Origin of the sequence: Scopulibacillus darangshiensis (genome assembly GCF_004341035.1) — a bacterium.
Classification (GTDB): Bacteria; Bacillota; Bacilli; order Bacillales; family Sporolactobacillaceae; genus Scopulibacillus; species Scopulibacillus darangshiensis.
The window spans coordinates 1-40,524 of sequence record NZ_SLXK01000037.1 but is presented as its reverse complement, the minus strand read 5'-3'; the positions used below and the strand labels follow the sequence as shown (position 1 = coordinate 40,524).

Below are 40,524 nucleotides of genomic sequence, written 5' to 3'. Positions count from 1 at the left end.
GCAGTGAATTTCGCAATCCTTTTCCCAATAGAGGAACGAAAAGTATGGTTTCGGACTTAAATCTCGTTTCATCTCGTAGGTATGAATAAATCAGGATGTGGATATTTTTTATCCCCAACTAACTTTCCCCCAACAGTTATCGACATCTTTTTAACAAGTTCACCTGTTGTGGAAAAGTTTTTTACACAGTATATTTGACTTGTGGATAACAATCCGAAATTCATTGCGTCTGCTTGTTTTTTTTGTTATGATTATTGTGTTTTATCACCTTGATAACTTTCACATAGAAAAATGTTTTCCACAGGGTGTGGATAAAAATGTGGACAAATATAAACAGCGTGTGAATCCAACTATCCACAGATCTGTGAATGGTGTCGATAAATATCTTAATTACTTATGATTTGTCGAATGAATGGTGTGGATAAAATCACTGAGAAAAGGAGGGAAAAGAATTGGAAAATATACATGATCTATGGAATCAAGCTCTTGCCCATATTCAAAAGAAATTAAGCAAACCCAGTTTCGAAACATGGTTGAAAGCTACAACAGCCCACTCATTAGAAGATAATACCATCATCATTACTGCTCCGAACGAGTTTGCAAGAGATTGGCTGGAGTCCCGTTATTCAAGCCTTATCTCGGATACAATCAAAGACCTCACTGGTTCCGAATTAGATGTGAAGTTTATTATTCCGCAAAATATTACAGAAGACGAACAATTTAACATAAATCAGCTTAAGAAGAAGTCTGACCGCAAAAATGGTAATCAGGCGGAAGAAACAAAAAAGAGCATGCTAAATTCAAAGAATACTTTCGATACGTTTGTCATTGGAGCAGGCAACCGCTTTGCACATGCGGCATCCTTAGCTGTTGCTGAAGCACCTGCAAAAGCTTATAATCCTTTATTTATTTATGGCGGCGTTGGTTTGGGCAAAACCCATTTAATGCATGCCATTGGCCACTATGTAATGGAGCATAATGCCGATGCAAAGGTAGTCTATCTTTCCTCGGAAAAGTTCACAAATGAATTTATTAATTCCATCCGTGATAATAAAGGTGTCGAATTCCGCAACAAATATCGGAATGTCGACGTCCTGCTTATAGATGATATTCAATTTATTGCCGGAAAAGAATCAACTCAAGAAGAATTTTTTCATACCTTTAATACTTTACATGAGGAATCCAAGCAAATCGTTATTTCCAGTGACCGACCGCCAAAGGAAATTCCGACCTTGGAAGATCGGCTGCGGTCAAGATTTGAATGGGGTCTTATTACCGATATTACGCCCCCGGATCTTGAAACAAGGATTGCGATTCTAAGAAAAAAAGCCAAAGCGGATGGCTTAGATATGCCTAATGAAGTCATGTTATATATAGCTAATCAAATTGATACAAACATCCGTGAGCTTGAAGGTGCACTCATTCGCGTTGTCGCTTATTCATCACTAATTAATCAAGATATTAATGTTGATCTTGCAGCGGAGGCCCTTAAGGATATTATTCCATCTTCCAAACCTAAGGTCATTACAATTAAGGACATCCAAATGGTTATCGGTGAGGAATACAATGTAAAATTAGAAGATTTTGCGGCTAAAAAACGAACTAAATCAATAGCTTTTCCAAGGCAGATTGCCATGTACTTATCACGTGAGCTGACGGATTATTCTCTTCCTAAGATCGGGGAAGAATTCGGAGGCCGTGACCATACTACAGTCATCCATGCCCATGAAAAGATATCCAAATTGCTGTCATCTGACCGTGAGCTTCAGAAGAGTATCCAGGATATTACCGAACAGCTTAAAGCACCCATTAAGATTAAAAATTAGTAGTCAAAAGATTTACTGGTTAGCTTGCTATTTTACCTTTGAAAATCATATACCACCTCTTTGAAATTCAATATTACTCTTATGGCGTTCCACTTCGATACTTTCACATGCCTAATAGTTATCAACACATATGTGAGTAAGTTGTGGCATCGTTCATAACTTTATTCACAACCTATCCACATGTGGATAGGTCTTTGCATCTTGAAAAAAACGAGTTATTCACAAATTCACAGCACCTACTATTATTACTACTATTTTTTTAAAAAGATTATATATAGGAGGGACACTCATGCAAGATACTGCGGATCAAAACCAGGAAACATCTCTTGCCATGAAATTTTCCATTTCCAAAGATAAGTTAGTAGAGGGCGTTAATCATGTGATGAAGGCTGTTTCATCACGGACAACCATTCCGATTTTAACAGGGATTAAAATTAATGCTGGACTCGATGGCATTACCTTAACCGGAAGCGATTCTGATGTATCAATTAAGGCTTATATTCCATTAGAAGAAGATGATGAAGAGTATGTATCGATTGAAAAACCGGGCAGCATTGTTTTGCAAGCAAGGGTTTTTTCGGATATTGTAAAAAAATTGCCGAGCGATACTGTAAACATTGAGGCAGATTCACGTTTAATTACAAGAATAACCTCGGGATCATCCGAATTTAATCTTAATGGCCTGGATCCTGAAGAATACCCAAGACTTCCTCAAATTGAAGAGGAAAATATCATTACGATCAAAACGGATTTATTAAAACATTTGATAAGACAAACTGTATTCGCAGTGTCCACCTCAGAAACACGCCCGGTGTTGACAGGTGTAAACTGGAACATCCAAAATGGTAAACTGGATTGTGTAGCGACTGACAGCCACCGGTTGGCATCAAGGTCGGTTGCCGTCGAATCTGCCGAGAACGCAACTTATCGTAACATTGTTATCCCAGGGAAAAGTTTAAACGAGCTGTCCAAGATATTAGATGACAACAGCGGTGAGGCTGTTAGCATTGTTATTACGGAAAGCCAAATATTATTTAAGGCCAAAAACTTGCAATTTTTCTCACGGTTGCTCGATGGCAACTATCCGGATACCGACCGTCTAATACCAAATGAAAGCAAAACAGACATCGTTATATCGACAAAAGGATTTCTTCAGGCTATTGATCGTGCGTCATTGCTAGCCAAAGAGGAACGAAATAATGTCGTTAAATTCCGCACTTTGTCTGGCGAGGTTGAAATTTCATCGCAATCGCCGGAGCTTGGGCGGGTGTTTGAAAATGTCCAGGCTGAAGAAATAAAGGGAGAAGAATTGAAAATCTCTTTCAGTGCAAAATATATGATGGATGCATTAAGCAAGGTTGATTCTCAGGATATCCGCATAAGCTTTACCGGAGCAATGAGGCCATTTTTAATTCGGCCCGTCGGTGATGACGGCATCCTTATGCTTATTCTTCCTGTCAGGACTTACTGATTTTAAAAAAAGCCAGCATAGATAAATGTTGATAAATAACAGATTTTAGCATCCACCAGGTTTTTTGGCAGGTGGATGCTTTGTCCGTATATCGGGACCCGAGCAATCAATAGTAAAAGGAGGCAGCAGTGATGGAAAAGGTGGAAATTCTTCCTGGACAGGATTACATTACTCTTGGCCAATTGTTAAAATATACTGGAGTCATTGATACCGGGGGGCAAGCTAAGTGGTTTTTGTCAGAAAACAGCGTTTGGATTAACAATGAACCGGACAATCGCAGAGGGAAAAAATTATACGCAGGCGATCAAATAACGATAGAGAATATCGGAAATTATATTGTACAGAGGTGACAGGGGGAATCCCTTTGATACTTGAGTCTATAAAACTGTCGCACTTTCGTAATTATGAAAGTGCGACGATAACATTTAATCCATCAGTTAATGTTTTTTTGGGGGAAAATGCCCAAGGAAAAACAAATTTGCTTGAGGCCATTTATGTTTTAGCAATGGCTAATTCACATCGGACATCCAATGATAAAGAATTAATCAAATGGGACGAAGATTATGGTAAAATAGAAGGTAGGTTAAAAAAGAGCAGCGGTACGGTCCCTCTTGAACTTATCCTTTCGAAAAAAGGAAAGAAGGTGAAGGTTAATCACCTTGAACAAAGGAAGTTGAGTCAATACGTTGGTGTCTGCAATGTCGTGATGTTCGCACCGGAGGATCTTAATCTTGTTAAGGGCAGCCCAAGCGGCAGACGGCGTTTTATTAACATGGAGATCGGTCAGATACAACCGGTCTATATTCATGATTTAAGCCAGTACCAAAAAGTGTTGCATCAACGTAATGCATTGCTTAAAGATATGTCTAGGAATAGAAATAAAGCGTCCGATCCCATGCTTGCCATCATGACAGAACAGTTGATAGACTTGGCTGCCGAGCTCACTTTTAGACGCTTCCACTTCATCACTTTACTCAGAAAATGGGCGATCCCTGTTCATGCTAGCATCAGCAGGGGACTTGAGGACTTGGAAATCATATACAAATCAAGTGCCGTTGACGTATTAGAAGATATGGAATTGTCAAAGATAAAAGAAGGTTATGAAGAGGCTTTTGGGCGTGTGAGAGAAAGGGAAATTGACAGAGGCATGACTTTGCTTGGGCCCCATCGGGATGATTTGCAGTTTCTTGTGAACGGAAGAGATGTCCAAACATTTGGTTCACAAGGGCAGCAAAGGACAACGGCTCTTTCTTTGAAACTGGCAGAAATAGAATTAATCAAAAATGAAGTCGGTGAATATCCATTGCTTTTGCTTGATGATGTTTTAAGCGAGCTGGATGATTTCAGGCAAACTCATCTGCTTAAAACCTTTAAAGAAAAGGTCCAGACATTTGTAACAACAACCAATACTGATGGTATTGATCACAATATGTTAAAACATGCGGCATCATTTTTTGTTGCCAGCGGCAAGATTTCAGAGCCCAAAGAATGAGGTGTTCCAATGTTTATCCATCTAGGGGAAGATATAATCATCCGGTCAACCGAAGTCATTGCCATTTTTGATTACGAACGAATGAAGGAAGACCTGGGCAATCAAACTCTGTTAATGACATTGGAAGATAAAAAAGTGATGCATGATATCGGGCAGCAAATGACAAAATCCGTCGTTTTTACAGATGGCGGCATTTATCTTTCTCCTTTCTCTCCGGCAACGTTAAAGCGACGGTCACAATCCGCGATGAATCTGGCGTAATGATTAAAATATAGAATGTCAGGTGTTAAAACACCTCTGAAGGTTAGGTGAGTTTATAATGGCAGAACAACAACAGGCCAATGAACAAAGTTATGATGAAAGTCAAATTCAAGTACTTGAGGGCCTTGAAGCGGTACGAAAACGCCCAGGTATGTACATCGGTTCAACGGGTCCAAAAGGGTTGCACCATCTTGTATGGGAGATCGTCGATAACAGTATTGATGAAGCGCTCGCAGGATACTGTGACTGCATTACAGTGACGATTGAGAAAGATGGGGGCATTACCGTTTTTGACAACGGACGGGGTATTCCAGTCGGTATACAGGAAAAGGTTGGACGGCCTGCAGTGGAAGTTATCTTAACAGTGCTTCACGCGGGGGGCAAGTTCGGCGGCGGCGGATACAAGGTATCCGGCGGTTTGCATGGTGTGGGTGCATCGGTTGTTAACGCCTTATCCAAAGAATTATGGGTAAAGGTTTATCGTGAAGGCCACATTTACTATCAGGTATATCACCGCGGTGTGCCGGATGAGGATTTGAAAGTTATTGGCGACTCCGATCAAACGGGGACGATGACTCATTTTGTTCCGGACCCGGAAATTTTTAAAGAAACGACAACATTTGAATTTGACATTTTGGCTAACCGCATCAGAGAACTCGCTTTTCTTAACCGTGACATTAAAATTGTTATTGAAGATAAACGAGAAGATCAGGAAAAAAAGGCGGAATACCATTATGAAGGCGGTATAAAGTCTTATGTTGAGCACTTAAACCGCACAAAGGATGTTATCCACGAAGAACCGATTTATCTTGAAGGGGAAAAAGATGGCATTAAAGTGGAAATAGCCCTTCAGTATAATGATGGCTTCTCCAGCCAGCTTTATACCTTTGCTAATAATATTCATACTCACGAAGGCGGGACACACGAATACGGGTTTAAAGTAGCTTTAACCCGAGTAATTAATGATTATGCAAGAAAGAACCAGTTATTTAAAGAAAACGACCCGAATTTAACAGGTGATGATGTTCGGGAAGGACTCACCGCCATTGTTTCCATAAAACATCCCGATCCTCAATTTGAAGGCCAAACAAAAACAAAGCTTGGCAATACAGAAGCCCGTACAATTACGGAATCATTATTTGGCGAAGCCTTTTCAAGATTTCTTTACGAGAATCCAACAACAGCCAAGAAGATTGTTGAAAAGGGTCTTATGGCATCAAGGGCCCGTGCAGCAGCGAAAAAGGCGCGGGAGCTGACGAGAAGGAAAAGTGCATTAGAAGTTTCATCATTGCCCGGGAAATTAGCGGATTGTTCTTCAAAAGATGCGGCTATTTCAGAACTATATATCGTTGAGGGTGACTCCGCGGGGGGATCGGCAAAGCAGGGAAGGGATCGTCACTTCCAGGCTATTCTGCCGCTCCGGGGTAAAATTATCAACGTTGAAAAGGCGAGATTAGATAAAATATTATCAAATGCCGAAATTAGAACAATTATCACCGCTCTTGGTACAGGTGTCGGTGATGACTTTGATATAGCGAAAGCGCGTTACCACAAAATTATTATTATGACAGATGCCGATGTTGACGGCGCACATATCCGAACACTGCTTTTAACATTCTTTTACCGTTATATGCGGCCGGTGATCGATAAAGGGTATGTCTATATTGCTCAGCCGCCTCTATACAAAATTCAACAGGGCAAACATGTTGAGTATGCCTATAATGACCGGGAAATGGAAAAAGCACTTGGGAATCTTCCTGCAAATCCAAAGCCTGGAATCCAAAGATACAAAGGTCTTGGAGAAATGAATCCCACACAGCTTTGGGAGACAACAATGGACCCTGCTAGTCGAACAGTTCTCCAGGTCAGTCTTGAGGATGCTATTGAAGCTGACAGCATTTTTGAAGTGCTAATGGGAGACAAGGTTGAACCAAGAAGAGATTTTATTCAAGAGAATGCACAATATGTCAAAAATTTAGATATATAAGGGTTTCAAAAGGTTTGATCCTCACTTTTGGACATGCCCTGCAAGAATTATTGCCCGCTGGTCAGTTTTTCTTTTGTTAGTTAGGAGGAGTTTTAGGGATGACAGATCAAGATCAATCAAGAGTCAAACCGGTTAATATTAGTCAAGAAATGCGGACGTCCTTCTTGGACTATGCAATGAGCGTTATCGTCAGCCGAGCCTTGCCGGATGTTCGTGATGGTCTGAAGCCGGTTCACCGCCGGATTCTGTACGCAATGAATGAGCTCGGCATGACTTCCGATAAAGCTTACAAAAAGTCAGCAAGGATTGTCGGCGAAGTTATCGGTAAATACCATCCACATGGTGACTCTGCTGTATATGAATCAATGGTTCGAATGGCTCAGGATTTTAGCTATCGCTATGAACTCGTTGATGGTCACGGGAACTTTGGCTCAATCGATGGTGACTCTGCCGCGGCCATGCGTTATACGGAAGCCCGTATGTCAAAAATATCAATGGAAATGGTTCGTGACATTAAGAAGGACACGATCGATTACCAAGATAATTATGACGGCGCAGAGCAGGAACCAGTTGTTTTGCCCGCACGCTTTCCGAACCTTCTAGTGAATGGTGCATCAGGGATCGCAGTTGGTATGGCCACAAATATCCCTCCACATCAGCTGGGGGAGGTCATTGACGGAGTTCTTGCTTTGAGCAGAAACCCCGAGATAAGTATCTCAGAGCTTATGGAAGTGATTCCAGGGCCGGACTTTCCAACCGCAGGATTAATCCTAGGACGAGAGGGCATCAGAAAGGCTTATCATACTGGACGCGGGTCTATTATTTTAAGAGCCAAGGTAGAAATTGAGCAGCATGCAAACGGCAAGGAAACCATCCTTGTAACTGAGCTCCCATATCAGGTTAATAAGGCAAAATTAATCGAACGGATCGCTGAGCTTGTAAGAGATAAAAAGATTGAGGGAATAACGGATTTAAGAGACGAGTCTGACCGAAACGGCATGAGAATTGTGATTGAAGTAAGACGCGATATGAATGCAAATGTCCTTCTAAATAATTTATACAAACATACCGCGCTGCAAACAAGCTTTGGCATCAATCTCTTAGCCCTTGTTAACGGCAGACCTAAGGTTCTAAATTTGAAAGAATGCCTTGTCCACTATCTTGACCACCAGAAGGTAGTCATTAGACGCAGAACGCAATATGAATTGAATAAAGCTGAAGCAAGGGCACATATTCTGGAAGGCTTAAGGATTGCGCTTGATCATCTTGATGAGGTTATTAATTTAATCCGCAATTCGCGGACAACAGATATTGCCCGCACCGGCCTAATGGAAACCTTTGGCTTGTCACATGAACAAGCACAGGCTATTTTGGACATGCGTCTGCAGCGGTTAACAGGTCTAGAAAGGGACAAAATTGAAAATGAATACCAAGAACTTTTAGCTCGAATTGCTGAATTGAGAGCAATCTTAGCCGATGACGAGAAGGTCCTGGAGATCATCCGCGAGGAATTAGGCGAAGTCAAAGACAAATATAATGATGAACGCCGCACGGAAATCACCGTTGGTTTTGACATGATCGAGGATGAGGACCTCATTCCAAGGGAAAACATCGTTATAACGATTACCCATAACGGCTACGTGAAGCGTATGCCAATAGATACCTACAAGAGCCAAAATCGAGGCGGCAGAGGGATACAGGGTATGGGGACGAATGAAAATGACTTCGTTGAACACCTGTTTACAACCAATACCCATCATAATGTCCTGTTCTTTACTAATAAGGGTAAGGTCTATAAGTTAAAAGGCTATGAAATTCCTGAATTAGGCCGTACTGCCAAAGGCATTCCGATTATCAACTTAATTCAAATTGAGAAAGAAGAGTATATCACAACCGTCTTTCCAATTGAGGATTTCGTTGAGGACAATTATTTAATTTTCATGACAAGAAAAGGGATCACCAAACGCTCCTCCCTTTCTGCCTTCTCACATATTAGAAAAGGCGGTCTGTTTGCCATTAATGTCAAAGAGGAAGATGAGCTGATGTCTGTTCGTTTGACGGATGGCAATGATGAGGTCATAGTTGGTACGAAAAAGGGATTATCCGTCCGCTTTAAAGAAACCGATGTCAGAGCAATGGGCCGAACGGCAACTGGTGTGAAGGGCATTACCCTTTCTCAGGATGATGAGGTTGTCGGGATGGGCATCATTGAAGAGGATGAAGAGGTTCTTATCGTCACTGAAAAAGGCTACGGCAAGAGGACGCCAATTGATGAATACCGCATTCAAACAAGGGGCGGCAAAGGCATTAAGACATGCAACATAACCGAAAAGAATGGCGATATGATTGCTTTAAGAACGGTTAAAGAAAATGAGGATCTGATGATTATTACCACAAGCGGGGTCATCATTCGTACGGCGGTTTCCGGCATTTCCCGTTTAGGAAGAAATACAATGGGTGTGAAGCTGATCCGAATCGACGAGGGTGACGGCGTCGCAACAGTTGCCCGTATATTAAATGACGAAGATGAGCTTGATCTTGAAGAAAGTAAAGATGAAGAAATCACCATTGAAACGGATAAAGAGACAGGCATAGATACAGAAAAAGACAACGAAGAAAATTAACGATAACGCCATCCAGTGTGAAAGGAATCAAGTTAAAATCTTGGTTCCTTTTTTTAAAGGGTTTAGATGTATAAATAGTTGAGAGGGAACTGTCCGATTCCCGGATTTACTGATGGATAAAATTTTATCATTATCGCTCCATTGTTTGGAGATAATGCCCCACAAGGTAAGGGACCTTTATAGATGTCACCTCCAAAAAGGATTTTATAAAGGACAAATCCGTAGAGACCCTTTGGAAATGAAGATCATACCACCACTCTGTTTCATAACGGCTGATCATGCTTAAGTTATATAAAATAAGATAGTGAACAAGCGGTTCAGTCAAAGTCAGATCTTCACATTCTTTTTGTCTCGGAAGGTAGAGGTCTCCCGTAACATCAAAATGAAAAAAGGGTGAATAAAAAGGATCAGGCTCGTCCTTAAATGTGACGACGATCTGATCGTGAGCTTTATTTTCCTGAATAAAACCGCCGTATGATTTTAGAAACTGTCCAAAGCGCCTACCGGTCACATGCAAATCATCCAGTATTAAAGATGAAATGGCATATGTTCCATCTGATGCGGGATTTAGGCGTCGGTGTGTCCCTGCGTCTGTAAGCCGTTCAAAAAGAGAATGCAGCTCGGGGATTTTTTTAAGCAGGGCACCCATAGTGACCTTTTGCCCTTCCAAAGGTTTCATGTGGAACAATTGTTCAGCGATGTGTGGAAATAAGCCCAATTTTTGTATTTTAACACTGTCATCTAAGAAGCCATAACTCTGTTTCTTTCGTTTTCTTGAAGACACACCATGAGCAAGAACATGGGTTTTTTCGGGGTAATCCGGGTCCACTGTTAATAAGCAGGCTTTAAATAACTGAACCATGCCATAGAATAATAAGACAGGCTTAATTTCATCCGGAGCACAATCCGCTTGGGAATAGTATTGCTTTGCATGCTCAAGATAATAACAAAGCGGGTAACCGTTTTTATAACTATTAGTCATTGGTTCAGCAAGCTTCTTTTTTCCATAACATTGCTTTAGAAACGATTGGCAAAAACTAACTGATTGATAAGGATGGAAGCGACTCCAACATCGTGAACCATTCACAATTAAAACCCCTCTATATTTTGAATACTTCAACATCAAAAGGTTGTCTTGACAGTAGTTTAACCAATTGATAAGCTAACAATAAAATTTTGCTTGGACTAATAATATCAAAGGAAAATGAGGTGGCAGTCATGTGGGAAGATAAATTTAAGAAGGAATCATTAACTTTTGATGATGTACTGTTGATCCCTGCCAAGTCAGAGGTATTGCCTAGGGATGTATCGGTTAAAACGGTATTAACAGACACTTTGCAGCTGAACATTCCAATTATCAGTGCTGGAATGGACACTGTAACGGAAGCTGAAATGGCGATCGAAATGGCCCGGCAAGGCGGTGTTGGCGTCATTCATAAGAATATGTCGATTGAGGAACAAGCTGAGCAGGTTGACCGCGTTAAACGGTCTGAAAGCGGCGTAATAACGAATCCCTTCTTTTTAACCCCTCAAAACCAAGTATTCGATGCTGAACATCTTATGGGGAAGTTTCGAATTTCTGGTGTGCCTATTGTTGACGAAGACCAGCATCTCGTAGGCATTCTCACCAACCGTGACTTAAGATTTGTCCATGATTACTCGATTAAAATTGAAGAGGTTATGACTAAAGAGAACCTTATTACTGCACCAGTCGGCACAACCTTAGATGAAGCTGAGCTAATCCTGCAAAAGTACAAAATTGAAAAGCTCCCACTTGTTGACGATGAAGGCATTCTTAAAGGCCTTATTACAATCAAAGACATCGAAAAGGTGATTGAATTTCCAAACTCCGCCAAAGACACTCAGGGCCGTCTTCTTGCCGCCGCAGCAGTTGGTGTGACGAAGGATGCTATCACCCGCGTAGAGAAGCTGGTTGAGGCCGGTGTGGATGCCATTGTTATTGATACCGCTCATGGCCATTCACAAGGTGTCCTTGATAAGATCGCTGAGATCCGCAGTGCCTTTGTAGATTTGAACATCATTGCAGGTAATGTTGCAACACCTGAAGCAACCCGTGCACTCATTGAAGCAGGGGCCGATGTTGTCAAAGTCGGGATTGGACCGGGTTCTATTTGTACAACCAGGGTTGTTGCCGGTGTTGGTGTACCGCAAATTTCAGCCGTCTATGATTGTGCGACTGAAGCAAGGAAACACGGTGTGCCGATTATTGCTGATGGCGGAATAAAATACTCGGGAGACATTGTAAAGGCACTCGCAGCCGGAGGACATGCTGTGATGCTCGGAAGCTTGCTTGCCGGTGTGGAAGAAAGTCCTGGTGAAAAGGAAATTTATCAAGGCCGACAATTTAAAGTATATCGTGGAATGGGATCAGTAGGTGCGATGGAGCAAGGAAGCAAAGATCGCTATTTCCAAGAAAATCAAAAGAAATTGGTTCCTGAAGGGATTGAAGGAAGAGTTCCTTATAAAGGTCTGCTTAGTGATTCCATCCATCAATTAATTGGCGGATTACGGTCAGGTATGGGTTATTGCGGGACTGGAACCCTTAATGATTTGCGGGAACATGCGATGTTCACGCGGATCACCAATGCTGGTCTGTCTGAAAGCCATCCACATGATGTCCAAATTACAAAGGAAGCGCCAAACTACTCTCTTTAATGTCTATTTTGTGGCAAGGGTTTCCCTTGCCTATTTTTTTTGTTTTCCCTATGGTAAAATAGCGACTGTGTGAAATCATTCGGAGGTGTAAGGTTTGAAAGGGTTGAATTTAAAGAAGCGTTTGCGGCAATCCGCTGTTTTTTGCTTAATCTTTTTTCTAACAATAGCGGCAATTATCCAAAGTCCAAAATCTGCAAGTGCTGATACAAATACAGATGATCTCAATGTTAAGGCAAAATCAGCTATACTCGTTGATGCGGATACGGGGCAAATCTTATATAATAAAAAATCAGATGAAATGCTTCCGCCTGCAAGCATGACGAAAATGATGACTGAGTATCTGACAATGAAGGCAATACATAGTGGTAAAATCAGCTGGGATACAAAGGTTAACATTAGTGATTATGTCTATACTATTTCCCAGAACCGTGAATTTTCAAACGTGCCTTTAAGAAAAGATTATCAATATACTGTCAAAGACCTTTATGAAGCAATGGCCATTTATTCTGCAAATGGTGCAACCATTGCCCTTGCTGAAAAAATTGGCGGCAGCGAAAAGAATTTTGTTAAACTGATGAATAAAACTGCCAAAAAACTAGGCATGAAAAATGCCAAATATATTAATAGCTCGGGTTTAAGCAACAAAGACCTAGGAAAGTTTGCCTCTGTAGGCGGACCGAACGACAGTAATCTGCTTTCAGCAAGAGCGATCGCTAAGCTTGCTTATAATATTGTGAATGACTATCCAGATGCTCTGAAAATTGCCAGCACCCCAATTAAGATGTTTACTGCAGGAGTCGACAACCCGATAAAAATGGTAAACTGGAACTGGATGTTGCCGGGCTTTGGCGCCAATATGCATCAATACACTTATGAAGGCGTTGACGGCTTAAAAACAGGACACACAGATTTAGCGGGTTATTGTTTTACAGGAACGGCAGAGCGAAACGGCCACCGTTTAATAACGGTTGTGATGGGTACGGATTCCGAAGGTGACCGTTTTAACGAAACAAGGAAGCTGCTTGATTATGGCTTTAACCAATTTAGTTTTAAAACGGTGATGGACAAAGGCCAAACCGTTAAAGGACATAAGACACTTCCTGTAACTAAAGGTAAAGAGGATAAAGTGAAAATAGCCGTTAAGGATTCGCTTAAACTCGCGCTTAAAAACGGTGAAGAAAAAGGTTATAAGCCTGTCCTTCATTTGGATAAGTCTAAGCTGAATGAAGATGGTAAATTAGAAGCTCCTGTTAAAAAAGGCGAAAAGGTAGGTTATGTAACTTTATCTTCAAAAAATGGCAAAGGATACAGCTATTTGAATGGTCAGGACGTTAAAGTTCCTGTAGTCACAACAGAAGGCGTTGATAAAGCCAACTGGTTTATACTTTCTATGCGTGCGACAGGCCATTTTATTAGCGGTGTCTTTAGCAGTGCGGCAGATATGGTAAAAGGCTGGTTCTGATATATTGATTTCCCCCTTGTGCAGGTATTGCTGTTAAGGGGGTTTTCGTTAATAATTTCAGCTGCTAATGTATGATTGGCCATGTTGAGAAAGAAAATAAAGGGGTCTGCAATTGGATATAATCCCACTATTTCAGTCGGAAAGATAAATATTTTCAAAATCCAATGGTACTTTAGGTTTTTTTCATGTTAATATAATATTGTCGTCTCCATTTTTCGACAATGGGGAACAAGAACAATGAAATACTAAAATTATTTTTTACTTAAATAAGGAGGAATAGATATGGCTCAAACAGGTACTGATCGTGTAAAACGCGGAATGGCGGAAATGCAAAAGGGCGGCGTCATCATGGATGTCGTGAATGCGGAACAAGCAAAGGTTGCTGAAGACGCTGGCGCCGTGGCGGTAATGGCATTAGAAAGGGTTCCAGCTGATATCCGTGCAGCTGGCGGCGTTGCGCGTATGGCGGATCCAAGAATTGTTGAAGAGGTTATGAATGCAGTGTCCATCCCGGTGATGGCAAAGGCTCGAATCGGCCATATTACTGAGGCGCGTGTTTTGGAAGCAATGGGTGTTGACTATATTGACGAAAGTGAAGTTCTGACACCAGCTGATGATGTTTATCATATTAAAAAAAGTGACTACACTGTCCCATTTGTCTGCGGCTGCCGTAATCTTGGCGAAGCGGCTCGGCGTATTGGTGAAGGTGCATCGATGCTAAGAACAAAAGGGGAACCAGGAACAGGCAATATCGTTGAAGCAGTTCGCCACATCAGACTTGTAAATGCCCAAATTCGAAAAGTTGCCGGCATGTCTGATGATGAACTCATGACCGAAGCAAAGGAACTTGGTGCACCATATGAGCTCCTCCAACAAATAAAGAGAGAAGGCCGACTGCCTGTAGTTAATTTTGCAGCTGGCGGTGTAGCGACGCCTGCCGATGCAGCATTAATGATGCAACTCGGCGCTGATGGCGTTTTTGTCGGATCAGGTATTTTCAAATCCGATAACCCGGCACAGTTCGCAAGGGCAATCGTCGAAGCAACAACACACTACGAAGATTATGCACTTATTGCAGAGTTGTCAAAAGGAATGGGGACAGCAATGAAAGGCATCGAAATGTCCACCTTAGATCCATCTCAACGTATGCAAGACCGCAGCCATTAAGGGGTTTTTGAAAATGACCTTTAAAATAGGTGTCTTAGGCCTTCAAGGAGCAGTCCGCGAGCATGTTAAAGCCCTTGAGGCATCAGACACAGAAGTTTCCGTTGTCAAACGCGTTCATGAATTAGCTGGCTTGGACGGACTGGTGATTCCCGGCGGTGAAAGCACAACGATGCGCAAGTTGATGGATAAGTATGATTTGTTCGATGCGATTAAGGAATTTGCAGAAGACAAGCCTGTGTTCGGCACTTGTGCAGGGTTGATCTTAATGGCAAAACAAATTGAAAATCAAGCAGGTCCGCATCTTGCCTTAATGGATATCAATGTGAAGCGGAATGCTTTTGGCAGGCAAGTCGCGAGCTTTGAAGCGGAATTAAAGGTGAAGCATGTTGCCGATAATTTTGTTGGCGTCTTCATCCGCGCACCTTATATTTCGGAAGTCGGCCCCGATGTTGAAGTGCTGTCCGAATATGATGGCAATATTGTCGCTTGCCGCCAAGGCAACTATCTGACAGCAGCTTTCCATCCGGAACTTACGGATGACAACCGCCTCCATCAATATTTTGTTGGCATGGTAAAGGAAAAGGCTGAAAAAGTGCCAGTATAACTTGCTTTTCTTTTGCATATGATGTAAATTACTCTTAATAAGAAAACATCGAAGACAATGACGGGAAATAGTAGCATTGCTGTTTTGCCCAGAGAGTCGGTAGCTGGTGAAAACCGATCAAACCACTTTGCGAATCCATCCCTGAGTTAAAATACTGAACCGTTTCAACACTAAGTAGGTATTTTCGGTTGACGGTCCGTTATCCGTTAAGCGGCTAATGGTGCTTTTTCTGCATTGTTAGCAACCAGGGTGGCAACGCGGGTAAACTCTCGTCCCTTTTTATAGGGGACGGGAGTTTTTTATTTGAATTTATTAGGGGGTCTGACCCCTAGGGGTCAGACCCCAAAAAAAGAAGGAGGATTTTCGGATGCTGGATTTAAAGTTTGTTCGGGAAAATTATGATGACATTAAAGCAAAGCTCGCTAACCGCGGTGAGGATCTTAGCGATTTTGACAAGTTCCAGGGTTACGATGGCAAGCGCCGTGAGCTGATTAAAAAGGTGGAAGTCTTAAAAGCACGGCGCAATGAGGTCTCACAGGATATTGCTAAGAAAAAACGTGCGAAAGAGGACGCTGATGACTTAATAAAGGAAATGCGCGAGGTTGGTGACGAGGTTAAAGTCCTCGATGAAGAACTTCGCCGGGTTGAAGTAGATCTTCAGCAATTAATGCTTGCCATTCCAAACATTCCGCATGAAAGCACACCGGTCGGCGCAGATGAGGACGACAACGTTGAAATAAGGAAATGGGGGGATGTGCCCCAATTTGATTTTGAGCCAAAGCCGCATTGGGATTTGGCGACGGAACTTGGCATATTGGACTTTGAAAGAGCAGCAAAGGTCACAGGCAGCCGATTTGTCTTTTACAAAGGGCTCGGTGCGCGACTTGAAAGAGCGTTAATTAACTTTATGATGGATCTGCATCAAGAGGAGCATGGCTATACAGAAATGCTGCCGCCGTATCTTGTCAACCGTACAAGCATGACAGGAACCGGACAGCTGCCTAAGTTTGAGGAAGATGCTTTTAAAATTCGTGAGGAGGATTATTTCTTAATCCCAACCGCTGAGGTGCCGGTAACCAATTACTATCGCGATGATATTTTAACTGGTGATGAACTTCCGAAAGCTTATGTTGCTTACAGCGCTTGTTTCCGTTCTGAAGCCGGGTCTGCCGGCCGCGATACAAGAGGACTAATTCGCCAGCACCAATTTAATAAAGTTGAGCTTGTCCGTTTTGTTAAGCCGGAGGATTCTTATAATGAGCTTGAAAAGTTAACTGGCCATGCGGAAAAAGTGCTTCAGCTTCTAGGTTTGCCCTATCGGGTATTGAGCATGTGTACGGGGGATCTCGGTTTTACTGCTGCCAAAAAATATGATTTGGAAGTTTGGATCCCAAGCTACGAAACGTACCGGGAAATATCTTCTTGCAGTAACTTTGAAGATTATCAGGCCCGCCGCGCGAATATCCGTTTTCGCCGGGATCCTAAGTCTAAGCAAAAGCCAGAATTTGTCCATACAATGAATGGCTCCGGTTTGGCCATCGGCCGCACGGTTGCCGCTATTTTGGAAAATTATCAGCAAGCTGACGGCAGCATTGTTATACCTGAAGTCTTAAGACCATATATGAGAAATGTCGAAAAGATCGAAGTGAAGTAGGAGGATGGCGATAAGGGAGCCTGCAGAAGCTGTTGCACTTGACTATATGGCACACGCTTATCCCACATGCAAGGTGGGGCTGCTTGCCGGCAGTGTCGTTCGCGGGCAAGGGACACCGAGGTCTGACCTTGATATCTTTATCATTGATAACCAATTTCCATCATCCTTCCGGGAATCTTTACATTATAAAAATTGGCCGGTCGAATGCTTTGTCCATAATGACCGTTCATATCAAGCGTTTTTTGAAAACGACTGTGAAAGAGCAAGGCCCAGTCTGCCTCAGATGGTGTCTGAAGGTATTGTTTTAAAAGATGACGGGTTTGCAGAAAAGATAAAAGCGGAAGCCAAGGCTTTACTTAAAAAGGGCCCGAAGTCTTGGACTCAGGAAGAGTTGAAAATTAAGCGTTATTTCCTGACAGATCTACTGGATGATTTTGAGGGATGTAAGGATCGGAGCGAAGGGATCTTTATTGCCGGTAAATTGGCTGAGGCTGCTCATGAATTCGTTCTAAGGACCAATGGCCAGTGGATCGGATCCGGAAAATGGATAAAGAGAGCCTTAGACCGTTTTGATTCTTCTTTCTCTAAGCGGTTTGCGGATGCATTCGACAGCTATTATCGACATGATGATAAGCAGCAGATTCTAACACTCATAGATAATATATTACAACCTTATGGCGGGAGACTCTTTGAAGGGTTTTCACTTCAATCTTGACTACCCGCGGAAAAACAGGTCATCCGGTAAATTAGCAGGATGACCTGTTTTTTTGTTAAGTCGGAAGGGCATCCAATCGAGATTCTTACGGCCTGTCGTTCCGCTATTCGGTCATTCAATAGGTAATTTGAGTTAACTTTTGTAAATAACGGAATCTGAGTCCTATAATGAATGAGTGAAGCATTTATTTATTAGAAAGGATCAAAGACTGGCGAATCAGCGAGTTTATTTATTAAAGTAAGGCGTATCAGCCCAAAAGGAATTATTTATTTCAATTTTTTCTTGTATAACTTCAATGATGTGGTCAAGGGAAGTCTCATCCTCAAGAAGGTCATAATCCTTGATATTAACACGGAGAACGGGACAGGCGTCAAAGCCTTCAATCCACTCATGATACCGTTCGTACATTTCCTTCCAGTATTCTATAGGCGTTTCTTTCTCCATTGTTCGGCCCCGCGCTTTAATCCTGTCAATAATATCTTCTAGAGAGCCATCCAGAAAGATCAAAAGGTCGGGATGATGGAAATAAGGCGTCATAACCATAGCCTCAAAAAGATTGGTGTAAGTCTCGAAATCAACTTTCGACATATTACCGTCTTCATAATGCATCTTGGCAAAAATACCAGTGTCTTCGTAAATGGATCGGTCCTGGACGAAGCCGTGTGGGCTGTTAAAAATGCGCTTGTGTTCTTTGAAACGCTCGCCTAAAAAGTATATTTGCAGATGGAAGGCCCACCGTTTAAAATCCTTATAAAAGCTTTCAAGATAAGGATTGTTATCGACCCTTTCAAAGGATGTATGATAGTTCAGCCGTTTGGCCAGAGCCTTTGTAAAGGTTGTCTTGCCGATACCCACTGTGCCGGCAACGGTGATCAATGCCTTTTTTGGCAGCGTAAGTTTATGGTTTTGATTCATTCTGAACGTCCTTTGTTAAAATGTTATTAACCTTTGAGCAAATGTAGGATAAGTCTTTTTGATTTTCAATAAAATTAAGATCATCGCCATTAAATGTCAAGATGGGGATTTCAGGGTGTTCCACTGAAAAAGCAGTTATAAAAGCCTCGTAATCTTTGATTAACTGCTTTAAATAATCTGGCGATATGTTTTTCTCAATATCGCGTCCCCGCAGTCTAATCCTAGTTAAAAGCATCTCAAGGCTTGCTTTCAGATAGATAATTAAATTAGGCATTGGCAAATCCTTCGTGAGCACATGACAGATCATACTGTATTTTTCGAAGTGCTCCTTTTTAAGCGTTGTCTTGGCAAAGATTTTACTTTTGAACATATGATAATCCGCTACAATGGGCTTGCCTTTTGTTAGGTACTGTTCCCTGACAGTTTCTAGCTGTTGAAATCTATGGGATAAAAAGAACATTTCCGTTTGGAAACTATAGTCACCCATGTTTTCATAAAACTTCTCTAAAAATGGGTTATCTTCAACAATCTCTTTTATAAGATGACATTGAAAGGCCTTTGAAAGGGCTTTTGCCAATGATGTTTTTCCAACGCCAATTGGACCCTCGACAGCAATAAATGGTGCAAGATTCATAATTAATTCCCCCTTCAAATGACATCCTATAAATCGACAACTTTTATTATTTTATCATGCCTAAGCGATAGGTCAAAAGTCTGAACTTTAGCTGTTTTTTAAGGTGTTTTCTATATAATTATATACCAAAGTTATTGTAAACTTTTCTTAACCATAAATATTGGAGGAAAAATAATGCCATTTACTACAGTGGATCAGGCGATTAATCTTGCGGCAAAAGCGCACGCTGGCCAAAAGCGGAAAGCGACAGAGGTGCCGTATATATCACATCCTTATAGCGTCGGAATGCTTCTATTAAAGGCAGGATGCAGTGAAGATATCGTAATTGCGGGTATTCTGCATGATACGATTGAAGACACATTAGTAACGGAAAAGGATATTGAAGAAATGTTTGGCAAGAAAGTGGCTGAGCTCGTGACCATGGCCTCTGAACCCGACAAATCCCTTTCATGGGAGGAAAGAAAGCAGCATACTATCGATCATCTTTCCGAAGCATCTGAAGAGGCGTGTTATGTCATTTGTGCGGATAAACTCCATAATCTCCGGTCAATGGTATCAGATTATGAAAAACTGGGTGAGTCCTTATGGTCTAGGTTTAAAAAAGGGCGTGATCGCCAAGAATGGTATTATCGCAGTTTGCTGGCATCCTTGGAAAAGAAAATACCAGGGACACCAATGGTTAAAGCGCTTACGGTCGAAATAGAAAAACTTTTCTGAGTGTTTGACACAAGATATTCAATATGGTAAATTAGAGTAAACCATTTTACTATTTTATATAAAGATTTGGATGTAAGAATGAAGACCCTTCGTTGAAGTGTGGAATTTTTACTTCCAGCTTTATCGGAGGTTCTTTTTTTAGTCAGACTGTCTTGATGTAAGTGGTTCAATGGTTTATTTCAAAAGCGCGGGTAAGCGCAAGGTTTTAGGGAGGCAACACACATGCAAAACGGTAAAGTAAAATGGTTTAACGCAGAAAAAGGTTACGGCTTCATCGAAGTTGAAGGCGGCAACGACGTATTTGTACATTACTCTGCAATTGAAGGTGAAGGTTTCAAAACATTAGAAGAAGGTCAAGAAGTTAGCTTCGAAATCGTCGAAGGCAACCGTGGACCACAAGCTTCTAACGTAACTAAGCTTTAATTCATAACCGAATCCGTAAGCAGTCCATACCGGGCTGCTTTTTCTTGTGAGACTTCTAGGCATATGTACCAGGGGCTGTTGACCTGAGTAATGCTTTTTTGGAATATGTGGGGAGATAGACCTAATGATACTAGAAAATGAATTGAAGACTTTTCAAATCGGCTGTCCTGTTATATAATAATAAATGCGTGATTTTTTGATGGCCCCGTAGCTCAGGGGATAGAGCGTTGGTTTCCTAAACCATGCGTCGGGAGTTCGAATCTCTCCGGGGCCGCCATAATGAATATAGATAATAATCCATACGATCCCTGCATTCAATTGAGTGCAGGGATTTTTATGTTGAATACTGTATACACAAATCGACAAAATTTGAAACTATGAGTGTTATTCGACAGCAGTAAGGGAATGGGAAAATAAATGAGGATAGAATTTGCTTTGACGGCTTAAGATGCCTCATTTTTAACGAATAGTATTCGAGTCAGCTAACCTAAGAAAGTGAGGTGAAGCCTGTGAAGAAAGTAAATAGCTTTATCCCATTTGCTCTTGTTATGTTGCTTTTGGCAGGGTGCGGTCAAGCAGCAGATGTCAGCGGCGGGGATAGCGGCAAAGATAATCAGGCTGAATCCAAGCATAAGCAGGAAAAGGATAAAGAGGTTTCGGCGCAAAAGCAAGAAAACAAGCCCAAAAAAAATCAGCAAAAGAAACCACAACCTTACGCGCCAATCCAACCGTCCCAGGATACTAAGTCTTTGAAAGAGGATGTAACAACACTTCGAGCAGGGAAAAAGGACCTTACGAATGGTCCGCTCAAGAAACATAGGATCGTGTCATATTATGGCACCCCGCTTTCGGACCAAATGGGGGTATTGGGTGAAGGGACACCAGATGAGGCTATGAAAAAGCTTAAAAGGCAAACCAAGGCCTATTCCGAGGCTGATCCATCACATCAAGCGGTGCCGGCGATTGAACTAATTGCCTCAACCGCACAGCGTGATCCAGGTCCAAATGGTCTGTATGTTTCGCGGTTGTCGAAGGATGTTATTGAGCAGTATGCAAAATTAGCAAAGGAAAATAAAGCGCTATTGATTCTGGATGTTCAGCTTGGACAAGATACAGTAATGAATGAGGTCAAGGCACTTGAACCTTTCCTTAAGCTTCCATATGTCCATTTGGCCATTGATACAGAGTTCCACGTGAAACAAGGACAAGTACCGGGTGAAGACCTTGGCCATGTGGACGGTGCAAAGATCCAGAAGGCTATAGACTACTTAAATCGTTTGGTGGAGAAAAGGGATATTCCTGATAAAATGGTGATGGTGCATGAATTTCAGGAAGGCATCATTACGAGCAAATCTCTTATTAAACCGACAAATCATGTTGAAGTTGTTATGAATGCTGACGGTTTTGGCAAAGCTTCAGCGAAAAAAATGAAGTATCGAAATTTGGTGAAAGAAGGGACCAATCAATACGGCGGGCTCAAACTGTTTTATTCTAAGGATAAGCCGTTGCTTTCGCCAAAGGAAGTTATTAAGTTAGAACCTTCACCCGCTGTGGTGAATTATCAGTAAAAAAAGGAGGCTTGGGACAGAAGGTTTTTACTCATAGAAAAATCTCCGAAATCATTCAGACATCCTATCTGAATGATTCGGATTTTTATTTTACAAAAGAAAGGAACGAAGCGCTCCGTCAAAATACTTCGCTTTCCACGGGCACGGCCTCAGCCCCTTTCTTGTCTTTAGGAACTAGACCATGGAATGACTTGTATAAAAAACGATGATTCTTAGGCAATTTTAGAGTGAATTTTAATAAAAGCCGTTAATGGGACTATACTGAAGGACGTCCCGACAAAGTCATGAAGCGCTAAATGTGTAAAGCTTTTACCGCAAGAGTATTGCTTCTCTTATTTTTTGATCAGGTCATTTACCAACCAAATTATAACCCGAAAACTCAAGCCGCTTGGTTGTTTCAAGAGTGATGATGCTCTCTGACGTCAGCTCAATCTTTTGGTGGAACAGAGGCCCGTTATAGACAAAGGTATGGTATTCCCCATGTTCACCCATTGGGCAAACGGGAAGCCCTAGGATGTCTTGAACAAAGGACTGATCTAGAGGTCTTCCTAACCAGGAATCATCTAGGGCGTCCTCCATGACCCGAATAACAACAGCCTTATATCCTGAGTTTGTAAAAGTTTTAAGAGCATCCGCTGAATCCTCCTCCGTCATCCATAACGGATAAAGCGGCTTGAGACCTGACGCGTCAGCCACTTTCTCTCCCCACTCCCGGTGCCCATCAAGATAAAGGTCTCCGAAAGCAATGCCAGAGAGGTGATATTGCTCTTTTAAAGATTTTATTGTACTGACAAAACTCTCAGTATACCCTTCAAACGTGCATGTTATAAAATGCACCGGAATAGCTAGGGCCTGGCTCTGCAATGTGATCATTTCCACCTTTTCTCCGTGCCCGAAGGTTCTGCCTGTTTCTTCCGGAACCGTTGTGACAAGGCAAGCGACGTCATAGCCCTTTTTTACAAGAGTATCAAGAGCTAAGCAGCCGTCTTTCCCTCCGCTCCATGATAGCGCAATTTTTTTCTCCATAATAACCCGCCTTTATAAAATTTTGCTGAAAAACGTCGAACGAATAATCCTAATTATAAAATAAAACGAAAGGGTTTTCATTTCTAAAATAGAAATAGTAAAGTGTAACTATTTTCTAGGAGGGTGTTAAAAGGAATGGAACAACATACTCTGGATATTACTGAACGGCTGGCTGATTTTTTAAAGGGCACGAAGAAGCTGTACATCAATGGCGAATGGACCGAGTCTGCATCAGGCAAAACTTTTGAAACCTTGAATCCTGCAACTGGTGACGTTCTCGCCGTTGTAAGCGAAGCGGATGCAACGGATGTTGACCGGGCAGCGGAAGCGGCGCGGAAGGCTTTTGACGAAGGTAAATGGACTAAGATGAGTGCTGCCTCAAGAAGCAGGCTGATCTATAAACTTGCTGATTTAATGGAAGAACATAAAGAAGAGCTGGCACAGCTTGATACACTTGATAATGGTAAACCGATCAGGGAAACAAAAAATGCCGATGTGCCACTTGCGATAGAACATTTCCGTTATTATGCGGGATGGGCCACCAAAATTGTCGGTCAGACCCTTCCAGTTCAAGGGAAGTTTTTTACTTATACAAGGCATGAACCACTCGGTGTCGTCGGGCAGATCATACCTTGGAATTTCCCTTTGTTAATGGCTGCATGGAAGCTTGGGGCGGCGCTCGCATCGGGATGTACGATTGTGTTAAAACCTGCGGAACAAACACCATTATCAGCCTTGTACCTTGCTAAATTAGCCGAGGAGGCCGGTTTCCCAAAAGGTGTTCTTAATGTTATTCCAGGCTTTGGAGAAACAGCGGGGGAACCACTTGTCAAGCATCCAAAAGTAAATAAGATAGCCTTTACAGGGTCAACCGTGGTCGGAAAATCAATTATGGCGGAAGCTTCGAAATCATTGAAGCGGGTGACATTGGAACTCGGCGGCAAGTCACCAAATATTATCTTGCCTGATGCGGATATGACAAAGGCTGTGCCGGGGGCATTTTCCGGGATCATGTTTAACCAAGGGCAAGTATGCTGCGCAGGATCACGGTTATTTATTCAGAAAAAATCCTTTGATAATGTTGTTGCCGATCTTGTCACGCATTCAAAGAGCCTTAAGCAAGGGGAAGGCATTCATACTGATACTGAGATGGGTCCGCTCGTTTCCAAGGAACAGCAAGACCGCGTTGTCAATTACATTAATAAGGGTAAAAGCGAAGGCGCTGAATTATTGACTGGCGGAACCTTTTCGGAAAAAGGTTACTTCGTTGAGCCAACTGTGTTTGCAGATGTCGATGATAATATGACGATTGCTAAGGAAGAAATATTTGGACCAGTTGTAGCTGCTATGCCATTTGAAGACCTTGATGAAGTGATCGAACGCGCCAACAACAGTAATTATGGCTTAGCTGCCGGTTTGTGGACGGAAAATGTGAAGTCGGCCCACTATGTGGCGAACAGGCTTAAAGCCGGAACGGTTTGGGTGAACTGTTACAATGCTTTTGATGCATCAGCACCGTTCGGCGGTTACAAAGAATCCGGCATTGGCCGGGAGATGGGTTCTTATGCCTTAAATAACTACAATGAAGTGAAAAGTGTTTGGATCAATTTAAGCTAATAAATGAAAAGGGTGCCGGTGTTGTCCGGCACCTTTCTAAGTTAATCAGAAAGTATAACTTTCTGACGCACATAAGTGCACTGGCTAAAGACGTAACATCCTGTTACAACGCCAGTACTAGCACGTCCTGTGCGTCGCAACTACGCCTCTGTCTTCACCAAAGGCTCGCCAATCGGCTAGTTTTCTTTATTAATATCCTTAGGGTTATTAAAATCGCGGTCTTTAATGAGTTTCTGGAATTTTGGATTGCTGGCTACAATTTCATGGAACATCGGTCCGTAGTAATTGATCCATTGTGTCACGATTTTTTCTGTAACAGCGTGATTCACGAATTGACGTCCGGCTTTTGCCCGAGTTGCCTCAAAATCCTCCCAAAGAATTTCCACCCATGTGCGTGCTTCATCATAAGTTAATTGGTCATTTTTTTCTAACAGACGCGCTGCTAACCGATGGAACGTATCATTCATTTCAATCATTCCTTATATCATATCTTTCATTTCCGATCTTAACATGTTTTTTCTGTACCTGTACATACTAAGGTTACCCTTTATTGAAAGGTGGTTTGACATGGTCGATCGCGAAGAAAAGCAATATAGCGTTCAAAATGAGAATTCGATTCAGCCAAGGGCGAAAGTTGAGTTTTCATCAAAAAGGACTAACGGAACAACGAAAGATCATCCAGGTGAACGTATGTCTTTATCGAACCAGGTTAGAAATGACCACGAAGACTAAAAAGGGGTGTTGATCTTGGGAACAACAAAAAGTTGGGAACAAAGGTTTCCAAAATATGCAGATCCGTTTCAATCACCGCGTGCTAATCCGAAGCACGCCGCACATCAAGTAAATGGTGAAACTGAGAAAGCGTTGAATGCACAGGTTTTAGATGTTTTAACGCGAAAAAAATCCCTTTATTAAGGGACATATGGCATTCCCAAGACAGCGGCGGTCTCATGATGAGGCCGCCTTCAATGAGCGCCTGTAATTAATTCCCTTTATTTAATGCTTTGAAATTGGAAATGAGCGTGTTATATTAAAAATAAGAAGTATTGGAACCGGTTTCAGAAACCGTTACCATAATTAAGGTTGTGGGAAAATGCAGAAGCATTCAAATAAACGGCGCACCACCATTTTAGACGTTGCGAAGAAAGCCGGTGTTTCAAAAACAACGGTTTCTCGTTATCTTGGAAAGCAATACGATGAATTGGCTGCCGATACACGCAAAAAAATAGAAGCGGCTATTGAAGCTCTGGACTATAAACCTAACCGAATGGCAGCAGGCTTAAAGGGTGGCCGGAGTTATTTAATTGGCATGGTGGTTGCGGATATTACCAACCCTTTTACAACTAAAATACTCCATGCTGCTGAAACGCTTTGCAGAAATAAGGGCTACAGCCTGATGGTTTGTAATACAAATAACGATCCACAGGTAGAACGGGACTATATTTTTATGCTTCAGTCACATCGCATAGATGGTCTGATCATTAATACCACCGGAAAAAATAATCAGTTTTTGACACAAATGGCAGAACAGAAAACCTCCGTCGTTCTTGTTGACCGTAAGATTCCTGAATTGGGGTTTGACTCGATCGGTGTTGACAATATAACAGCAACAGAAGAAGCTGTTCAGTTTCTAATCTCTAAGAATTACGAGAGCATAGCTTTCTTTAGTGAGCCTATCGACGGTGTCAGTACGCGGCGCGAGCGGTTATCGGCCTTTCAATCGGTGCTTGCCATGCATGGAAATTCAAGTATGCAACATGTTTATGAGGCCGATTTTAGTCAAACCTTGGATTTGGAAGATAAGCTGGATCACTTTTTAAAGTCTACAAAGGGTAAGAAACGGGCAATTTTTTCAGCAAATGGTGTGGTCTCACTAGGCTTGATAAAAGCAATGAAGAAACGAGGGCTAGTGATCCCTGATGATATGGCAATTATCGGGTTTGATGACCCCGATTGGGCTGAAATTCATACCCCCGCGTTAACAACAATTTCGCAGCCTACGACAGCAATTGGAAGAACCGTTATTGAGAGGGTCTTTAAAAGAATAGAAGGCGATACTGCTCCGCCAAAGGATATTGTTTTACCGGCTGAACTTTTGGTTAGACATTCCACAATATAAAAGGCTGGTAAAGCTTTTAAATAAAATGGAACCGTTCCCTCCAAATTTTTATTTTAGAATTAATGGAACCGTTCCCACTCTAAGGAGAGGATAGTGTGACGATCATTTTTGTCCCAACATCAGTATTTCATCATGAAGAAATACGACAAGCTGGACAAACAGCATTTATATCCCAAATTAAGGAATCAGGGGGAGATGGAATAGAAATTCGCCATGAATTGTTCAGTGGCGAACCGCAGCTAAAATCAATGAAAAAAGCCATTCAAAAGGCTGGATTGTACACCATCTATTCTGCACCTGAATGCGTCTGGACGGCGAACGGCCATTTAAATAGAACAAGTCTTATTAGCATGATGGACATGGCACATCAAATCGGTGCTGCCAAACTGAAGCTCCCTTTAGGACACTACATTGAAAACGAATCAGATATTAATGAACTGAAGAATTGTCTAGGTGAGATTGAAGCCAAAGGAAGCCTCGTGACATTGTTGATTGAAAATGACCAAACACCATATGGGGGGGTAATAGAACCGCTTCGACAGTTTTTTTCTAAAGCAAAACAAAGTAAAATTCCTGTCGAAATGGCGTTTGACACAGGCAATTGGATGTGGGCGGGGGAAAATGTCATCGAAGCTTGCCGGACTTTAAAAGATTATGTCGGGTATTTGCATATTAAAGGTGTCGAAAAAGTGAACGGCGAGCTGTTAACGGTCCCTATAACATTCGACAAAACTGCGGAATGGCGACATTGTTTAACATATTTCCCGGGTAATATTCCTCGGACTATTGAATTTCCTGTCGAAATTGACAAGCTTCAACCTGACATGCCGCTTCATTGACTGTTTTAACCATAGTGATGGCCTTAAGTTAGGATCAAAAGAGACTGTTCTTCCGCTATCTTTCATGACTTGAAGTGCTTTCATTGAAAACCGACTCGTTTTGTTGGAAAGGGCAAGCGGAATGCCTGTCATATGCAGATATGAAAGGCCAAGAAGTTAGTCTCAAAAGCTAGGTATTAATTAAGGCATTTATTGATATATAACTTGACCTTTTAAAAACTAATTTTAGAAAGGAAGTTTATGATATGAATCATCTTTCTTCTGCACGCTGGTCACGTCTTATTCCAATTGCTTTCATTACCTACAGTCTTGCTTATCTTGACAGAGCAAATTATGGTTTTGGCGCCGCTGCCGGTATGGCTAAGGATTTGCAAATTACTGCTGGTGTGTCATCACTGTTAGGTGCACTTTTCTTTCTTGGTTATTTCTTTTTCCAGATCCCTGGTGCCCACTATGCAGAAAATAAGAGTGCGAAAAAACTGATTTTCTGGTCCCTTATTCTTTGGGGAGTGCTTGCCAGTGCTATTGGTGTGATCACCAATGTGACATTGCTTCTTATTGTAAGATTTTTGTTGGGTGTTGTTGAAAGCGCCGTCATGCCGGCAATGCTCGTCTTCTTAAGCCACTGGTTTACCAAAAAAGAACGGTCACGTGCCAATACGTTTCTTATATTAGGCAACCCGGTAACTGTCCTTTGGATGTCCATTGTTTCAGGATATCTTCTTGACTTGTTTGGCTGGCGCTGGATGTTTATTTTAGAAGGAATCCCAGCTATAATATGGGCATTTATTTGGTGGAAACTTGTCAGTGACCACCCTAAGGATGCAAAGTGGTTAACGGATGACGAAAAGCAAGCGCTTGAAGGTACACTTGAAGATGAACAAAAAGGTCTAAAAGAAGTTAAGAATTACCGCGAAGCGTTCAAGTCAAAATCGGTTGTCTATCTTAGCCTGCAATATTTCTTCTGGAGTATTGGCGTCTATGGCTTTGTTATGTGGCTGCCATCTATTATTAAAGCAGCGCCAGATATGAGTTTGGTTGAAACAGGATGGCTTTCCTCGGCGCCATATGTTTTGGCAACGATCATGATGCTTCTGGTTTCTTATTTTTCCGATAAAATGCTTGTGAGAAAAAGCTTCGTATGGCCTTTCTTGCTTATAGGAGCTGTTGCCTTTTACGCATCTTATGCAATAGGAACCAGTCATTTTTGGGTATCATTTGCACTATTAGTGATCGCCGGGGGAGCGATGTATGCTCCATACGGGCCATTCTTTGCTATTGTTCCAGAAATTTTGCCGAAAAATGTTGCTGGCGGTGCAATGGCCTTAATTAATAGTATGGGCGCTTTAGGTTCATTTGTCGGCGCATACTTTGTAGGCTTTTTGAACGGTATCACCGGCAGCTTTGCCGCCTCTTATTTCTTTATGGCAGGTTCGCTTGTGTTGGCTGTTATATTTACGGTGATTGTTAAAGGCGAAAAAAGAAAGTCGGTAAAGCCGGATCTTGCTGAGGTGAAAAGCTGATGAATATACAATTGGCCTTGGATCGTATGACGATTGATGAAGCGATCAAAATGGCAAAACAGGTTGAACAGTATATTGATTGGATTGAAGTTGGAACGTCTCTAATCAAGGAATATGGAATGGAAAGTGTCAAAAGTTTAAAAGCGGCTTTTCCCGATAAAACCATTGTGGCTGATATAAAGACGATGGATAATGCTAAATATGAATTTAAACTTTGCTTTGAAGCCGGGGCGGATGTCGCGACTGTCATGGGGGTCGCGCCTGACGCTACCATTCAAACATGTATGGAAACCGCTGCAGACTATGGAAAACATGTCATGATTGATTTGCTCAATACAACGGAAAAACGGGCTGAGACCCTTTCGGAGACCTATGATGCAATTCTTTGTGTCCATGTTAGTAAAGATCAGCAGGAAATAGAGGGACAAAGCACAACATCCATTCGTATCCCTGGGAATCTGCACCCGGAAAGTCTTATCGCTGCAGCCGGAGGAATAACATCAAAGACTTTATCAGAACTTGTAACATTGAAGCCGCATGTTGTCATCGTCGGATCTGCGATTACGAAAACGGCTCATTCGGTGGAGTCAGCAAAGCAAATGAAAGAGATCATCAAGGGATAATTGCAATAAAGGAGTGCTAATGATGGCTATTCAAACGATCATAAGTGAAATTCAGACAGTTTTACAAAAAGTGGATGAGGAAGCTATTCGGCGGTTTGCAGAGAACTTAGCCGCAGGCAAACGGATTTTTGTCATTGGTGAAGGCCGGTCTGGACTTATGGCCAAGTCATTTGCCATGAGATTAATGCATCTTGGTGCAGTCGTCTTTGTTGTCGGAGAGACGATCACACCGTCTATTCAAAAGAATGATATTTTGGTTGCAGTATCGGGTTCGGGAAAAACGAAACAGGTTGTCTGGACGGCGGAAAAGGCTAAAGAATTAGGCAGTTATATTATAGGGGTGACAACTAATCCCGAATCACCTTTAGGGCAAAAGGTGGATGAAATGGTCCATGTTTCTGCAGCAACAAAATACCGTTCGGATGGTGAGGCAGAAAGCATCCAGCCTTTGGGATCATTATTTGATCAGTGTGTCCATGTCCTTTTCGATACAATTTGTCTTCATTATGCCTCGTTGACCGAGAACGGGAATGATGCAGCATTCAAACGCCATAGTAATTTGGAATAAAAAAATGGTGCCTGCACCATTTTTTTTGAAACCCTTTGACCTTTTCATCCGTATTAGGGTTATCTAAAATTGAAAGGAATGGCGTCTAATGACTACAACGGCTGCACATGTCGGGCATCGTCCGTACACAAAGCTGTTCACCGCCTTTTTTGCCGGATTGCTTACAGCAACAGTCGGTCTTTATGCAGGTCAGTATGTTCCGCAGGCACTCATGCTGCCATTAATGATTGTTGAAATTATTATGATTGTGATGATGATTTTTGTAAGGAAGAAAAAGGCCGTCGGTTATGGCATGATGTTCGCCTTTATGTTTATTTCAGGAATGACCCTCTATCCGGTCATAGCTTATTATGTCAGCACTTTGGGTGCTAATGTTGTCCTTGAGGCATTCGGTATCACCGCTGTTTCCTTTGCCGGCATTGCTATTTATGCTACCGTAAGCAAAAGAGATTTTACATTCTTAGGCAGCTTTCTGTTCATTTCACTTATCGCTTTAGTTGGCCTAGGGATTCTAAATATATTCCTGCCGTTCTCGAGCACAACCCAGTTGATCTATTCCGCATTCGGGATTCTCATTTTTATCGGGTATACGTTATACGACTTCAGCCGTCTGACTGTCCATGGATTTACAGAAAGGGACATTCCAATGATTGTTGTTTCTGTTTACCTTGATTTCGTTAACCTTTTTCTCTATATTCTTCGTTTCATAGGCATATCTAGGGACTAAAGGTTCCAACAAGACTATAAAAAGGTCGCCGAAACTAAACTGGCGGTCTTTTTTTTGTATGTCTGTCGAATTATGCGCTATACTATTTTAAGATATGGACTTATGTAAATTTAGGAGGAAAAGGATTGACACAACGAATTATACAGGTGGATGAACGGCCGCCATTATTACAAAGTTTGCCTTTAAGTTTACAGCATTTATTCGCTATGTTCGGATCCACTGTTCTTGTCCCTCTGCTCTTTCATATTGACCCCGCCACAGCCCTCTTAATGAACGGCATAGGCACATTGCTTTATCTTATTCTTTGCCGCGGGAAGATCCCGGCTTATTTAGGGTCGAGTTTTGCTTTTGTTTCTCCTGTTTTGCTCGTATTGGCTGATAAGGGTTACCAGGCAGCATTAGGAGGATTTATTGTCGTCGGGGTTGTATTCGTCATCGTTTCCTTCATTATCAGAAAAGCGGGGACGGGCTGGTTAAATGTTATCTTTCCCCCTGCTGCCATGGGGGCGATTGTTGCAGTCATCGGCCTTGAACTCGTTCCTACTGCGGCAGGAATGGCTGGGTTAATCAAACCGGCGGATGCAGGTGCTTCATGGGCATTTGACCCAAAGGCAATGAGCGTTTCCATTTTAACATTGCTTATCACGATAATTGGATGGGTCATGTTTCGGGGATTTTTGAAAATCATCCCGATTCTAATCGGCATCATTATTGGTTATCTGTTTGCCGCATGGATGGGTTTAGTCGACTTCCAGAAAGTTATCGATGCGCCATGGCTGTCGTTGCCAACCTTTTATACTCCCGAATTTGAACTAACTAGCACTTTAATTATCGTTCCGGCAGCATTGGTCGTTATCGCGGAGCATATAGGACACTTGATTGTGACCGGAAATATTGTTGGAAAAGATCTGACGAAGGACCCTGGTCTTGACCGCTCATTATTAGGAAACGGTCTATCAACCATAATCTCGGGATTTGCCGGTTCGACACCTAATACAACCTATGGTGAAAATATCGGCGTTCTGGCAATAACAAAAGTTTACTCTACATGGATAATCGGCGGCGCGGCAATTATGGCAATGATATTGTCATTTATCGGTAAGCTGTCCGCGTTGATCGCCACGATTCCAACCCCGGTAATGGGCGGCATTTCATTATTACTCTTCGGGGTCATCGCCGCAGCCGGGCTGCAAATTCTCGTAGAATCTAAAGTTGATTATTCAAAACCTCAGAACTTAATCCTAACATCGATTGTTTTGGTCATTGGCGTCAGCGGAATTTCAATCAGCATATACTCCGTTGCTTTAAAAGGAATGGGTCTTGCTACTGTTGTGGCGATCGTACTCAGCTTGTTTTTTAAAGTGATTAATGTTCTTAAAATCTCAAACGAAAATGAATAAGTATTCTATGATAAGAGCCGGTTTTAAATCCCGGCTTTTATTTTTTTGTTCAGAAATGGATGATTTTAACAAGGTAAAACACCTTGATCTAAAAAGAAACGCATTGTATACTTTAGTTCGCTAATGTGTTATCGGACTAACAAACAAAAAACTAGTTTTGTCTTGCTTTAGCGTTTTTTTATAGATAGAAAGAGGGTATTTGTGGTGTCGGGTAAGAAATTAAGTGTATGGGTGTTAACTGCACTTGTTGTTGGGAATATGGTTGGTTCTGGAATATTTATGCTGCCAAGCACATTGGCAAAAGCTGCGAGTCCTGGGGGAGTCTTATTTGCCTGGGTGTTTACCGGAGTCGGAGTCCTTTTTATCGCATTGGTTTTCGGGACGCTTTCAATAAAGAGACCGGAAATAACCGGCGGGCCGCAAATTTATGCAAAAGCATTATTTTCGAAAGACTCCAAGGCCTCTGTATTATGGGGTTATCTGGTATCTTGGGGTTATTGGGTGGCCAATTTAGCGGGGATTGTAGCCGTGATCACGACGTTTGCCGGATATTTATCGACCTTTTTTCCTGTCATGAACAGCAGTTACGTTTTGTTTAAAACAGGTGATGTTACTGTGACAACCGGCCATCTGTTAAATTTCCTTGTATGTTCAGCATTATTGTGGGGCGTGCACTTTTTAATCATTAAGGGTGTGTCGGGTGCAGGGAAAGTAAATTTTATTGCCACAACGGCAAAAGTTGTTGGTTTTTTTATCTTTATCATTTTAACGTTGTTTGCTTTTCAATCAAGCAATTTGGAACCATTCATAACAGACGAGGTTAATGCAGGCGGCCAGACAGTCGGGATCTTTGGGCAACTAAACCATGCCGCGATTGCAACCTTATGGGCATTTATTGGTATTGAATCTGCCGTTGTCTTTTCTTCACGCGCCAAAAGCGGCCGAGACGTGAAAACAGCGACCATTGCCGGACTTTTAATCGCTTTAGTCATCTATATTGCTATTACCATGCTTGTTATGGGGACATTGACTCAGACTGAGCTTGTGCATTCATCCAAACCTCTGGTTGATGCTTTGGCAAAGGTCATAGGGGATACAGGTGGTTATATATTAGCAGCCTTGGCTTTAATTAGTTTGCTTGGCTCAAGTGTTGGCTGGATTTTACTGACGGCTGAAGTGCCGTTTCAATCGGCCAAACAAGGGTTATTTATGAAAGGCTTTTCCAAAGCAAATAAGGCTGGAACGCCGACAACATCATTGATTATAACAAACATTGCATGCCAGTTGTTTATTTTTTCTACAATATCACAGTCCATATCCAGCGCTTTTGACTTTGTTATTTATATCGCAACACTGTCATATTTATTGCCTTATTTGATCGCCGCAATTTATTTAATCAAGATGGTTATAAAGGGCAAAAAAAATTACCAGCTTAACAATAGTGACCGCTTCATTGATGGCGTAATCGCTATTTTAGCGACATTATATTCCCTATGGGTGATTAAAGCGGGAACTGCGGATCTAAAAACATTTTTATTTGGCGTTGCGATGATCCTAATTGGCATTGTGTTCTATCCCATCGTTATGAAAGCCGAATCGCAAGAGTCGAGGTAACCATTTTTGGTTATCTCTTTTTTTACAAGGTTTTTTTTGTGAAAAGGCGAATTCATATAAAAGGACATTTGGTTTGGACTAAGGGGGATCATCTTGAAAAATAAATACAAAAAAATTGCAGCGGCTGCAGCAATTTTAGCTGTTTTCCTTGTTGCGGCATGGTCTTTGCAATATAATGGTCAGCATTTTGAAATTGACAAAAAGGCGTTCAAGCCAGAATCATCTTTTGAAAACCTTATGAAAGAACAATATGGGCGCTTGGATTATCTAGCTGAGGCCGACCGCTATCATATTACAACGAATCTTGGAAAAGAAGTTGAGGTCCCAAAGATGAGGAGAGCCATAACCTTCCACAAAATTTGGCTTAATAACATGGGGACTTATTTGTTATACAGCCTGAATATCCGCCAAGACGATAAAAAGCCAAAAGACCTTCCAAAGCTCCATTTTAATAAAGTTATTTTTAACCTCGATAATGGGAAGAGGAAGACGATCAATACACCAAATTGGATCGATACAGGACGAAATACCTTGGACCACGACTTTTACCGAGGCATATTTTTTCAGCCCCAAATGGGGTTTAGCAATGATCAATATCATAAATACCAAACAATGCTTGAGCACGTGACATCAGTTACTTTAATGAATCCCAAATTAATTTCCAGTGATAAAGAAGTGACCTTAAAGGATATTGTCCTACCTGCAAATTTGAACAAAGATAAATGGCTTATTAAGAAGGCTAGGCTTGATCAATCATGGGAAGTCTCTCCCAAGCTGAAAGTACACTTCACATCTTATGAGAAATATTACAATTACACTAAAGTGAACGTGGAACTGACGGGCGGGGATAAATACCGCTTTGCAGGGGCAGAGGTGACTTATTTGGATCCTGATAAGCCGATATATGATCAGTCTTATGAAGATAGGACAGGACTATTAAAAGAAAATATTTTAGGTATACCGTCAGGCATGTCAACAATTCAGATGATTATGGAGGGCTATAAGGTCAATACAGGTAAGACGCTGTCCATATCACTGGATAATCAGGCGATTAAACAAGCGATGAAGGACAACCCTAATGAGAAAAAAATAAGTGAAATTGGGAATAGCGTTATTTTTGTTGGCCGCAGTGAGGTTGACCCTAGACCAGGTCATACTGTCATTTCATTAAAATTTAAATATAAGGATCCTTCCAAACCGTATATTGTTGATCTTTGGCCAAAAACAAAAAAAGAGGCACAAGAAATAAAAGCTCACGGCTATTCCCTGCAAAATTATCAGATTTTAAGCATTACGGATGACAAAGGAAAAGAGCTGCCGAATGTTGAAATAGGCAATGATTATACCCAGCATGACGGGCAAGTCGTTGATCTCATTGTTGAAAATAAAAATATCGAATCGGCAAAGCGACTTGACATCTCGATAAGTAATATTGTTAATTTTAAAAAGGTGGAAAACCCTAAATTCATCCTTGATTTAGAGAAGATAAGGAGTATATCATGACAACAGCACATGAATCATTTATGGAAAAGGCGATAGAAGAGGCCGAAAAGGCTGAAGCAATTGGGGAAGTCCCCATTGGGGCAGTGATTGTGAAAGATGGTGAAGTCATCGCATCGGCGCATAATTTAAGGGAGACAACCCAGCAGCCTATGGCGCACGCGGAATGCTTGGCTATTCAAGACGCTAGCCGCAAGCTCGGGACATGGCGATTGTCGGGTTGTGCGCTTTATGTCACGCTTGAGCCTTGTCCGATGTGTGCCGGAGCCATTATTCAGTCGAGAGTGGACACAGTTGTCTATGGGGCAAGTGACCCTAAGGCAGGCTGTGCGGGAACACTTATGAATTTACCTGAAGATCCTCGCTTTAACCATCGTGCAGAGGTCATTTCTGGAATATCAGGAGATGCCTGCGGCCAAATGCTGACAGCCTTCTTTAGAAAGCTGAGAGCCAAAATGTAAAGTCAAGATTATTAAAAATCGTTGATAACCTTGAAGAATTATGGTAAATTATAAAATGTTGGACTAAGGAGGCGTACCCAAGTTTGGCTGAAGGGGACTGACTCGAAATCAGTTAGGGCGTTCACGCGCCGCGGGGGTTCGAATCCTCTCGCCTCCTCCATTTACCATATTAAACCATTGTTTTTAATTTAAAACATTGGTATACTGTATTTTACGCGCTATCAAAAGCGCCATAACAATGTTATAAACTTTGCCGTGCTAGACGGGGAGGTAGCGGTGCCCTGTACTCGCAATCCGCTATAGCGAGGTTGAATCCCTTTCCGAGGTTTTAGCCTTGTAGGGCAGCCTTAAGTAAGTGGTGTTGACATTTGGGTCCTGCGCAACGGAAACTCATGAACCCTGTCAGGTCCGGAAGGAAGCAGCAGTAAGTGAGACCTTTCGTGTGCCGCAGGGCTGCCTGAATCGAGCTAACTGCTTAAGAAGCGCCTATGAGACTTTAATCGACGGAAGGTGCACGGCGTTAAATACATACCAACATAGGCTGTCCGAGCAATCGGCGGTCTTTTTTATTTGTGAAATTAGTTATTTCCTTTTTGAATTCAACCTTTTATAAAGTTATAATAAAGGATATTATTGTTGGAACAGGGGGGATTAGAATGAGCTACCAAGCGCTATATAGAGTCTGGCGTCCTCAGACCTTTCAGGATATTGCTGGTCAGGAGCATATAACAAAAACACTCCAGAACGCGTTAATGAAGGAGCAGTTCTCACATGCCTATCTTTTTAGCGGCCCTAGGGGAACTGGCAAAACCAGCGCCGCAAAGATTATAGCTAAAGCGATCAATTGTGAAAACGCACCGGTCCCGGAACCCTGTAACGAATGCAAAGCGTGCCGTGGCATTACTGATGGAAGCATATCTGATGTCATCGAGATTGATGCGGCATCGAACAATGGAGTCGATGAGATTAGGGAGATCCGTGATAAGGTCAAATATGCACCAAGTTCCGTCAGTTACAAAGTCTATATCATAGATGAAGTGCATATGCTGTCCACGGGGGCGTTTAACGCTTTGCTTAAGACACTGGAAGAGCCGCCGAAGCATGTGATTTTTATACTAGCGACTACAGAGCCTCATAAAATCCCTCTGACAATTATTTCACGGTGCCAGCGCTTTGATTTCAAGCGCATTTCATTACCTTCTATTGTCAAACGCTTGGCTTACATTGTTGAACAACAAAAGCTTGATGTGAACCAAGATGCCTTAATGCTTATTGCTAAGGCTTGTGAAGGCGGTATGAGAGATGCGCTAAGTATTTTGGATCAAGTTGCGGCTTATAGTGAAGGTATTGTAACTGTGGATGATGTCCTGGAAGTCACAGGGATGGTTTCCGGTCAATTTATATCAGAAGTCGTCACCGCTATTGAAGAACAGGATGCATCAACAGCCGTTCAGCGAATTAATGATGTTCTTGACCGAGGGAAAGATCCGAATAAATTTATTGAGGATTTGATCTTTTATTACCGGGATCTATTGCTGTTTCAGACATCTTCTGATCTGGAAGACATTCTAATGAGGCCTAGCGTTGATGACATTTTCCGAACCCATGCGGAGCAACTGGATGCAGACAAACTTTATAGGGCTATACAGCAGCTTAATGAATCACATCAGGAAATGAAGAGGACAAACCATCCCCGTGTGTTACTGGAGATGGCGGTCGTTAAGTTGAGCCAAAGCAAAAAAAGGCCAAATCCGGATGCTGTTTCTGCTGACTCTTCGGAAATTAAATCATTGCAAGACCGTCTATCACAGTTGGAAGAAAAAATGAATGGTATTCAGACCGGTAACATGAGACCGGACGCACCTAAGCAAAGAGAAACGCGGACACCGCGGCAGGCCAAAAAGAATCAACTTCCACTGCCGGTTAATGAAATGAAAAAGGTGCTATCATCGGCAACGAAAGACGATTTGAAAAAGCTTCGTTCTTCATGGGCGGATATTATGAACAAGATCAGAACAAAAAACGTTGCAGCCCATGCCTGGCTGTTGGAAAGCAAGCCAGTTGCTAGCTCTGGTGATGCCTTTTTGCAAGCGTTCAAATATGATTTTCACTGCCAAATGGTATTAGAGAATAAAAGCAACATTATGCAAATGGTTGAGCAAATTCTACAAGAGGTTATCGGCGAAAAACGAAAAATGTTCCCGATACCTCATCAAGAATGGGAACAAATGAAAGAAAGCTATATACAGGAAAATAAAACAAACCGGCAATCACAGTCAGAATCGGCTGATGACAGTGATCCTTTAATTGCTGAAGCTGAAAAATTGGTAGGTCCTGATCTGCTGGAAATTAAAGATTAAAATTTAGGAGGCGTAAGGTATGAGAGGCAATATGAATAACATGATGAAGCAAATGCAAAAAATGCAAAAACAGATGGCAAAAGCGCAAGATGAGTTAAAAGAAGAGGTTGTTGAAGGAACAGCAGGTGGCGGAGTTGTAACTGTCAAGGCTAACGGCCACAAAGAGGTAGTTGAAGTTGTTATAAAGGAAGAAGCTGTAGACCCTGATGATGTCGATATGCTCCAGGACCTTGTTTTGGCAGCAATTAATGATGCTCTAACAAAAGTCGATGAATTAACAAATCAACGGATGGGCAAGTTCACCAAAGGATTAAATCTGCCTGGAATGTTTTAGGAGGCCCTCTGTATGCATTACCCGGAACCAATAGCAAAGCTGATTGACAGCTTTATGAAATTGCCAGGAATAGGTCCGAAAACAGCGGTCCGTCTGGCATTTTTCGTTGTAGAAATGAATGAAGACGACGTAATGGAATTTGGAAGATCGCTAGTAAATGTCAAACGCAAGCTCATGTATTGCTCAGTTTGTCAAAACATAAGTGACCGGGACCCCTGCTATATTTGTGATGATTCATCAAGGGATAGGTCCGTTATTTGCGTTGTGCAAGAGCCTAAAGATGTTATTGCTATTGAAAAAATGAAGGATTATCGCGGTCTATATCATGTTTTGCACGGGGCTATTTCACCCGTTGACGGTATTGGACCTGAAGATATTAAAGTTACCGAGCTTATTAAAAGGCTAGAGGATGAGGGGATTAAAGAGATTATTTTAGCAACCAACCCTACAATTGAAGGCGAAGCAACAGCAATGTATATATCCCGGCTTGTCAAACCCATAGGAATTAAAGCCTCCCGCATAGCACATGGACTTCCGGTAGGAGGGGACCTTGAATACGCGGATGAGGTGACATTATCCAAAGCTTTAGAAGGACGTCGAGAATTATAGCTGGGGGGATGCAAAACAGTGTTTAGAAGAAAGAAGAAACTTCGGAGTGAGATAAATGGAAATTTGCTTGAAACCCTTACGACATGCAAAGAGGATTGGTTTAGAAAGAAAAGAGTGATTGAAAAGAGCATTGAACCTTCCGACGAAGTAATGTACCAACTGAAGCTTGCAGAAGCGAAGTATCTGTTCTTATTAAAAGAAGCTCGTTTTCACAGTCTCTCTTTAAAAGTGAAGTGATCCTGTTCTAAATGTGACAAGCCTCCCATATAGTTTATAAAAAGCCTGGGGGGTTTGGTTTTGGATCCAGTTATTCTCATATCGATATTTGTAGGAATGGGGCTTATCCTGTTGTTTATTGGCGCGCCATTAAAGCCGATGAGATTTGCAGGCAAAGTTGTCGTTAAACTTTTAATTGGAGCGTTAATGCTCTTTTTGTTAAACACTTTTGGAACGTCTTTCAATATACATGTACCCATCAACGCTATTACAACTTGTGTAAGCGGGTTATTAGGCATTCCAGGTGTAGCTGCACTCGTTGTTATAAGATATTTTATTCTTCCTTAAGGCCGCTGCCATAGCGGTCACTTTTATTTAGCTATAAAGGAAAGTCTTTGATCAAATAAAAAAATCGGGGAAATTTAAAATTCTTATTGACGAAGTAAACGATAGCTGATATTATAAATAGCGTCGCTGTTAGCAGCGCCCTTAAAAATACAAACTAAAAAGTTGTTGACAAGTCAAACTTGAGTATGTATAATAAATAAGGTCGCTTCAATAAAAACGACAAAAAAGTTTCAAAAAAAGTTGTTGACACAAACAATGCAGCATGATATGATAATTAAGTCGCTGTTAAAAACGACAACATCAAAAAAACGCTTCAACAGCAAGGCGGAAGCGAACTTCAGATTTTAGCTTCTTTGCGCAACAACACTTTGATTTTGTTGGTGTTGTCACGCAAGTCGAAGTGAATCGAGAAGAGAATGCTCCTTGAAAACTAAACAAAAGCCA

The 40,524-nt window shown here is 41.8% G+C and carries 39 protein-coding genes, 2 tRNA genes, 1 other RNA gene and 1 other annotated feature; of the genes, 37 read left to right on the top strand and 5 right to left on the bottom strand.

Features of this window, described 5'->3' with window-relative positions:
* Positions 1-452: 452 nt before the first annotated feature.
* The 7 genes from dnaA to gyrA all read left to right on the top strand — a co-directional run bounded on the left by dnaA (position 453) and on the right by gyrA (position 9,661).
* Positions 453-1,826, top strand: coding sequence for a chromosomal replication initiator protein DnaA (gene dnaA, locus EV207_RS18385; RefSeq protein WP_132747615.1), 1,374 nt, complete (start codon positions 453-455; stop codon positions 1,824-1,826).
* Between the two features lie 331 nt (positions 1,827-2,157).
* Positions 2,158-3,297, top strand: a complete 1,140-nt coding sequence (gene dnaN / locus EV207_RS18380) for a DNA polymerase III subunit beta (RefSeq protein WP_132747618.1) — start codon at positions 2,158-2,160, stop codon at positions 3,295-3,297.
* 131 nt (positions 3,298-3,428) lie between these two features.
* On the top strand, positions 3,429-3,647 hold the full coding sequence (yaaA, locus tag EV207_RS18375) for a S4 domain-containing protein YaaA (RefSeq protein WP_132747614.1): 219 nt from the start codon (positions 3,429-3,431) through the stop codon (positions 3,645-3,647).
* Positions 3,648-3,661: 14 nt separating this feature from the next.
* On the top strand, positions 3,662-4,789 hold the full coding sequence (gene recF, locus EV207_RS18370; protein ID WP_132747613.1) for a DNA replication/repair protein RecF: 1,128 nt from the start codon (positions 3,662-3,664) through the stop codon (positions 4,787-4,789).
* A gap of 9 nt (positions 4,790-4,798) precedes the next feature.
* Positions 4,799-5,050 carry an extracellular matrix regulator RemB gene (gene remB, locus EV207_RS18365; RefSeq protein WP_132747612.1) on the top strand — a complete coding sequence of 84 codons (252 nt, stop codon included), beginning with the start codon at positions 4,799-4,801 and terminating at the stop codon, positions 5,048-5,050.
* 58 nt (positions 5,051-5,108) lie between these two features.
* Positions 5,109-7,037, top strand: a complete 1,929-nt coding sequence (gene gyrB, locus EV207_RS18360) for a DNA topoisomerase (ATP-hydrolyzing) subunit B (protein ID WP_132747611.1) — start codon at positions 5,109-5,111, stop codon at positions 7,035-7,037.
* Between the two features lie 98 nt (positions 7,038-7,135).
* Positions 7,136-9,661, top strand: a complete 2,526-nt coding sequence (gene gyrA, locus EV207_RS18355; protein WP_132747610.1) for a DNA gyrase subunit A — start codon at positions 7,136-7,138, stop codon at positions 9,659-9,661.
* Between the two features lie 130 nt (positions 9,662-9,791).
* Here gyrA and EV207_RS18350 read toward each other — a convergent pair whose 3' ends face one another.
* A complete protein-coding gene (locus EV207_RS18350) occupies positions 9,792-10,748 on the bottom strand; it encodes a YaaC family protein (protein ID WP_165887005.1) in 957 nt (318 codons plus the stop codon).
* Positions 10,749-10,879: 131 nt separating this feature from the next.
* On the opposite strand from EV207_RS18350, the gene guaB reads away from it, so the two are divergent.
* From guaB to EV207_RS18320, 6 genes are all read left to right on the top strand, one after another.
* Positions 10,880-12,337: an IMP dehydrogenase gene (gene guaB / locus EV207_RS18345; protein ID WP_132747608.1), complete on the top strand. Its 1,458-nt coding sequence runs from the start codon at positions 10,880-10,882 to the stop codon at positions 12,335-12,337.
* A 103-nt stretch (positions 12,338-12,440) separates the two neighbouring features.
* Complete coding sequence (locus EV207_RS18340; RefSeq protein ID WP_132747617.1) at positions 12,441-13,799, top strand: serine hydrolase; 1,359 nt, start codon at positions 12,441-12,443, stop codon at positions 13,797-13,799.
* 282 nt (positions 13,800-14,081) lie between these two features.
* Positions 14,082-14,966 carry a pyridoxal 5'-phosphate synthase lyase subunit PdxS gene (pdxS, locus tag EV207_RS18335; RefSeq protein ID WP_132747607.1) on the top strand — a complete coding sequence of 295 codons (885 nt, stop codon included), beginning with the start codon at positions 14,082-14,084 and terminating at the stop codon, positions 14,964-14,966.
* Positions 14,967-14,979: 13 nt separating this feature from the next.
* Positions 14,980-15,570 (top strand): pyridoxal 5'-phosphate synthase glutaminase subunit PdxT, encoded by a 591-nt coding sequence (pdxT, locus tag EV207_RS18330; protein ID WP_132747606.1) that lies wholly within the window; start codon positions 14,980-14,982, stop codon positions 15,568-15,570.
* Between the two features lie 48 nt (positions 15,571-15,618).
* Positions 15,619-15,850 (top strand) — a binding site (T-box leader).
* Between the two features lie 87 nt (positions 15,851-15,937).
* Entirely contained in the window at positions 15,938-17,224 is a 1,287-nt protein-coding gene (gene serS / locus EV207_RS18325; protein WP_132747605.1) for a serine--tRNA ligase, read from the top strand.
* A gap of 4 nt (positions 17,225-17,228) precedes the next feature.
* The gene (locus EV207_RS18320; protein ID WP_132747604.1) at positions 17,229-17,939 is read left to right on the top strand and encodes a nucleotidyltransferase domain-containing protein; all 711 of its coding nucleotides are present in this window, start codon (positions 17,229-17,231) and stop codon (positions 17,937-17,939) included.
* Between the two features lie 225 nt (positions 17,940-18,164).
* Here EV207_RS18320 and EV207_RS18315 read toward each other — a convergent pair whose 3' ends face one another.
* Both EV207_RS18315 and EV207_RS18310 read right to left on the bottom strand, forming a co-directional pair.
* A complete protein-coding gene (locus tag EV207_RS18315; protein ID WP_132747603.1) occupies positions 18,165-18,854 on the bottom strand; it encodes a deoxynucleoside kinase in 690 nt (229 codons plus the stop codon).
* Positions 18,838-19,488: a deoxynucleoside kinase gene (locus EV207_RS18310; RefSeq protein WP_132747602.1), complete on the bottom strand. Its 651-nt coding sequence runs from the start codon at positions 19,486-19,488 to the stop codon at positions 18,838-18,840. The genes EV207_RS18315 and EV207_RS18310 overlap by 17 nt, the downstream gene beginning before the upstream one ends.
* A gap of 174 nt (positions 19,489-19,662) precedes the next feature.
* Between EV207_RS18310 and EV207_RS18305 the strand changes: the two genes are divergently transcribed.
* The 4 genes from EV207_RS18305 to EV207_RS18290 all read left to right on the top strand — a co-directional run bounded on the left by EV207_RS18305 (position 19,663) and on the right by EV207_RS18290 (position 22,196).
* Entirely contained in the window at positions 19,663-20,205 is a 543-nt protein-coding gene (locus EV207_RS18305) for an HD domain-containing protein (protein ID WP_132747601.1), read from the top strand.
* Between the two features lie 222 nt (positions 20,206-20,427).
* Positions 20,428-20,628 (top strand): cold-shock protein CspD, encoded by a 201-nt coding sequence (gene cspD / locus EV207_RS18300; RefSeq protein WP_132747600.1) that lies wholly within the window; start codon positions 20,428-20,430, stop codon positions 20,626-20,628.
* 201 nt (positions 20,629-20,829) lie between these two features.
* A tRNA-Arg gene (locus EV207_RS18295) sits at positions 20,830-20,905 on the top strand.
* A 232-nt stretch (positions 20,906-21,137) separates the two neighbouring features.
* Complete coding sequence (locus EV207_RS18290) at positions 21,138-22,196, top strand: hypothetical protein (RefSeq protein WP_243647143.1); 1,059 nt, start codon at positions 21,138-21,140, stop codon at positions 22,194-22,196.
* Between the two features lie 348 nt (positions 22,197-22,544).
* On the opposite strand, the gene EV207_RS18285 is transcribed toward EV207_RS18290, so the two are convergent.
* Positions 22,545-23,222 carry a Dph6-related ATP pyrophosphatase gene (locus tag EV207_RS18285; RefSeq protein ID WP_132747599.1) on the bottom strand — a complete coding sequence of 226 codons (678 nt, stop codon included), beginning with the start codon at positions 23,220-23,222 and terminating at the stop codon, positions 22,545-22,547.
* 135 nt (positions 23,223-23,357) lie between these two features.
* Here EV207_RS18285 and EV207_RS18280 point away from each other — a divergent pair, with 135 nt between their 5' ends.
* Positions 23,358-24,839: an aldehyde dehydrogenase family protein gene (locus EV207_RS18280; RefSeq protein WP_132747598.1), complete on the top strand. Its 1,482-nt coding sequence runs from the start codon at positions 23,358-23,360 to the stop codon at positions 24,837-24,839.
* A gap of 176 nt (positions 24,840-25,015) precedes the next feature.
* Here the strand turns inward: EV207_RS18280 and EV207_RS18275 are convergent, their stop codons facing one another.
* Positions 25,016-25,306, bottom strand: a complete 291-nt coding sequence (locus EV207_RS18275) for a YfhJ family protein (RefSeq protein WP_132747597.1) — start codon at positions 25,304-25,306, stop codon at positions 25,016-25,018.
* Positions 25,307-25,406: 100 nt separating this feature from the next.
* On the opposite strand from EV207_RS18275, the gene sspK reads away from it, so the two are divergent.
* The 19 genes from sspK to EV207_RS18180 all read left to right on the top strand — a co-directional run bounded on the left by sspK (position 25,407) and on the right by EV207_RS18180 (position 40,080).
* Positions 25,407-25,571, top strand: coding sequence for a small acid-soluble spore protein K (sspK, locus tag EV207_RS18270; protein ID WP_132747596.1), 165 nt, complete (start codon positions 25,407-25,409; stop codon positions 25,569-25,571).
* A gap of 15 nt (positions 25,572-25,586) precedes the next feature.
* The gene (locus EV207_RS18265) at positions 25,587-25,754 is read left to right on the top strand and encodes a YpzG family protein (protein ID WP_132747595.1); all 168 of its coding nucleotides are present in this window, start codon (positions 25,587-25,589) and stop codon (positions 25,752-25,754) included.
* 178 nt (positions 25,755-25,932) lie between these two features.
* Positions 25,933-26,958, top strand: coding sequence for a LacI family DNA-binding transcriptional regulator (locus EV207_RS18260; RefSeq protein ID WP_132747594.1), 1,026 nt, complete (start codon positions 25,933-25,935; stop codon positions 26,956-26,958).
* 95 nt (positions 26,959-27,053) lie between these two features.
* Positions 27,054-27,797 carry a sugar phosphate isomerase/epimerase family protein gene (locus tag EV207_RS18255; protein WP_132747593.1) on the top strand — a complete coding sequence of 248 codons (744 nt, stop codon included), beginning with the start codon at positions 27,054-27,056 and terminating at the stop codon, positions 27,795-27,797.
* Between the two features lie 245 nt (positions 27,798-28,042).
* The gene (locus EV207_RS18250) at positions 28,043-29,320 is read left to right on the top strand and encodes an MFS transporter (protein WP_132747592.1); all 1,278 of its coding nucleotides are present in this window, start codon (positions 28,043-28,045) and stop codon (positions 29,318-29,320) included.
* Positions 29,320-29,943: a 3-hexulose-6-phosphate synthase gene (hxlA, locus tag EV207_RS18245; protein ID WP_132747591.1), complete on the top strand. Its 624-nt coding sequence runs from the start codon at positions 29,320-29,322 to the stop codon at positions 29,941-29,943. The genes EV207_RS18250 and hxlA overlap by 1 nt, the downstream gene beginning before the upstream one ends.
* A 19-nt stretch (positions 29,944-29,962) precedes the next feature.
* Positions 29,963-30,511 (top strand): 6-phospho-3-hexuloisomerase, encoded by a 549-nt coding sequence (gene hxlB, locus EV207_RS18240; protein ID WP_132747590.1) that lies wholly within the window; start codon positions 29,963-29,965, stop codon positions 30,509-30,511.
* An 88-nt stretch (positions 30,512-30,599) separates the two neighbouring features.
* Positions 30,600-31,238, top strand: coding sequence for a Bax inhibitor-1/YccA family protein (locus EV207_RS18235; protein WP_132747589.1), 639 nt, complete (start codon positions 30,600-30,602; stop codon positions 31,236-31,238).
* 125 nt (positions 31,239-31,363) lie between these two features.
* The gene (gene uraA / locus EV207_RS18230) at positions 31,364-32,638 is read left to right on the top strand and encodes a uracil permease (RefSeq protein WP_132747588.1); all 1,275 of its coding nucleotides are present in this window, start codon (positions 31,364-31,366) and stop codon (positions 32,636-32,638) included.
* Between the two features lie 204 nt (positions 32,639-32,842).
* Positions 32,843-34,252: an amino acid permease gene (locus tag EV207_RS18225; protein ID WP_132747587.1), complete on the top strand. Its 1,410-nt coding sequence runs from the start codon at positions 32,843-32,845 to the stop codon at positions 34,250-34,252.
* 93 nt (positions 34,253-34,345) lie between these two features.
* The gene (locus EV207_RS18220) at positions 34,346-35,755 is read left to right on the top strand and encodes a hypothetical protein (RefSeq protein ID WP_132747586.1); all 1,410 of its coding nucleotides are present in this window, start codon (positions 34,346-34,348) and stop codon (positions 35,753-35,755) included.
* Positions 35,752-36,213: a tRNA adenosine(34) deaminase TadA gene (gene tadA, locus EV207_RS18215; RefSeq protein WP_132747585.1), complete on the top strand. Its 462-nt coding sequence runs from the start codon at positions 35,752-35,754 to the stop codon at positions 36,211-36,213. The genes EV207_RS18220 and tadA overlap by 4 nt, the downstream gene beginning before the upstream one ends.
* A 67-nt stretch (positions 36,214-36,280) precedes the next feature.
* A tRNA-Ser gene (locus EV207_RS18210) sits at positions 36,281-36,373 on the top strand.
* 93 nt (positions 36,374-36,466) lie between these two features.
* Positions 36,467-36,731: signal recognition particle sRNA large type (gene ffs, locus EV207_RS18205), an RNA gene on the top strand.
* Between the two features lie 138 nt (positions 36,732-36,869).
* Positions 36,870-38,573, top strand: a complete 1,704-nt coding sequence (dnaX, locus tag EV207_RS18200) for a DNA polymerase III subunit gamma/tau (RefSeq protein WP_132747584.1) — start codon at positions 36,870-36,872, stop codon at positions 38,571-38,573.
* Positions 38,574-38,592: 19 nt separating this feature from the next.
* Positions 38,593-38,907, top strand: coding sequence for a YbaB/EbfC family nucleoid-associated protein (locus EV207_RS18195; RefSeq protein ID WP_132747583.1), 315 nt, complete (start codon positions 38,593-38,595; stop codon positions 38,905-38,907).
* A 12-nt stretch (positions 38,908-38,919) separates the two neighbouring features.
* Complete coding sequence (gene recR, locus EV207_RS18190; RefSeq protein WP_132747582.1) at positions 38,920-39,516, top strand: recombination mediator RecR; 597 nt, start codon at positions 38,920-38,922, stop codon at positions 39,514-39,516.
* Positions 39,517-39,534: 18 nt separating this feature from the next.
* Positions 39,535-39,753, top strand: a complete 219-nt coding sequence (locus EV207_RS18185; RefSeq protein WP_132747581.1) for a YaaL family protein — start codon at positions 39,535-39,537, stop codon at positions 39,751-39,753.
* A gap of 60 nt (positions 39,754-39,813) precedes the next feature.
* The gene (locus tag EV207_RS18180; RefSeq protein ID WP_132747580.1) at positions 39,814-40,080 is read left to right on the top strand and encodes a pro-sigmaK processing inhibitor BofA family protein; all 267 of its coding nucleotides are present in this window, start codon (positions 39,814-39,816) and stop codon (positions 40,078-40,080) included.
* Positions 40,081-40,524 lie beyond the last annotated feature (444 nt).

What these genes read in the sequence shown, in the direction of transcription:
- dnaN (WP_132747618.1), top strand. Translation starts at nt 2,158, where the DNA reads ATGAAATTTTCCATTTCCAAAGATAAGTTAGTAGAGGGCGTTAATCAT.
- yaaA (WP_132747614.1), top strand. Translation starts at nt 3,429, where the DNA reads ATGGAAAAGGTGGAAATTCTTCCTGGACAGGATTACATTACTCTTGGC.
- remB (WP_132747612.1), top strand. Translation starts at nt 4,799, where the DNA reads ATGTTTATCCATCTAGGGGAAGATATAATCATCCGGTCAACCGAAGTC.
- gyrB (WP_132747611.1), top strand. Translation starts at nt 5,109, where the DNA reads ATGGCAGAACAACAACAGGCCAATGAACAAAGTTATGATGAAAGTCAA.
- gyrA (WP_132747610.1), top strand. Translation starts at nt 7,136, where the DNA reads ATGACAGATCAAGATCAATCAAGAGTCAAACCGGTTAATATTAGTCAA.
- guaB (WP_132747608.1), top strand. Translation starts at nt 10,880, where the DNA reads ATGTGGGAAGATAAATTTAAGAAGGAATCATTAACTTTTGATGATGTA.
- pdxS (WP_132747607.1), top strand. Translation starts at nt 14,082, where the DNA reads ATGGCTCAAACAGGTACTGATCGTGTAAAACGCGGAATGGCGGAAATG.
- pdxT (WP_132747606.1), top strand. Translation starts at nt 14,980, where the DNA reads ATGACCTTTAAAATAGGTGTCTTAGGCCTTCAAGGAGCAGTCCGCGAG.
- serS (WP_132747605.1), top strand. Translation starts at nt 15,938, where the DNA reads ATGCTGGATTTAAAGTTTGTTCGGGAAAATTATGATGACATTAAAGCA.
- EV207_RS18320 (WP_132747604.1), top strand. Translation starts at nt 17,229, where the DNA reads ATGGCGATAAGGGAGCCTGCAGAAGCTGTTGCACTTGACTATATGGCA.
- EV207_RS18315 (WP_132747603.1), bottom strand. Translation starts at nt 18,854, where the DNA reads ATGAATCAAAACCATAAACTTACGCTGCCAAAAAAGGCATTGATCACC.
- EV207_RS18310 (WP_132747602.1), bottom strand. Translation starts at nt 19,488, where the DNA reads ATGAATCTTGCACCATTTATTGCTGTCGAGGGTCCAATTGGCGTTGGA.
- EV207_RS18305 (WP_132747601.1), top strand. Translation starts at nt 19,663, where the DNA reads ATGCCATTTACTACAGTGGATCAGGCGATTAATCTTGCGGCAAAAGCG.
- cspD (WP_132747600.1), top strand. Translation starts at nt 20,428, where the DNA reads ATGCAAAACGGTAAAGTAAAATGGTTTAACGCAGAAAAAGGTTACGGC.
- EV207_RS18285 (WP_132747599.1), bottom strand. Translation starts at nt 23,222, where the DNA reads ATGGAGAAAAAAATTGCGCTATCATGGAGCGGAGGGAAAGACGGCTGC.
- EV207_RS18280 (WP_132747598.1), top strand. Translation starts at nt 23,358, where the DNA reads ATGGAACAACATACTCTGGATATTACTGAACGGCTGGCTGATTTTTTA.
- EV207_RS18275 (WP_132747597.1), bottom strand. Translation starts at nt 25,306, where the DNA reads ATGAATGATACGTTCCATCGGTTAGCAGCGCGTCTGTTAGAAAAAAAT.
- sspK (WP_132747596.1), top strand. Translation starts at nt 25,407, where the DNA reads ATGGTCGATCGCGAAGAAAAGCAATATAGCGTTCAAAATGAGAATTCG.
- EV207_RS18260 (WP_132747594.1), top strand. Translation starts at nt 25,933, where the DNA reads ATGCAGAAGCATTCAAATAAACGGCGCACCACCATTTTAGACGTTGCG.
- EV207_RS18250 (WP_132747592.1), top strand. Translation starts at nt 28,043, where the DNA reads ATGAATCATCTTTCTTCTGCACGCTGGTCACGTCTTATTCCAATTGCT.
- hxlA (WP_132747591.1), top strand. Translation starts at nt 29,320, where the DNA reads ATGAATATACAATTGGCCTTGGATCGTATGACGATTGATGAAGCGATC.
- hxlB (WP_132747590.1), top strand. Translation starts at nt 29,963, where the DNA reads ATGATGGCTATTCAAACGATCATAAGTGAAATTCAGACAGTTTTACAA.
- EV207_RS18235 (WP_132747589.1), top strand. Translation starts at nt 30,600, where the DNA reads ATGACTACAACGGCTGCACATGTCGGGCATCGTCCGTACACAAAGCTG.
- tadA (WP_132747585.1), top strand. Translation starts at nt 35,752, where the DNA reads ATGACAACAGCACATGAATCATTTATGGAAAAGGCGATAGAAGAGGCC.
- dnaX (WP_132747584.1), top strand. Translation starts at nt 36,870, where the DNA reads ATGAGCTACCAAGCGCTATATAGAGTCTGGCGTCCTCAGACCTTTCAG.
- EV207_RS18195 (WP_132747583.1), top strand. Translation starts at nt 38,593, where the DNA reads ATGAGAGGCAATATGAATAACATGATGAAGCAAATGCAAAAAATGCAA.
- recR (WP_132747582.1), top strand. Translation starts at nt 38,920, where the DNA reads ATGCATTACCCGGAACCAATAGCAAAGCTGATTGACAGCTTTATGAAA.